This window comes from Streptomyces sp. CB01580 (assembly GCF_001905795.1).
GTDB lineage: Bacteria > Actinomycetota > Actinomycetes > Streptomycetales > Streptomycetaceae > Streptomyces.
Genome location: NZ_LIXJ01000025.1, coordinates 1 through 57,671, shown reverse-complemented (window position 1 = coordinate 57,671; position 57,671 = coordinate 1). Strand labels below are relative to the sequence as shown.

General features: G+C 71.4%; 46 protein-coding genes and 4 pseudogenes (1 of these 50 running past the window's edge). 28 read left to right on the top strand and 22 right to left on the bottom strand.

What is annotated here, in order from left to right; genetic code table 11:
- A protein-coding gene (gene recX / locus AMK22_RS28695) for a recombination regulator RecX (RefSeq protein WP_073789757.1) crosses the window boundary here: on the top strand, window positions 1-96 show its 3' portion. The gene continues 672 nt to the left of window position 1, outside the view; 96 of the gene's 768 nt are visible here — the last part of the coding sequence; its start codon lies beyond the left edge, outside the window; the stop codon is at window positions 94-96.
- 181 nt (window positions 97-277) lie between these two features.
- Here recX and AMK22_RS28690 read toward each other — a convergent pair whose 3' ends face one another.
- Window positions 278-1,777: an MFS transporter gene (locus AMK22_RS28690; RefSeq protein WP_079186446.1), complete on the bottom strand. Its 1,500-nt coding sequence runs from the start codon at window positions 1,775-1,777 to the stop codon at window positions 278-280.
- A 157-nt stretch (window positions 1,778-1,934) separates the two neighbouring features.
- Here AMK22_RS28690 and AMK22_RS28685 point away from each other — a divergent pair, with 157 nt between their 5' ends.
- Complete coding sequence (locus tag AMK22_RS28685) at window positions 1,935-2,666, top strand: TetR/AcrR family transcriptional regulator (RefSeq protein ID WP_199883339.1); 732 nt, start codon at window positions 1,935-1,937, stop codon at window positions 2,664-2,666.
- A gap of 60 nt (window positions 2,667-2,726) precedes the next feature.
- Here AMK22_RS28685 and AMK22_RS28680 read toward each other — a convergent pair whose 3' ends face one another.
- The 9 genes from AMK22_RS28680 to AMK22_RS28645 all read right to left on the bottom strand — a co-directional run bounded on the left by AMK22_RS28680 (window position 2,727) and on the right by AMK22_RS28645 (window position 10,193).
- Entirely contained in the window at window positions 2,727-3,386 is a 660-nt protein-coding gene (locus AMK22_RS28680; RefSeq protein ID WP_073789755.1) for a DUF6197 family protein, read from the bottom strand.
- 254 nt (window positions 3,387-3,640) lie between these two features.
- Window positions 3,641-4,069 (bottom strand): rhodanese-like domain-containing protein, encoded by a 429-nt coding sequence (locus tag AMK22_RS28675; RefSeq protein ID WP_073789804.1) that lies wholly within the window; start codon window positions 4,067-4,069, stop codon window positions 3,641-3,643.
- Window positions 4,070-4,125: 56 nt separating this feature from the next.
- Window positions 4,126-4,599: a cysteine dioxygenase gene (locus AMK22_RS28670; protein ID WP_073789802.1), complete on the bottom strand. Its 474-nt coding sequence runs from the start codon at window positions 4,597-4,599 to the stop codon at window positions 4,126-4,128.
- Between the two features lie 230 nt (window positions 4,600-4,829).
- Window positions 4,830-4,901 (bottom strand): putative leader peptide, encoded by a 72-nt coding sequence (locus AMK22_RS42120; protein WP_317852217.1) that lies wholly within the window; start codon window positions 4,899-4,901, stop codon window positions 4,830-4,832.
- A gap of 47 nt (window positions 4,902-4,948) precedes the next feature.
- Window positions 4,949-6,589 carry an FAD-dependent monooxygenase gene (locus tag AMK22_RS28665; protein WP_073789753.1) on the bottom strand — a complete coding sequence of 547 codons (1,641 nt, stop codon included), beginning with the start codon at window positions 6,587-6,589 and terminating at the stop codon, window positions 4,949-4,951.
- A 227-nt stretch (window positions 6,590-6,816) separates the two neighbouring features.
- The gene (locus AMK22_RS28660; RefSeq protein WP_073789751.1) at window positions 6,817-7,716 is read right to left on the bottom strand and encodes an amino acid ABC transporter permease; all 900 of its coding nucleotides are present in this window, start codon (window positions 7,714-7,716) and stop codon (window positions 6,817-6,819) included.
- Complete coding sequence (locus tag AMK22_RS28655) at window positions 7,713-8,378, bottom strand: amino acid ABC transporter permease (protein WP_073789750.1); 666 nt, start codon at window positions 8,376-8,378, stop codon at window positions 7,713-7,715. Before AMK22_RS28655 ends, AMK22_RS28660 begins: the two co-directional genes overlap by 4 nt.
- A 79-nt stretch (window positions 8,379-8,457) precedes the next feature.
- Window positions 8,458-9,300: a glutamate ABC transporter substrate-binding protein gene (locus AMK22_RS28650; RefSeq protein WP_073789748.1), complete on the bottom strand. Its 843-nt coding sequence runs from the start codon at window positions 9,298-9,300 to the stop codon at window positions 8,458-8,460.
- 107 nt (window positions 9,301-9,407) lie between these two features.
- The gene (locus tag AMK22_RS28645) at window positions 9,408-10,193 is read right to left on the bottom strand and encodes an amino acid ABC transporter ATP-binding protein (RefSeq protein WP_073789747.1); all 786 of its coding nucleotides are present in this window, start codon (window positions 10,191-10,193) and stop codon (window positions 9,408-9,410) included.
- Window positions 10,194-10,586: 393 nt separating this feature from the next.
- Here AMK22_RS28645 and AMK22_RS28640 point away from each other — a divergent pair, with 393 nt between their 5' ends.
- Window positions 10,587-11,279, top strand: a complete 693-nt coding sequence (locus tag AMK22_RS28640; protein ID WP_073789745.1) for a response regulator transcription factor — start codon at window positions 10,587-10,589, stop codon at window positions 11,277-11,279.
- Between the two features lie 34 nt (window positions 11,280-11,313).
- On the top strand, window positions 11,314-12,708 hold the full coding sequence (locus tag AMK22_RS28635) for a sensor histidine kinase (protein ID WP_073789744.1): 1,395 nt from the start codon (window positions 11,314-11,316) through the stop codon (window positions 12,706-12,708).
- A 127-nt stretch (window positions 12,709-12,835) separates the two neighbouring features.
- On the opposite strand, the gene AMK22_RS28630 is transcribed toward AMK22_RS28635, so the two are convergent.
- A complete protein-coding gene (locus tag AMK22_RS28630; RefSeq protein WP_073789742.1) occupies window positions 12,836-13,834 on the bottom strand; it encodes a TAXI family TRAP transporter solute-binding subunit in 999 nt (332 codons plus the stop codon).
- Between the two features lie 88 nt (window positions 13,835-13,922).
- On the opposite strand from AMK22_RS28630, the gene miaB reads away from it, so the two are divergent.
- Window positions 13,923-15,452, top strand: coding sequence for a tRNA (N6-isopentenyl adenosine(37)-C2)-methylthiotransferase MiaB (gene miaB / locus AMK22_RS28625; RefSeq protein WP_199883337.1), 1,530 nt, complete (start codon window positions 13,923-13,925; stop codon window positions 15,450-15,452).
- 119 nt (window positions 15,453-15,571) lie between these two features.
- Window positions 15,572-16,285, top strand: coding sequence for a class III extradiol dioxygenase subunit B-like domain-containing protein (locus AMK22_RS28620; RefSeq protein WP_073789738.1), 714 nt, complete (start codon window positions 15,572-15,574; stop codon window positions 16,283-16,285).
- Window positions 16,286-16,460: 175 nt separating this feature from the next.
- Here the strand turns inward: AMK22_RS28620 and AMK22_RS28615 are convergent, their stop codons facing one another.
- Entirely contained in the window at window positions 16,461-16,733 is a 273-nt protein-coding gene (locus tag AMK22_RS28615) for an antitoxin (protein ID WP_073789736.1), read from the bottom strand.
- Between the two features lie 237 nt (window positions 16,734-16,970).
- On the opposite strand from AMK22_RS28615, the gene miaA reads away from it, so the two are divergent.
- From miaA to hflX, 6 genes are all read left to right on the top strand, one after another.
- Window positions 16,971-17,909 carry a tRNA (adenosine(37)-N6)-dimethylallyltransferase MiaA gene (gene miaA, locus AMK22_RS28610; RefSeq protein ID WP_073789734.1) on the top strand — a complete coding sequence of 313 codons (939 nt, stop codon included), beginning with the start codon at window positions 16,971-16,973 and terminating at the stop codon, window positions 17,907-17,909.
- Window positions 17,910-18,016: 107 nt separating this feature from the next.
- On the top strand, window positions 18,017-18,502 hold the full coding sequence (locus AMK22_RS28605) for a hypothetical protein (protein ID WP_073789732.1): 486 nt from the start codon (window positions 18,017-18,019) through the stop codon (window positions 18,500-18,502).
- 121 nt (window positions 18,503-18,623) lie between these two features.
- Window positions 18,624-19,496, top strand: coding sequence for a diaminopimelate epimerase (gene dapF, locus AMK22_RS28600; protein WP_073789730.1), 873 nt, complete (start codon window positions 18,624-18,626; stop codon window positions 19,494-19,496).
- Between the two features lie 228 nt (window positions 19,497-19,724).
- The gene (locus AMK22_RS28595; protein ID WP_073789728.1) at window positions 19,725-21,821 is read left to right on the top strand and encodes a RelA/SpoT family protein; all 2,097 of its coding nucleotides are present in this window, start codon (window positions 19,725-19,727) and stop codon (window positions 21,819-21,821) included.
- Between the two features lie 87 nt (window positions 21,822-21,908).
- Entirely contained in the window at window positions 21,909-23,360 is a 1,452-nt protein-coding gene (locus AMK22_RS28590; RefSeq protein WP_073789726.1) for a M1 family metallopeptidase, read from the top strand.
- A 188-nt stretch (window positions 23,361-23,548) separates the two neighbouring features.
- A complete protein-coding gene (gene hflX / locus AMK22_RS28585; RefSeq protein ID WP_073789724.1) occupies window positions 23,549-25,069 on the top strand; it encodes a GTPase HflX in 1,521 nt (506 codons plus the stop codon).
- A 192-nt stretch (window positions 25,070-25,261) separates the two neighbouring features.
- On the opposite strand, the gene AMK22_RS28580 is transcribed toward hflX, so the two are convergent.
- Window positions 25,262-26,482 (bottom strand): trypsin-like serine peptidase, encoded by a 1,221-nt coding sequence (locus AMK22_RS28580; RefSeq protein WP_199883336.1) that lies wholly within the window; start codon window positions 26,480-26,482, stop codon window positions 25,262-25,264.
- Window positions 26,483-26,825: 343 nt separating this feature from the next.
- Here AMK22_RS28580 and AMK22_RS28575 point away from each other — a divergent pair, with 343 nt between their 5' ends.
- From AMK22_RS28575 to AMK22_RS28555, 5 genes are all read left to right on the top strand, one after another.
- Window positions 26,826-28,205 carry a diaminobutyrate--2-oxoglutarate transaminase family protein gene (locus tag AMK22_RS28575; protein WP_073789722.1) on the top strand — a complete coding sequence of 460 codons (1,380 nt, stop codon included), beginning with the start codon at window positions 26,826-26,828 and terminating at the stop codon, window positions 28,203-28,205.
- A 27-nt stretch (window positions 28,206-28,232) separates the two neighbouring features.
- Window positions 28,233-30,128, top strand: a complete 1,896-nt coding sequence (locus AMK22_RS28570) for an IucA/IucC family protein (RefSeq protein ID WP_073789720.1) — start codon at window positions 28,233-28,235, stop codon at window positions 30,126-30,128.
- A 130-nt stretch (window positions 30,129-30,258) separates the two neighbouring features.
- On the top strand, window positions 30,259-31,170 hold the full coding sequence (locus tag AMK22_RS28565; protein ID WP_242434168.1) for a GNAT family N-acetyltransferase: 912 nt from the start codon (window positions 30,259-30,261) through the stop codon (window positions 31,168-31,170).
- 219 nt (window positions 31,171-31,389) lie between these two features.
- Entirely contained in the window at window positions 31,390-33,393 is a 2,004-nt protein-coding gene (locus AMK22_RS28560) for an IucA/IucC family protein (RefSeq protein WP_443333322.1), read from the top strand.
- A gap of 38 nt (window positions 33,394-33,431) precedes the next feature.
- Window positions 33,432-35,402, top strand: a complete 1,971-nt coding sequence (locus AMK22_RS28555) for an ATP-dependent DNA helicase (RefSeq protein ID WP_073789718.1) — start codon at window positions 33,432-33,434, stop codon at window positions 35,400-35,402.
- A gap of 264 nt (window positions 35,403-35,666) precedes the next feature.
- On the opposite strand, the gene lexA is transcribed toward AMK22_RS28555, so the two are convergent.
- Window positions 35,667-36,461 (bottom strand): transcriptional repressor LexA, encoded by a 795-nt coding sequence (gene lexA / locus AMK22_RS28550; protein ID WP_073789716.1) that lies wholly within the window; start codon window positions 36,459-36,461, stop codon window positions 35,667-35,669.
- 714 nt (window positions 36,462-37,175) lie between these two features.
- On the opposite strand from lexA, the gene nrdR reads away from it, so the two are divergent.
- Together nrdR and AMK22_RS28540 are read left to right on the top strand one after the other, a co-directional pair.
- Complete coding sequence (gene nrdR / locus AMK22_RS28545) at window positions 37,176-37,688, top strand: transcriptional regulator NrdR (RefSeq protein ID WP_073789714.1); 513 nt, start codon at window positions 37,176-37,178, stop codon at window positions 37,686-37,688.
- A gap of 164 nt (window positions 37,689-37,852) precedes the next feature.
- Window positions 37,853-40,750 (top strand): vitamin B12-dependent ribonucleotide reductase, encoded by a 2,898-nt coding sequence (locus AMK22_RS28540; protein WP_073789712.1) that lies wholly within the window; start codon window positions 37,853-37,855, stop codon window positions 40,748-40,750.
- A gap of 883 nt (window positions 40,751-41,633) precedes the next feature.
- On the opposite strand, the gene AMK22_RS28535 is transcribed toward AMK22_RS28540, so the two are convergent.
- Window positions 41,634-42,170: a TerD family protein gene (locus AMK22_RS28535; protein ID WP_073789710.1), complete on the bottom strand. Its 537-nt coding sequence runs from the start codon at window positions 42,168-42,170 to the stop codon at window positions 41,634-41,636.
- Window positions 42,171-42,478: 308 nt separating this feature from the next.
- Here AMK22_RS28535 and AMK22_RS28530 point away from each other — a divergent pair, with 308 nt between their 5' ends.
- Window positions 42,479-43,084: a DUF4937 domain-containing protein gene (locus AMK22_RS28530; protein WP_073789707.1), complete on the top strand. Its 606-nt coding sequence runs from the start codon at window positions 42,479-42,481 to the stop codon at window positions 43,082-43,084.
- A gap of 23 nt (window positions 43,085-43,107) precedes the next feature.
- On the opposite strand, the gene AMK22_RS28525 is transcribed toward AMK22_RS28530, so the two are convergent.
- On the bottom strand, window positions 43,108-43,605 hold the full coding sequence (locus AMK22_RS28525; protein ID WP_073789705.1) for a GNAT family N-acetyltransferase: 498 nt from the start codon (window positions 43,603-43,605) through the stop codon (window positions 43,108-43,110).
- 205 nt (window positions 43,606-43,810) lie between these two features.
- Between AMK22_RS28525 and AMK22_RS28520 the strand changes: the two genes are divergently transcribed.
- From AMK22_RS28520 to AMK22_RS28500, 5 genes and pseudogenes are all read left to right on the top strand, one after another.
- Window positions 43,811-44,470, top strand: a complete 660-nt coding sequence (locus AMK22_RS28520; protein WP_073789703.1) for a histidine phosphatase family protein — start codon at window positions 43,811-43,813, stop codon at window positions 44,468-44,470.
- A gap of 11 nt (window positions 44,471-44,481) precedes the next feature.
- Complete coding sequence (locus AMK22_RS28515) at window positions 44,482-45,384, top strand: ADP-ribosylglycohydrolase family protein (RefSeq protein ID WP_073789701.1); 903 nt, start codon at window positions 44,482-44,484, stop codon at window positions 45,382-45,384.
- Window positions 45,385-45,970: 586 nt separating this feature from the next.
- Window positions 45,971-47,457: pseudogene (locus AMK22_RS28510) on the top strand (DUF4153 domain-containing protein); the annotation flags it as partial.
- Window positions 47,458-48,011: 554 nt separating this feature from the next.
- On the top strand, window positions 48,012-48,722 hold the full coding sequence (locus AMK22_RS28505; protein WP_073789700.1) for a ribonuclease HII: 711 nt from the start codon (window positions 48,012-48,014) through the stop codon (window positions 48,720-48,722).
- Between the two features lie 60 nt (window positions 48,723-48,782).
- The gene (locus tag AMK22_RS28500) at window positions 48,783-49,403 is read left to right on the top strand and encodes a hypothetical protein (RefSeq protein WP_073789698.1); all 621 of its coding nucleotides are present in this window, start codon (window positions 48,783-48,785) and stop codon (window positions 49,401-49,403) included.
- 156 nt (window positions 49,404-49,559) lie between these two features.
- On the opposite strand, the gene AMK22_RS28495 is transcribed toward AMK22_RS28500, so the two are convergent.
- Window positions 49,560-50,198 (bottom strand): hypothetical protein, encoded by a 639-nt coding sequence (locus AMK22_RS28495; RefSeq protein WP_073789696.1) that lies wholly within the window; start codon window positions 50,196-50,198, stop codon window positions 49,560-49,562.
- Between the two features lie 405 nt (window positions 50,199-50,603).
- Between AMK22_RS28495 and AMK22_RS28490 the strand changes: the two genes are divergently transcribed.
- Window positions 50,604-52,763 (top strand): RecQ family ATP-dependent DNA helicase, encoded by a 2,160-nt coding sequence (locus AMK22_RS28490; RefSeq protein ID WP_073789796.1) that lies wholly within the window; start codon window positions 50,604-50,606, stop codon window positions 52,761-52,763.
- Between the two features lie 225 nt (window positions 52,764-52,988).
- Here the strand turns inward: AMK22_RS28490 and AMK22_RS28485 are convergent, their stop codons facing one another.
- From AMK22_RS28485 to AMK22_RS41190, 5 genes and pseudogenes are all read right to left on the bottom strand, one after another.
- Window positions 52,989-53,354, bottom strand: a complete 366-nt coding sequence (locus tag AMK22_RS28485) for a hypothetical protein (RefSeq protein WP_199883335.1) — start codon at window positions 53,352-53,354, stop codon at window positions 52,989-52,991.
- 22 nt (window positions 53,355-53,376) lie between these two features.
- The gene (locus AMK22_RS38655; protein ID WP_073789694.1) at window positions 53,377-54,393 is read right to left on the bottom strand and encodes a hypothetical protein; all 1,017 of its coding nucleotides are present in this window, start codon (window positions 54,391-54,393) and stop codon (window positions 53,377-53,379) included.
- Window positions 54,394-55,516: 1,123 nt separating this feature from the next.
- Window positions 55,517-55,711, bottom strand: a pseudogene (locus AMK22_RS41195) (ATP-grasp domain-containing protein); the annotation flags it as partial.
- Between the two features lie 161 nt (window positions 55,712-55,872).
- Window positions 55,873-56,127, bottom strand: coding sequence for a 3-oxoacyl-[acyl-carrier-protein] synthase III C-terminal domain-containing protein (locus AMK22_RS28470; RefSeq protein WP_079186445.1), 255 nt, complete (start codon window positions 56,125-56,127; stop codon window positions 55,873-55,875).
- A gap of 142 nt (window positions 56,128-56,269) precedes the next feature.
- A complete protein-coding gene (locus tag AMK22_RS41190) occupies window positions 56,270-56,410 on the bottom strand; it encodes a hypothetical protein (RefSeq protein WP_242434166.1) in 141 nt (46 codons plus the stop codon).
- 109 nt (window positions 56,411-56,519) lie between these two features.
- Between AMK22_RS41190 and AMK22_RS28465 the strand changes: the two are divergent.
- Together AMK22_RS28465 and AMK22_RS39235 are read left to right on the top strand one after the other, a co-directional pair.
- Window positions 56,520-57,509, top strand: a pseudogene (locus AMK22_RS28465) (DUF4192 domain-containing protein); the annotation flags it as partial.
- Window positions 57,509-57,671: pseudogene (locus AMK22_RS39235) on the top strand (stage II sporulation protein M); the annotation flags it as partial. The pseudogenes AMK22_RS28465 and AMK22_RS39235, both read left to right, overlap by 1 nt.

Genomic DNA, 57,671 nt, shown 5'->3' with positions numbered 1-57,671 from the left:
CGCAAGGGGTACGGGGAAGGTATGGCGCTGCGCGTGGTGCGTCAGGCGCTGGAGGAGGAGGGGGAGGACACGGAGGGGCTGGACGAGCCGTTCTGATCGACGCCGGACGGTGGTGGGTGATGTGGCGGTTCCGAGAGGTTCGCATGTGACGGCGGCCGGCGGTTGAGGCGCGCAGGGTGCCGACAGCGGGGCACCGGAAGAGGCGTGTGGCCACTGCGGCGCTCCGGTGTGTCGGCACCACGGCGCGGCGGTTGCCGAACGGGCGGAGGTCGTCCCGTCAGACCTCGGCCCGCGTGACCTGGGCGCTCTGCGCGTCCTGGGGGAGCTGTGCGGTCCGTGTGGCTGTGGCGTGCCCGGGGGTGGCTTCGCCTCCGGTGCGGGGGACGGCACGGGCGGCCGGGATGACACCGGCGATGAGCGCGGCGACGAGCGCGATGCCGCAGCCGATGACCAGGCCGGAGCGGAAGCCGCTCTCGGAGGTGAAGGTGTGGCCGCCCATGGTGACGGTCATCTGCGAGAGGACCACGCCCATCACGGCGGCCCCGACCGAGGTGCCCAGTGAACGCATGAGGGCGTTGAAGCCGTTGGCGGCGGCGGTCTCGGCGAGCGGGACCGAGCTCATGATCAGCGCGGGCATCGAGCCGTACGCGAGCCCCACGCCGCTGTTGATGACCACGAGGGCGAGCATGAGGCCCCATGCGGAGCCCATGAGCACGAGCGACAGGCCATACCCGACGGCCAGTACCAGAACGCCGCAGATCAGGGTGAACTTCGGGCCACGGGCGTCGGTGAGCTTCCCGCCGAACGGCGAGACGATCATCATCATGATGCCTCCGGGTGCCATCCACAGGCCGGCGGCGAGCATCGACTGGCCCAGTCCGTAGCCGGTGGCCTCCGGGAACTGGAGCAACTGCGGCACGACCAGCATGCTCGCGTACATGCCGAAGCCGACGAAGACGGAGGCGACGTTGGTGAGCAGCACACGCGGGCGGGCCGTGGTGCGCAGGTCGACCAACGGATCCCTGGTGCGCAGCTCCCAGGCGCCCCAGGCGGGCAGGATCACGACCGCCGCGGCGAACAGTCCGAGGGTGGTCGCGGAGGTCCAGCCCCAGTCGGCGCCCTTCGACACGGCGAGCAGCAGGCAGACCAGTCCGGCGGCGAGCCCGACCGCCCCGGGGACGTCGAAGCGCTGACCCCTGGCCCCTGCGGGGACCTCGGGGATGAGGAACCAGATCGCCGCGCCGATCAGTACGGCCAGGAGGGTGGAGCCCCAGAACAGCACCCGCCAGTCGGCGTACTGGGCCACCGCCGCCGCGATCGGCAGACCGAGCCCGCCGCCGATCCCCATGGAGGCGCTCACCAGCGCGATGGAGGAGCTGAGCTTCTCCGCGGGGACCACGTCGCGCAGCAGGGCGATGCCGAGCGGCACCATGCCCATGCCCATCCCCTGCAGCCCGCGTCCGATGATCATCGGTACGACGGAGGTGGCGAGGGCGCACACCAGTGAGCCGGCCGCCAGCGGTACGGAGCACGCGAGGAGCATGCGGCGCTTGCCGATCAGATCGCCGAGCCGTCCGGAGATCGGTACGCAGATCGCTCCCGCCAGCAGGGTGACGGTGATCACCCATGCCGCGTTCGACGACGTGGTGTGCAGGATCTCGGGCAGCTCCGCGATGAGCGGTGTGACCAGGGTCTGCATGATCGCGGCGGTGATGCCGGCGAGGGCCAGCGTGGCGACCACACCACCGGTGCGGGCCGTGGGCTGGGGGGCGTCCATTCGGGACTCCAGGAAGTGAGGGGCCGCCGGGCTCGATCCGCTCGCCGGGGCCATAAGTAAACATCTGCTTACATAGACGCTAGAGCAGGCCCGGGCGTGTGGTCAACATTTGTTTACATGGCGGTGGACGTACCGTTCGGGTGGAGAGAGGACAGCAATGAGAGCCAGCAGTTCCCCGGACGACCCGTCGCCCGAGTCGTCGACGACCGGTCCCGCGCCGTCCGCGGCGACCACCGGTCCTGCGTCGTCCGCCGGCGCCACGCCCCCGGCTGCGACGGCCGGTACGCCGCAGACAGTCCGGCGGGGCACCGGCGCCAGGACCCGTGCGCTCCTGCTCGAATCGGCCCGTCGCCGCTTCGCGCACGACGGATACGCGGCCACCACCGTGCGCGACATCGCCGACGACGCCGGTGTCAACGTCGCGCTCATCAACCGCTACTTCCGGTCCAAGGAAGGTCTCTTCGAAGCCTGTCTGAAGGCGGTCATCGGCGAACTCTCCCGCGAGGCGGGCACGGTCGCCGACCTGGGACAGATCCCGGAGGTCATCAGCGGTCACACCGCGGGTGTGCTCGCCTCGGACGCTCCCAGGGACGCGCTCCTCCTGCTACTGCGTTCCTCCGGTGACGAGCGCACCGAGCGGATGCGCACCGGCCTGCTGCGAACGTTCAGCGAGCGGCTCGCCTCGGCGGCCGGATGGCGGCCCGACGCCCCCGGCGGCGACCAACTGCTCCTGCGCGCGCAACTGGTGCTGTCCGTGGCCTTCGGCATCACGGTGCTGCGTGCCTCCCGCGGCCTGGAGCCGCTCGCGTCGGCCACCGAGAAGGACCTCGGAGACCCGCTGCGCGATGTGGTCGACGCCCTGCTCGCCCCGGGCGGCACCGGGGCGTGACGCAGCGGCTGTGCCGGGACACGGCTCCGTTTCCCGGCCGTCGTCGTGGACCTGGCGCCTTCACTGACCGGCACGGGCGGCGCGGGCGATGGTGGCGTCGACCAGGGCGAGTGCCTCCTCGGCGGTACGGCCGGGGTGGCGGTTCCACGGACCGATCAGACCGGTCCAGCCCCGGGAGCGGAGCTCGGTGACGAGCCACGCGCCCGCCCGGTCCACGGTGTCCAGGGAGCCGTAGCCCAGACGGTGTGCGGTGAGGAGGGCGCCGCAGACGCACCGTGCCCCGCGGGCGTTGCGGAGTTTGTAGGGCGTGTTCTGCCAGCCCCACTCGGTCAGGATCCTTCGCGCGTGGGCGAGATGAGTGGAGGGCCGCACATCGGGCTGTCCGATGCGGCGCCAGGAGTGCAGCCGGTCGGGGAGGATCGCGCCCAGCCGCCCGGGAAGGGGCCGCTCGCGCGGTGCGGCGGCGGGCAGGGCCCGGACGGATTCGGCGATGAGCCGGTCGACGGGTACGGACAGCAGGGCGCGCCAGTCCGTCGGTCCAGGTCCCGGCGCCTGCTCCGCGGCCCCGGGGGAGGGCAGGGGCACCGGCTCGGAAGCCGTGAGGTCCCAGCCGGAGACGATCTGCCGCCATGCCTCGGTGTCGTACAGACGAACGACCTGGGCATCGAGCAGATCGGGGGTCGGGGCGGGAGCGGGGGCGGTGGGGAAGGGGGTCGGCATGGGCGCGGTGCCTCCGTCACGTCGTTCTCGGCGTTGAGCCGAATGTCCGCCGTGAGCGGAGATCGCTCCACCGGGGTGCGGCGTTCGGGTGTTTCGCGACGGATTCGAGGGACGGACGAGGGATACGGAGCTGCCGCCCGTGACGTGGGGGACCGGACGATTCGGACGGTTCCGGACCCACGCGGCGCACGTACACGGCGCCGGTGGTGATCGTGATTCCGCCCCCGTGTGCCAGTCCGCGTCGCCCGTGCCCGTCACACATCCACGGGAAGCCCCGCCGCGCGCCAGGCCTGGAAGCCGCCGATCAGGTCCGTCGCCCGGTGCAGCCCGAGCTGCCGCAGGGACGCGACGGCGAGACTCGACGCGTAGCCCTCGTCGCAGACCACCACGATCCGCAGGTCGTGGCCCACCGCCTCCGGCAGTCGGTGGCTTCCCCACGGGTCCAGCCGCCACTCCAGTTCATTGCGTTCGACGACCAGTGCTCCGGGGATCAACCCGTCCCGCTCCCGCAGTTGTGCGTAGCGGATGTCGACGAGCAGTGCCCCGTCCCCGGCCGCGGCGGCGGCCTCCCGCGGACCCACCCTGACGAACCCGGACCGGACACGTTCCAGCAGTTCATCGACGCCGACGGGTCCCGACCCGCTCGTGCGATCGACCGGTTCCGACCCGCTCGTGCGGCCAATCGGTTCCGACCCGCTCGTGCGGCCGACCGGTTCGGATCCGGCCGCGCGCCTGTGGCTCACTGCCAGTCCTCCGGCCGTTCCACCTGTTCGAGGCGGAGCACGGAACCGTTTCGGCTGTAGCGCCGGATCCGGGGCAGCGGTGGGAAGTACGCGTGGACGGAGACGGCATGCTCCGTGGCGGACTCGTTCAGCACCTCGTGGACGTGGTGACGGCCGAAGGTCCTGCCCCGACCGGCGGTCAGCACACGGGAACGGTCGATGCCGTCGGTGAGCTCCAGGGTCTTCCAGCCGTCGGTGGGCAGCCGGGCGGCGAGCGAGTACTCCTTGAGGGTGCCGGTCGCGGTGGTGAATGCGCCGATCGAGTCGGCGTGGTCGTGCCAGCCGGTGCCGCTGCCCGGTGGCCAGCCGATCAGCCACGCCTCACTGCCGCCGGGGCCGTCGAGCGGGAGCCAGGTGCGCCCTTCGGGGTCGAGGGGGAGCGAGGCGACGATGCGGGGGTCGGCGGCCGCCCGGCGGACGAAGTCGAGCAGTTCGGCGGACGACGGACCGGAACCGGTCGTCGGCCCGGAGACGGCACCCGGACCGGTGGCCGTCGTAACGGAACCCGTGCGGGCCGACGAGCCGGAAACGGACTCGGTACCGGTGGAGGCGGGCAGGGGTGCGGAGGGTGTGGAAGGAGCAGACAAGGAGAGCCGTCCTGAAGGTTCGCGCGGGCGCACGCCGTACGGAAGAGCGCACGGCGCGGCAGGAGAGGGGCGAGTCAGCAGGACGGGCGACACATGCAGCCCGCATAGCGGACGAGGTCCATATGGACCCTCCGCCACAGGCGCACATCGGTGTCGGTCACGTTCCGGAGTACACCACGCGGACCGGCAGCGGTCAATTGACGTCCACCGTCCGGTCGGAGCACTCGGTGGTGTGCACCGCCCCGCCGCGTACCGCGTCCGCCGCCGCGTGGAGCTCCCGGGGCCGCACTCCGCCGAACGATGCCACGAGATGACCGTCGGGCCTGATCAGCAGGACGGTGTGCGCCGATGCCCCCGGATAGCTCTCCGTCACCAGAAGTTCGCTCCGCACCGGCAGTGCGTCGACCGCCGTGGCGAGTCGGGGCATGACCCCCGCGGTCATCCAGTGCCGCCGTTCCCACACCCCGGTGCCGGGTGCCACCAGGAGCACCAGGAGGTTCCCCAGCCCCAGCCGCTCGCGCAGCCGTACGGTCGTTCCGTCGGGCGCCGTCACCCGCACATCGATGACCGGCGCACCGGGGGGCGTACCCACGGAGGTGTGCGCCTCGGCATGCGCGGGCGCAAGGGGCGAATGCGAGTACGAAGGGGGCGCGCCGAGGGGGCCCCGGCCCAGATGCCCGTCCATGAGCAAGGAGTCGTGCCCCCGTGCGCTCCCCGGGACCAGGGTCCGCAGTCCCCCGCCGCCGCGCAGGACCGGGAGTGACTGGTCGGCGGCCCGCAGCCGCGCGGCCACCGCGGCCCGCCGTTCCGCCTGATAGCTGTCGAGCAGCACGTCCGAGGCGCCCTGGTGCCAGGCGTGCGCCAGTTTCCAGGCGAGGTTCTCGGCGTCCCGCACCCCCTCGTCGAGCCCCTGGGTGCCCAGCGCGCCCAGCAGATGGGCGGCGTCCCCGGCCAGGAAGGCCCGGTCGGCCCGCCAGCGCAGGGCGAGCCGGTGGTGCAGCGTGTACACGCCGGTGTCCAGCAGTTCGTACGGCGGCGTCTCGCCGCACCAGCCGGCCAGGGTGTCCCGGATGCGGGTGATCAGGGCGTCCGGGGTGACCAGTTCGCCGCGCGGCGGCAGCAGCCAGTCCAGCCGCCAGACGCCGTCCGGGAGCGGACGCGCGGTCACCTCGGCGCCGCCGGTGCGCCACGGCGGCAGCCGGTGCAGCACGGCCTGCCCCGGCCAGGGGAGTTCGGTGCGCAGCGCGGCGACGGCATGGCGCTCCACCGCCGTGCGTCCCGGGAAGCGGATGTCGAGGAGCTTGCGCACGGTGGACCGGGCGCCGTCGCAGCCCACCACGTAACTCCCGCGCCACCACGTGGCGTTCGGCTCCCTGGTGTGCACCGTGACGCCGGTGGCGTCCTGTTCGAGCCGGTCGACCCGGCTGTACGGCACCACCCGTACGAGTTCCTGCGTGGCGACCGCGTCCCGCAGTCCGCGGGTCAGGGTGTGCTGCGGCAGGTGGACGGGGGAGGGGGGCGGCGGATCGTCGTCGGCGACGTCCTCGTCCCGGCCCCGGCCTTCGCCCGTGCCCAGGGGCAGTTCACGCACCAGTTGCCTGCGCCGCATGGACCGCCACCCGGACCACCGCGCGCCCTCGTGCCCAAGCGCCGTGCAGCCCAGCCGTTCGACCAGGTCAGCGGTGTCCTCGCGCAGGATCACGGTCCGAGCGGGGCGCGTCTCGTCCCGGCCCGGGTCCTCGTCGAGGAGAACGGAGGGCACACCCTGGGCGGCGAGGGCGAGCGACAGCGCCAGACCGACCGGTCCCGCGCCGACGACGATCACCGGGTCCACGGGGCAACTCCTCGGACCGGGGCGCTCGGTGCGGACACGGGCGGCAGAAAGGCACGGCCCGGCACCGTGACAGGGCATGGAGGAGGTGTGGCGGCGAAGGGTGCAGGGGGCGCGATCACAGAACGTATGCAACCTACTGCCGGTGCCCGCGTCAAGCGACGCCGGACGACGGCGAGGGGCGGTGGCTGATCAGCCACCGCCCCTCAGGCATACGATGCGACGAACCGTCAGACGGCGCGCCCGTCGTCGACGACGAGCGCCGGCTCACCGACGGTCTCCGGTGCGCCCCCCGGCGCGGTTCCCTTGCTCTTCTTGTTGCGCCGCAGCCACCGCTCCAGCCAGCTCGCGAACGAGGTGAGCGCGAAGTTCAGTGCCACGAAGATCACGGCAATGACGGTGAAGCACGCGATGGTGTTGGCGCCGTAGTTGGCGCTCATCGGACGGACCGACGCCAGCAGCTCGGGGAAGGTCATCATGGCGCCACCGAGCGCGGTGTCCTTCACGATGACGACGAGCTGGCTGACGATCGCCGGCAGCATGGCCGTCACCGCCTGTGGCAGCAGTACGAACACCATGACCTGGCCCTTGCGCATGCCGAGCGCCTTGGCCGCCTCCGCCTGACCCTTCGGCAGGGACTCGATGCCGGCCCGCACGATCTCGGCGAGCACGGAGAAGTTGTACAGCACCAGACCGGTCACCACGGCGTACAGCGGACGCACGTCGGTGTCGATGGTGGTGTACTCCGCGTACACCGCGTTCGCGACGATCATCAGGATCAGCACGGGCACGGCGCGGAAGAGCTCCACGACGAAGCCGGCCGGCATCCGCACCCAGCGGTGGTCCGACAGTCTGCCGATACCGAACAGGGCACCCAGCGGCAGCGCGATGATCAGGGCGAAGAACGCCGCTTTGAGCGTGTTCTGGAGACCGGGCCAGATGAACGTCTCCCACGGCTGGGAGCTGGTGAAGAAGGGCTCCCACTTGATCCAGTCGAGCTGGTGCTTCTCGGCCAGGCCGTCGTACACCCACCACGCCACGGCCGCGGCGCCCAGGACGAACAGCACCGTGTACAGGACGTTCCGCTGCTTGGCGCGCGGTCCCTGGGCGTCGTAGAGGACGGAACTCATCGCTTCACCGCCACCTTCTTGCTCACCCAGCCCAGGATCAGGCCGGTCGGGAGGGTCAGAACGACGAAGCCGAACGCGAAGACCAGCGAGATCAGGATCAGCTGGGCCTCGGCCTCGATCATGTCCTTCATCAGGTACGAGGCCTCGATGACACCGATCGCGGAGGCGACCGTGGTGTTCTTCGTCAGTGCGATCAGCACGTTGGACAGCGGGTTGACCACCGCACGGAACGCCTGGGGGAGGATGATCAGGCTCAGCACCTGCGTGAAGCTCAGTCCGAGCGCACGGGCCGCCTCCGCCTGGCCGACCGGCACCGTGTTGATGCCGGAGCGCAGCGCCTCGCACACGAAGGCCGCGGTGTAGGCGACCAGGGCGAGCACGGCCAGACGGAAGTTGACGTCTTCGGTGCCCACGGCACCGAGCTTGACGCCCAGCGTCGAGTACAGACCCAGGGACGAGAACAGAATGATCACGGTCAGCGGAATGTTCCGGACCACATTGACGTACGCGGTGGCGAAGCCGCGCATCAGGGGGACCGGGCTGACCCTCATGCCGGCCAGTAGCGTTCCCCATATGAGGGAGCCGAGGGCGGAGTAGACGGTGAGCTGCACCGTCACCCAGAAGGCCCCCAGCAGGTCGTAACCTTCAAGAAAGTCGAACACGATCTCCCGCGCTTCCGCGTGTCGGAGGGAGGGCTCGGCGCGCCGTCGTTCACGGACGGCGCGCCCGGTCAGCCCTGCTTCACTTGACGACGTTGCCGATCTTCGGGGCGGGCTCGTTCTTGTAGTTCGCCGGGCCGAAGTTGTCCTTCACGGCCTTGTCCCAGGAACCGTCCGAGACCATCTTGGTGAGCGCGTCGTCGATCTTCTTCTTGAGGTCGGCGTCGCCCTTCTTCAGGCCGATGCCGTAGTTCTCGTTGGTCATCTTGAAGCCGGCCAGCTTGAACTTGCCCTGGAACTCCTTCTGCGAGGCGTAGCCCGCCAGGATGGAGTCGTCGGTGGTCAGGGCGTCGATGACCTTGTTCTCCAGGCCGGTCAGGCACTCCGAGTAGCCGCCGTAGGTCTGGAGCTCCGCCTTCGGGGCCAGCTTGTCCTTGACGTTCTGTGCCGAGGTGGAACCGGCGACCGAGCACAGGTTCTTGCTGTTCAGGTCCTCCGGCGACTTGATCGAGTCGTCGTCGGCGCGGACCAGGATGTCCTGGTGCGCCAGCAGGTACGGGCCGGCGAAGTCGACCTTCTTCAGACGCTCGTCGTTGATCGAGTAGGTGGCGGCGATGAACTTCACATCACCGCGCTCGATCGCCGTCTCGCGGTCGGCGCTCTTGGTCTCCTTGAAGACGATGTCCTTGGCGTCGTAGCCGAGCTCCTTGGCGACGTACGTGGCGACGTCGACGTCGAAGCCGGTGTACTTGCCGTCCGGCGTCTTCAGCCCCAGACCGGGCTGGTCGATCTTGATGCCGATGGTGATCTTTCCGCTGCCCGAACCGGCCGAACCGCCGTCCTTCTTGTCGGAACCACAGGCGGTGGCGGTCAGGGCGAGAGCGAGCACGGCGGCCGAGGCGGCGGTGACCTTACGAAGCTGCATGATGACATTCCCTAAAGTTGACGCGATGCGGGTGACCGGCCGGTTCACGGACCGGCGGTGAGGAATCGATCGGCTCGGGCCGATCGATTCCGGTCGATCGGTTCCGATCAGTGGTGAAGGATCTTCGAGAGGAAGTCCTTGGCCCGGTCGCTGCGCGGGTTGCTGAAGAACTGGTCGGGCGTGGCCTCTTCGACGATCTTCCCGTCCGCCATGAAGACGACCCGGTTCGCGGCCGAACGCGCGAAGCCCATCTCGTGCGTGACCACGACCATCGTCATGCCCTCCCGGGCGAGCTGCTGCATGACGTCCAGCACCTCGTTGATCATCTCCGGGTCGAGCGCGGAGGTCGGCTCGTCGAAGAGGATCACCTTGGGATCCATCGCCAACGCCCGGGCGATGGCCACGCGTTGCTGCTGACCGCCGGAGAGCTGGGCCGGGTACTTGTCGGCCTGCGTCGCGACTCCCACCCGCTCCAGCAGCGAACGGGCCTTGTCCTCGGCGGCCTTCTTGTCGGTCTTGCGGACCTTTATCTGACCCAGCATCACGTTCTCGAGCACCGTCTTGTGCGCGAAGAGATTGAACGACTGGAAAACCATCCCGACATCGGCACGCAGCCGTGCCAGCTCCCGGCCCTCCTGCGGCAGCGGCTTGCCGTCGATCGAGATGTCGCCCGAGTCGATCGTCTCCAAGCGGTTGATCGTGCGGCACAGCGTGGACTTCCCGGACCCGGAGGGCCCGATGACGACCACGACCTCGCCGCGGGCGATGGTCAGGTCGATGTCCTGGAGCACATGCAGCGCGCCGAAGTGCTTGTTGACGTTGCTCAGTACGACAAGGTCGTTCGCCGCGGGTGCGGCGTCCTCGGCGCCCTTGGTCACTGAAACTCCGCTCATCGGCTTCTTGCTCCGTCCTCCTCGGTTGGGAAGGACCCTAGGGTTGCGGTGCGACCAGCGTCATCACATCTGAGCGAGAATTGAGGATAACGATCCGGTGGCGCCCGGACACGCCCTGTGACCAGGGATGCGGGCGGGACACCCCGGGCGTACCGGGTGGATAACAGATGGCCCGATGCGACGGGCGGGCTCTTGACTGGCGTACCGCTCATCGGAGTGGATGCCCTGGTACGCCATCACGTGAAACACCTCCGTACGGGGAAGTGACCAGAGGCGTACGAAACACGACACCGGGAGCGGCACGGGCTTCGCACGCGCGCCGCACGGACACCCGTGGCCGCGGGCATCCCGCGGCGACCGGCACCGCACCATCGCACCACGGAAGGAGGGCGCATGAGACTGCTGCTCGTCGAGGACGACAACCACGTCGCGGCCGCGCTCTCCGCGATACTCGCCCGGCACGGCTTCCAGGTCGTGCACGCACGCACCGGCGAGGACGCGCTCCAGGCGCTGCTGCCCGCGGACACGGAACCCTTCGGCGTGGTGCTCCTCGACCTCGGCCTGCCCGACCAGGACGGCTACGAGGTGTGCGGGAAGATCCGCAAGCGCACGTCCACACCGGTCATCATGGTGACCGCCCGCGCCGATGTCCGTTCGCGGATCCACGGCCTCAACCTCGGGGCCGACGACTACGTGGTCAAGCCGTACGACACCGGCGAACTCCTCGCCCGCATCCACGCCGTCAGCCGGCGCACGTCGGTCGGCGAGGACACCGTGTCCACACCGGTCGCCGCGCTGCGCCTGGGGAACGTCCGGATCGAGCTGCCGACCCGCCGGGTCAGTGTGGACGGTTCGGAGATCCAGCTCACCCGCAAGGAGTTCGATCTGCTCGCGCTGCTGGCCCAGCGGCCCGGTGTGGTCTTCCGCAGGGAGCAGATCATCAGCGAGGTGTGGCGCACGAGTTGGGAGGGCACGGGCCGCACGCTCGAAGTGCACGTCGCGTCCCTGCGTTCCAAGCTGCGGCTGCCCGCACTGATCGAGACGGTGCGCGGGGTGGGCTACCGCCTCGTCGACCCGGCCGCGTAGCGGCGGCGGAGACGAACAGAGGCCTACGTCCCAGGTGCGCACCCGGCTGCTTCCCCTTCTCATCGTGCTCATGGCGAGCGTGCTGCTCGCCCTCGGCTTCCCGCTGGCCGTGAGCGTGGCCAACGCCGAGCAGCAGCGCGTCGTCATCGACCGCATCGACGACGCCGCGCGGTTCGCCGCGCTCGCCCAGTTCGTCGCCGAACGCACTCCCGGCTACGAGGAGCGACGCGACACCCTGAGGGGCGAACTCGACACCTATGACTCGGTGTACGGCATCCACGCCGGCGTCCTCTACCGCGACGACAGCGCCATGGCCAAGGCCCCGGCGGACTGGCAGCTGCCCCTGGACGGGGAGGGGCGGGAGGCGTTCCAGGAGGCGCTCCTCGGGCGCCGCAGCCACGATCCGCAGCAGGTCTGGCCCTGGCAGCGGGGCAGGATCGTCATCGCCTCGCCCGTCGTACGGGACGGCGACGTCGTCGCCGTCGTGGTCATCGACTCGCCCACGTCCGAGATGCGCGCGCGCACGCTGCGCGGCTGGCTGCTGATCGCCGCGGGCGAGGCGATCGCCATGCTGGTGGCGGTCGGCGCCGCGATCAGACTCACCGGCTGGGTGCTGCTGCCGGTACGGACCCTGGACGCGGCCACCCACGACATCGCCAGCGGCCGGATGAGGTCGAGGGTCGCGGCCTCCGGCGGCCCGCCCGAACTCAGGCGTCTGGCCCGCTCGTTCAACGAGATGGCCGACAACGTCGAGAGCGTGCTGGAGCAGCAGCGCGCCTTCGTCGCCGACGCCTCGCACCAACTGCGCAACCCTCTCTCCGCGTTGTTGCTGCGGATCGAGCTCCTCGCGCTCGAACTCCCCGAGGGCAACGAGGAGATCGCCTCCGTGCGCACGGAGGGCAAGCGCCTCGCACAGGTCCTGGACGACCTGCTCGACCTGGCGCTCGCCGAGCACGCCGCGGCCGACCTGCGACTCACGGACATCGGCGCGCTCACGGAGGAACGTGTCGCCTCCTGGCGTCCGGTCGCCGACGACAAGGGGGTGCGGCTCCGGTCGGACGGACCGACCGCGGTGACGGCCTGGACGGACCCCATCGCGCTGTCGAGCGCCCTCGACGCCGTCATCGACAACGCGCTCAAGTTCACCCCCGCCGGGGAGGAGGTCCTGGTCACGGTCGGTTCCGGACGCGACGACGTCACGGTGGTCGTCGCCGACCACGGCCCCGGCCTCACCCCGCAGGAGCTGGAACGCGTCGGGGACCGGTTCTGGCGCAGCACGCAGCACCAGAACGTGAAGGGGTCGGGTCTCGGACTCTCCATCTCCAAGGCCCTCCTGGCCGCGGGCGGCGGCTCCCTCGACTACACGGCCAACGAACCGCACGGGCTGCGCGTGACGATGACGGTGCCGCGCAACGGCCCGCAGGGCTGAGCGGCCGTACCGTGTGCGCGGTCACGGCACGACCGGGTACGACCAGGTCGCCGCCGGGCGGGACCCGTGTACGAGCCGGCGCGCGTCACGGACCGAGGGGCACGGACCACGCACTACGCACCACCGGTCACGGCTTGACCGAGCGGTAGTACTGCTTGGCCCCTTCGTGCAACGGCAACGGATCGGTATAGATCGCCGTCCGCAGGTCCACCAGTTGGGCCGCGTGCACCTCGCGCCCGATCCGGTCCCGGCTGTCGATCACGGTCCGGGTGAACGCCGCGGTCATCGACGGATCCGTGCGGTCGGTGGTCACCAGGACATTGGCGATCGCCAGTGTCGGCACCGCCTGACCCTGCTGCGCGTTGCGGTAGGCGTCGGCGGGCATCATGGCCGACCGGTAGTGGCGGGCGGCCCCGCCCACCGCCTGGAGCTCCTTGACCAGCGACGCCTCCAGCGGCACCAGCCGGACCGCGAACCGGTCCGACAGCTCCTGCACGGCGGAGGTGGGCAGTCCGCCCGACCAGAAGAAGGCGTCGAGCCGGTCGGTCTCCAGCTGCCTCGGCATGGTGTCGATGCCGTCGGGCACCGGTGTCACATCGTCGTTCGGGTCCAGTCCGGCGGCCGCCAGCACGCGGTCGGCCACCAGCCGCACCCCCGATCCCGGCTGCCCCACCCCGATGCGCAGGCCGCGCAGGTCGGAGACCTGGCGCACCGGCGAGTCCCGGGGCACCACCAGCTGGATGTAGTCGTCGTACAGCCGCACGCAGCCCCGCAACCGGTCGGCGCCCGGACCGTGGTCGCGCAGATAGGTGGCGAGGGCGTCGGCGGTGGCGATGGTGAAGTCGGCCTTCCCGGTCGCCACCCGCGCGATGTTCTGCTGGGAACCCTCACTGGTCCGCAGCCGGATCGACACCTGCGGCAGATCCCTGGCGAGGTCGCCCATCAGCCGCTCGCCGTAGCGCTGGTAGACCCCGCTGCGCACCCCGGTGCTGAACGTCAGCGTCCCGCTCGGCACCGGCTTCCCGAGCGGCAGCAGCCACCACAGCAACAGCCCGAGCACGACGACGAGGACGGCACCCGCCCGGAAGGCGCGCCGGCGGCCGATACGGGAGAGTGCCTGGAGCATGGCGGCGATCCTGCCAGCCCGTCCCCGCGATGACCAGGGCCGGGGCTCCGGAGCGGGAAGCGCTCCCGGGACCGCCTACCCTTGAGGGATGACCAGCAGCAGCGACCGGAGCCTCGCAGTGGACGTCCAAGCACCCAAGAGCTACGAAATCCGCACCTACGGGTGCCAGATGAACGTCCACGACTCCGAGCGGTTGTCCGGTCTGCTGGAGGGCGCGGGTTACGTGCGGGCAGCCGAGGGCTCCGACGGGGACGCCGACGTCGTCGTCTTCAACACGTGCGCGGTGCGGGAGAACGCCGACAACAAGCTCTACGGCAACCTCGGCAGGCTCGCCCCGATGAAGGCCAGGCGCCCCGGCATGCAGATCGCCGTCGGCGGCTGTCTGGCGCAGAAGGACCGGGCCACCATCGTCGAGCGGGCCCCCTGGGTGGACGTCGTCTTCGGCACGCACAACATCGGCAAGCTGCCGGTGCTGCTGGAGCGCGCCCGCGTCCAGGAGGAGGCCCAGATCGAGATCGCCGAGTCCCTGGAGGCGTTCCCCTCCACCCTGCCCACGCGTCGCGAGTCCGCCTACGCGGCGTGGGTCTCCATCTCCGTCGGCTGCAACAACACCTGCACCTTCTGCATCGTTCCGGCGCTGCGCGGCAAGGAGAAGGACCGCCGCACCGGCGACATCCTCGCCGAGATCGAGGCACTGGTCGCCGAGGGCGTCTCGGAGATCACCCTGCTCGGCCAGAACGTGAACGCGTACGGCTCGGACATCGGCGACCGGGAGGCGTTCTCCAAGCTGCTGCGCGTCTGCGGGACGATCGAGGGCCTGGAACGGGTCCGCTTCACCTCCCCGCACCCGCGCGACTTCACGGACGACGTGATCGCGGCCATGGCCGAGACGCCCAACGTGATGCCCCAGCTGCACATGCCGCTGCAGTCCGGCTCGGACACCGTGCTCAGGGCGATGCGCCGCTCGTACCGCCAGGAGCGCTTCCTCGGCATCATCGAGAAGGTGCGCGCCGCGATGCCGGACGCCGCCATCTCCACCGACATCATCGTGGGCTTCCCCGGTGAGACCGAGGAGGACTTCGAGCAGACCCTGCACGTGGTCCGCGAGGCGCGCTTCGCCAACGCCTTCACCTTCCAGTACTCCAAGCGCCCCGGGACCCCGGCCGCCGAGATGGAGGGGCAGATCCCCAAGGAGGTCGTCCAGGAGCGCTACATGCGCCTGTCCGCCCTCCAGGAGGAGATCTCCTGGGAGGAGAACAAGAAGCAGGTCGGCCGGACGCTGGAGATCATGGTCGCGGAGGGCGAGGGCCGCAAGGACGGCGCCACGCACCGCCTCTCCGGCCGCGCCCCCGACAACCGCCTGGTCCACTTCACCAAGCCCGACGAGGAGGTGCGCCCGGGCGACGTGGTGACGGTGGAGGTCACGTACGCGGCCCCGCACCACCTGCTCGCCGAGGGACCCGCGGTGGGCGTGCGGCGGACCCGGGCCGGCGACGCCTGGGAGAAGCGCAACGCCGCCGAGGCGGCCAAGCCGGCCGGAGTGATGCTGGGGCTGCCCGGCATCGGCGCCCCGGCCCCGCTGCCGGCCGCGGCGGCCCCCGGCTGCGGCTGCGACTGAGAGCGTGTCGGGCGACCTCCCTGAGCCCGGCGCCCGCCCGCTCCGGCGATGACGGCGGACCGGCCGCGGGGCGGCGACGGCCGGCCGGAGTCGTGTGCTCACGCAGTACGCTGCCGACCATGCTTGTCGCCGCCGCAGTCTGCCCCTGTCCGCCCCTGCTGGTACCCGAGGTCGCCGCCGGTGCCGCGCCCGAGCTCGACGCGCTGCGGAAGGCGTGCGCCGATGCCGTGGACGTGCTCGCCACCGCCCGGCCCGACCTGTTGATCGTGGTCGGGCCCGCCGCCCACGCGGGCCGGGGACCGCACTCCGAGGGTGCCACCGCCACGTTCCGGGGCTTCGGCGTCGACCTCGGCGTACGGCTCGGGCGCGACCTGGGGCGGGTGGCGGACCGTCCGCTGCCGCCGTCCCTGGCCGTGGGCGCCTGGCTGCTCGCCGACGCACGCTGGTCGGACGCACCCGTCGAAGGTCTCGGCGTGGGGGAGCCCCTGGAGACCGAACGCTGCGTGAGCTCGGGGCGGGACCTGGCCGCCCGGGCGGACCGGGTGGCGCTGCTGGTGATGGGCGACGGCAGCGCCTGCCGCACGCTCAAGGCCCCCGGCTACCTGGACGAGCGCGCAGAGGCGTTCGACGCCGCCGCCGCGCGCGCCCTGGGCGCGGCCGATCCCGGTGCCCTGGTCGCATTGGACGCGTCGCTCGCATACGAACTGAAGGCGGCCGGCCGCGCGCCGTGGCAGGTCCTGGCGGGCGCGGCCGAAAGGGCCGACCTGAGCGGGCGGCTGCTCTACGACGACGCCCCGTACGGCGTCGGCTACATGGTCGCCGCCTGGTCCTGAGACCCCGACGGGAGCCGTCCGCCGGGCCCCGGGATCCGTACCGGGAGGGCACCGCACGGAGGCACGCGTGCGGCGGGCGGCCGTGCGGTCCTCGCACCGCGCGGCCGCCCGTCGGCGCGGTTCTCCCGTCCCGCCGGACGTCCCCGTCGGCGGGACGCCACGAAGCGGCCGAGTGTCACGAAGCGGGCGGTGGCGCGCTCGGCGGCGTGTCGTCCCCGCGCTCGGGCGCACCGTCCTCGTGCTTGTGGGACAGGCGGTCGACCGCTTCCTTGGCCTTTCTCGTGCCGGACTCGATCTTCTCGCTGTACTTGCCCTTGGTCTTTTCGTCGACCGTCCGTGCCGCCTTGTCGAGTCCGTGGTCGATCTTGTCCCCGTGCTGATGCGCGAGTTCGCCGACCTTTTCCCTGGCGGGGCTCAGCTTGGCCTTCAAAGTGTCCAGGAAGCCCATCGGGCACCTTCCCTGCTGGAAGAAACCATGGCCGGGCGTTCTGTCCGGTCCGGCCGCCGACCACTTCGCCCACCGGCTCCGCAGTCGAATTCCAAACCATGAAAAACGCCCGTATTCACGTACAAATTCTACTGGTGTGAGCGAGGATTCGCTCCGTTCGGCGCCGCAGGACCGGCGCCCGCCCCGGGCCGCCGCACTCGTTCGGGAACACGGCGGAAGGTTTGCGAGACTGGGGCGGTGACAAGCTCAGCTCCCGCACCGCGGGTCATCACCGTCGTCGGCCCCACCGCTGCCGGAAAGTCCGATCTGGGGGTGTTCCTCGCTCAGCGGCTCGACGGCGAAGTGGTCAATGCCGACTCCATGCAGCTCTACCGGGGCATGGACATCGGCACCGCGAAGCTGACGCTCCCCGAGCGCGGGGACGTCCCGCACCACCTGCTGGACATCTGGGACGTCACGGAGACCGCCAGCGTCGCCGAGTACCAGCGACTGGCCCGCGGGGAGATCGACCGACTGCTCGCGGCAGGGCGCACCCCCGTCCTGGTCGGCGGCTCCGGTCTCTACGTGAAGGGTGCCATCGACGCCCTGGAGTTCCCCGGCACGGATCCGGAGGTGCGGGCCAGGCTGGAGGAGGAGCTGACCGAGCGCGGTCCCGGGGCACTGCACGCCCGGCTCGCCGCCGCCGACCCCGAGGCGGGCCGGGCCATCCTGCCGGGCAACGGCCGGAGGATCGTCCGGGCCCTCGAAGTCATCGAGATCACCGGCAGGCCCTTCACCGCCAACCTTCCGGGTAACGATGCGGTGTACGACACCGTCCAGATCGGCGTCGACGTGGCCCGTCCCGAACTCGACGAACGCATCGCCCTGCGGGTGGACCGGATGTGGGAGGCCGGACTCGTCGACGAGGTGCGCGACCTGGAGGCGCGCGGTCTGCGCGACGGGCTGACCGCGTCCCGGGCGCTCGGCTACCAGCAGGTGCTGGCCGCGCTGGCCGGGGAATGCACGGAGGAGGAGGCGCGTGCCGAGACGATTCGCGCCACCAAACGATTCGCGCGCCGTCAGGACTCGTGGTTCCGCCGCGACGCGCGGGTCCATTGGCTGAGCGGTGCCGCCCAGGACCGCGGGGAACTCCCGCACCAGGCTCTGGCGTTGGTCGAACGAGCGGTCACAGCCTGATCACGTGATGGCATCGGGACGCCCCGCCCGTCATTCCGGTGCCTCGGGGCGTGCCATCATCGAGCATCGATCGATCAGTGGAGTCCGAGTTGGGAGGGCGCGTGGCGATGGAGGCCGGCCCTCGCGACACGGAAGACGACGCACCGGACACGCGACACGCGCCCGCGCACGACCAGGGGCACGCGACGGCGCATGGGACGGGCCACGAACCGGGGCGTCTGAGCCCCGACGGGCCCGACGAACTCGACGTGCCCGCCGAGGTCGAGGTCGAGCTGCGGCCCGCCCGGCGGATGCGCATCTGGCAGCTCGCGCCCATCGTCGTGCTCGCCGCGCTGGGCTCGCTGATGTTCGCCTTCCCGCTCGCCTTCGAGTTCGGCGACGGCGGCGCGGTCGTCGCCATGCTGGGCCTGCTGATCAGCGGTTGTGCCGCGGGCTGGGGCATGATGGCCGCCCGCCGTGTCGGCTACACCTGGCCCGGACTGCCGCAGCGGGGCACGGGCGAACGGCCCGACTGGCGTGTGGTCGCCCTGTACGTCGCCGTCTGCCTCGTCCTGGTCGCCCTGGCCGTCGGGCGCGTGGCCCGGCTCCGCTGACCTGCTCCGACGGCCCCTCCGGCGCTGCCCGGTGACCGGCCGCGTCCCGTGCCCGACCCGCCCCGGCGCTCCGCCCGGCCCGGTTCCGGCGGGCGTCGCCGCCGCCTCGTACAGTTGCCCTGTGACCACCTCGCAGATCACCTTCCTCAAGGGCCACGGCACCGAGAACGACTTCGTGATCGTTCCCGACCCGGACGACGCCGTGGACCTGCCTCCGGCGGTCGTCGCCCGGCTGTGCGACCGCCGGGCCGGTATCGGCGGGGACGGGCTGCTGCACGTCGTACGGTCCGCCGCGCATCCCGAGGCGCGTGCCATGGCGGACGAGGCCGAGTGGTTCATGGACTACCGCAACGCCGACGGCTCCGTCGCCGAGATGTGCGGCAACGGCGTACGCGTCTTCGCCCGTTATCTGCAGCGCGCCGGCCACGCCGAGGCGGGCGGCCTCGCCGTCGCCACCCGAGGTGGCGTCAAGAAGGTGCACATCGCCAAGGACGGCGACATCACCGTCTCCATGGGACGCGCGACCCTGCCCGAGGACGGGGTCACGGTCACCGTGGACGGCCGCGGCTGGGACGCCCGCAACGTGAACATGGGCAATCCGCACGCCGTCGCCTTCGTCGACGAACTGGAGCACGCCGGCGCCCTGCTGGCCCCCCCGTCCTACAGCCCCGCGGCCGTCTACCCCGACGACGTCAACATCGAGTTCGTCGTCGACCGGGGTCCCCGCCATGTGGCCATGCGGGTCCACGAGCGCGGCTCGGGGGAGACCCGCTCCTGCGGCACGGGCGCCTGCGCCGTCGCCGTCGCCGCGGCCCGCAGGGACGGCGTCGACCCCGCGCAGACCGGTACTCCGGTCACGTACACGGTCGACCTGCCCGGCGGCACGCTCGTCATCACCGAGCACCCGGACGGCGAGATCGAGATGACCGGTCCCGCCGTGATCGTCGCCGAGGGCGTCATCGATCCGGCCTGGCTCGCCGCCCGGCCCGCGTAGACGGCCCGAGCGGGCGCCACCGCCGCGCACCGGCCGGGCGGTGGCGTACGGGCGATGCCTGACATGACCGAAACGGCAAGGCCCAAGGCTTCGCTCGAATGGGTGATCCGTTTCACGCTGGGCAAGAGGCGGACTCCGCCACGTGGTGGGCTCGGTAGCATCAAGCACCGGCCCGGAGGTGCGACCGCGCCTTACCCCTGCCGGTCGACGTCGCCGGAGGTACCCCCCATGAGCGCAGAGGCCGCCAACCCTGGTACTCCCATCCGCAGGCGGGGCCGCCCCCGGATCGACCTCCGCAGGCTCGGCCGCGTCGCGCTCCTCGGCTCCGTACCCCGTGACCGACTGCCCGACGCGATCGGCCATGTCGCCGAGGCGCACCGCGCCCACCACCCCGATGCCGACCTCTCCATCCTGCACCGCGCCTATCTGCTCGCGGAGTCCTCGCACCGCGGGCAGATGCGCAAGAGCGGCGAGCCGTACATCACGCACCCCCTCGCCGTCACCCTGATCCTCGCCGAACTCGGCGCCGAGACCACGACACTGACCGCCTCGCTGCTCCACGACACCGTCGAGGACACCGAAGTGACGCTCGATCAGGTGCGGGAGCAGTTCGGCAAGGAGGTCTGCTACCTCGTCGACGGCGTCACCAAACTGGAGAAGGTCGACTACGGCGCGGCGGCCGAACCCGAGACCTTCCGCAAGATGCTGGTGGCCACCGGCGACGACGTCCGGGTGATGTCGATCAAGCTCGCCGACCGGCTCCACAACATGCGGACCCTCGGTGTGATGCGCCCGGAGAAGCAGGCCAGGATCGCCCGGGTCACCCGTGACGTGCTGATCCCGCTCGCCGAACGGCTCGGCGTGCAGGTGCTCAAGACCGAACTCGAAGACCTCGTGTTCGCGATCCTCCACCCGGAGGAGTACGAACGGACCCGGGCGTTGATCGCCGCCGCCGGACCCGACCCGCTCGCCCCCATCGCCGAGAACGTCGCGGCGGTGCTGCGGGAGGCGGGCATCCCCGCCGAGGTCCTCATCAGACCGCGCCACCACTTCTCCGTGCACCGGGTCAGGACCAAACGCGGCGAACTGCGCGGCACCGACTTCGGACGCCTGCTGGTCCTCGTCGGTGAGGACGCCGACTGCTACGCCGTGCTCGGCGAGCTGCACACCTGCTTCACCCCGGTGATCTCCGAGTTCAAGGACTTCGTCGCCGCGCCCAAGTTCAACCTCTACCAGTCGCTGCACACCGCCGTCGTCGGCCCCGAGGGCGCGGTCGCCGAAGTCCTCGTCCGCACGCACCGGATGCACAAGGTCGCCGAAGCCGGCGTCATCGCCCTCGGCAACCCGTACGCGGCGGACGGCGGCTTCGGACCCCAGGCCGCCGAACCCGCGGACGGGGAACGCGCCGACCCGACCCGGCCCGGCTGGCTGTCCAGGCTCCTGCAGTGGCAGCAGTCGGCACCGGACCCCGACACGTTCTGGACCACGCTCCGCGCCGACCTCGCCCAGGACGGAGAGATCACGGTCTTCCGCACCGACGGCGGCACGCTCGGACTGCCCGCCGGAGCCAGCTGCGTCGACGCCGCCTACGCGCAGTACGGGGACCGGGCGCACAACTGCGTCGGCGCCCGGGTCAACGGCCGGCTCGCCACCCTCGGCACCATGCTGAGCGACGGCGACACGGTGCAGCCGCTGCTCGCCGAGGACGCCGGTTCCGGCCCCTCGCGCGCCTGGCTCGACCACGCCCGGACCCCCGCGGCCCGGATCGCCATCGCCGGCTGGCTGGAAGCCCACCCCGAGCCGCCCCAGGGACCGCACGGCGGCCGGCCGTCCGGACCCAGGCCCGAACCGCAGCCCCAGGGGACCCCTGCGACCGCGGGCGCCGTGGTGGACCGGCCGGACGCCACCGTGCGCCTCGCGGGCTGCTGCACCCCCGTGCCCCCCGACGACGTCACCGGCTTCGTCGTCCGCGGCGGCACGGTCACCGTGCACCGGCGGGAGTGTCCCGGGGCGGCCCGGATGCGGTCCACCGGCCGGACGTCGGTCGGCGTCCGCTGGGGCGAGGCGGCCGCGTGCCGGGTCACGCTGGTCGCCGAGTCGTTCGGCCGCCCCCGGCTGCTCGCCGACCTCACCGAGGCGATCGCGACGGCGGGGGCGGCCGTCGTGTCCGCCACCGTCGAACCCCCCAGTGAGCAGCGCGTCCGGCACACCTACACGCTCGAACTCCCCGACGCCGCCGGACTTCCGGCGCTGATGCGCGCGATGCGCGACGTGGCGGGGGTGTACGACGTGAGCCGCGCCCGGCACCCCGCGGGCGCCGTCTGATCCTCGCGCCGCGCCGCGGGGACCTCGTTCGAGTGGTGCGGCGCGTGCCGCGCCTGCCCGCCCGGGCGTCGCTGATAGCGGTAGTCCATGCCGTTCATCTCCCGCCGTGCGCGGGCCGCTCTGCTGGCCGTCGCGTCGGCCGCCCTCGTCGCCGCCGCCCTCCCGTCGCCCGTGCCGCTCGGCATCGGCGACCGGCTCTTCCCTCATCTCGGCAACCCCGGATACGACGTCCTCTCGTACGACATCGGACTGGCCTACCACGGCAACAACAGCCGACCGATGGACGCCGTCACCACCATCGACGCCCGGACCACCGAACCGCTGGACCGGATCAACCTCGACTTCACCCACGGCACCGTCCGCGCGGTCACGGTCAACGGTCTGCGCAGCGAATTCGCCACCGTGGGCGAGGACCTGGTCGTCAGCCCGCCAGGTCACCTCCCGCCCGGAGCGCCGTTGCGCATCACCGTCCACCACACCAGCGACCCCGGGGGCGCCCAGGACCCCGGAGGGTGGGTACGCACCGCCGACGGCCTGGCCATGGCCAACCAGGCCGACGCCGCCCACCGCGTCTTCCCGGGCAACGACCACCCCGCCGACAAGGCGTACTTCACCTTCCGGGTCACCGCGCCCAAGGGCCTCACGGTGGTGGCCAACGGACTGCTCGTCGCCGCCGCCCGGCACGGCGACACGACCACCTGGACGTATCGCACCGAGCACCCCATGGCCACCGAACTGGCCCAGGTCGGCATCGGCCGGTCCACCGTGCTTCACCGCACCGGACCGCGCGGACTGCCGGTGCGCGACGTGGTCCCGACCGCCGACCGCGAGCGCCTGGAACACCGGCTCGGCAAGACCCCGGAACAGATCGCGTGGATGGAGCGGCAGGTCGGCCGCTACCCCTTCGAGACGTACGGACTGCTCGTCGCCGACACCCGGACCGGCTTCGAGCTGGAGACCCAGACGATCTCCCTCTTCGAACGGTCCCTGTTCGTGGGGGACGGCTACCCCGACTGGTACGTCGAATCGATCATGGTGCATGAGCTGGCCCACCAGTGGTTCGGCGACAGCGTCTCGCCCCGGACATGGTCCGACCTGTGGCTCAACGAGGGACACGCCACCTGGTACGAGGCACGCTACGCGGAGGAGCACGCCGGGAAGTCGCTGGAGAGCCGGATGCACGACGCCTACGTCCGGTCCGACGGCTGGCGTGCCGCGGGCGGACCGCCGGCCCGCCCCACGACGCCCGAGCCGGGCAAGAAGCTCAGCCTCTTCCGGCCGGTGGTGTACGACGGAAGCGCGCTGGTGCTGTACGCCCTGCGTCAGGAGATCGGCGCGAGCGCGTTCGACCGGCTGGAGCGGAGCTGGGTGAGGAAGCACCGGGACTCCACCGCGGACACCGCGGACTTCGTCCGGCTGGCGTCGCGGATCGCGGGCCGCGATCTGACCTCGTTCCTCGACGGCTGGCTGTACGGCGAGAGGACCCCGTCGATGCCAGGACACCCCGACTGGCGCAGTGCCGCCCCGGACGGCCGGTGACGCGGGGCGCACGGGCGGCCACGAGAGCGGCCCGGTCGGGGCAAACTCGGGTGACGAGCCCGGAGCGGCCGTGCCACTATCAACGGGTCGCCACGGCGGCCGGACCGATGATTCGCCGCACCGGGAATCATCGGCAGAGGTCACACGTTGTGACAGATGTAACGGACTTCCATCGACGTAAGGATCCAATGACCTCCTCTTCTTCCCTTCCCCAGGACGCGCGGTACGCGCGGAGTGCTACGGAAAACACCACCGAGAGCCTCACAGAGGGCCTTCGGGCCGACGCCCTGATGGAAGAGGACGTCGCCTGGAGCCACGAGATCGACGGAGAGAGGGACGGCGACCAGTTCGACCGCTCCGAGCGCGCCGCGCTGCGACGGGTGGTCGGTCTCTCCACCGAGCTGGAGGACGTCACCGAGGTCGAGTACCGCCAGCTGCGCCTGGAGCGCGTGGTGCTGGTGGGCGTGTGGACCTCGGGGACCGCCCGCGAGGCGGAGAACTCCCTGGCGGAGCTCGCCGCGCTGGCGGAGACGGCGGGCGCCCAGGTGCTCGACGCCGTCTACCAGCGCCGCGACAAGCCCGACCCGGCCACCTACATCGGGTCCGGCAAGGCGCTGGAGCTGCGTGACATCGTCCTCGAATCAGGGGCCGACACCGTCGTCTGCGACGGTGAGCTCAGCCCCGGCCAGCTGATCCATCTGGAGGATGTCGTCAAGGTCAAGGTGGTCGACCGGACCGCCCTGATCCTCGACATCTTCGCCCAGCACGCCAAGTCCCGAGAGGGCAAGGCACAGGTCTCCCTGGCACAGATGCAGTACATGCTGCCGCGCCTGCGCGGCTGGGGTCAGTCGCTGTCCCGACAGATGGGCGGCGGCGGTTCCAGCGGCGGCGGAGGCATGGCGACCCGTGGCCCCGGTGAGACCAAGATCGAGACCGACCGGCGCCGGATCCGCGAGAAGATGGCGAAGATGCGCCGGGAGATCGCGGAGATGAAGACCGGCCGCGAGATCAAGCGCCAGGAGCGCAAGCGCAACAAGGTGCCGTCGGTCGCCATCGCCGGCTACACCAACGCGGGCAAGTCCTCGCTGCTCAACCGGCTCACCGGGGCGGGCGTCCTGGTGGAGAACGCGCTGTTCGCCACCCTGGACCCGACCGTGCGCCGGGCCGAGACGCCGAGCGGCCGGATCTACACCCTGGCCGACACCGTCGGGTTCGTACGGCATCTGCCGCACCACCTCGTCGAGGCGTTCCGCTCCACCATGGAGGAGGTCGGCGAGTCCGACCTGATCCTGCACGTGGTGGACGGCTCCCACCCGGCCCCGGAGGAACAGCTCGCCGCGGTCCGCGAGGTGATCCGCGACGTCGGCGCGGTGGACGTGCCCGAGATCGTGGTGGTCAACAAGGCGGACGCCGCCGATCCGCTGGTGCTCCAGCGACTGCTGCGCATCGAGAAGCACGCGATCGCCGTCTCGGCACGCACGGGCGACGGCATGGACGAATTGCTCGCGCTCATCGACACCGAACTGCCCAGACCGTCGGTCGAGATCGAGGCACTCGTGCCGTACACCCGGGGCGGTCTCGTCTCGCGCGTGCACGCCGAGGGCGAGTTGATCTCCGAGGAGCACACGTCGGAGGGCACCCTCCTCAAGGCCCGGGTGCACGAGGAACTGGCCGCGGAGCTCTCCGCGTTCGTTCCCGTGGCGCACTGACGGCGCGGCGGAATCATCACCCGGTACGGACCGAAGGCCCGCTCCCCGAAAGGCACATGTGCCTCCAGGGGAGCGGGCCTTCGCCGCCGGGCCGCGCGTCACGCGCCCGGTCGCAACGCCGTCATCGTGAACGGGGCGTCGTCACCGTGAAGCGACGCCGTCACCGGACACCGGCCCGGTGACGGCTCGTCCTCACTGTCCCGCGTACTTCTTGCTGACCGCCTCGTAGACGCCCTCGGCCTCCTTGCCGAACCGCGGTCCGGCCAGCCAGCCGGCCGTCACCGGGCCGATGGAGGTGTTCGAGACCAGCGCGGGCTTGCCGTCCCGGCCGGTCGCGACCCAGCCACCGCCGGAGGCGCCGCCGGTCATTGTGCAGCCGATGCGGTACATCGTGGGGTCCTGTGCGGCCAACGACAGCCGGCCCGGCTCGTCCTCGCAACGGAACGCCTTCTGGCCGTCGTACGGAGGCGCCGCCGGGAAACCGGTGGCGGTCATGGTGCCGATCTTCGACACGGCCGGGGCGTCGAACTCGACGGGCAGCGCGGAACCGACCGTCTCCTCCAGGGACTTGCCCGTCGACCCCTTCTCCGGCGTGACGCGCAGCACCGCGAAGTCGTACGGCGCGCCCTGCCCACCGACCGAGGACCCCTGGGAGATCCACTGGTCGGACGTCTGCGCCCACTGCCCCCACCACACGCCGTAGGGGGCCATCTGCTCCCTGGTCGCCTTCTTCAGCGCGGCCGTGGGCAGACCCTCGTTGTTGTACGACGGCACGAAGGCGATGTTGCGGTACCAGCCGCCCTTCTTGCCCGCGTGCACACAGTGCCCCGCCGTCCACACCAGATTCGACTTACCGGGGTGCGCCGGGTCCTTCACCACGGTCGCGGAGCACACCATGGAGCCCTCGGGGCCGTCGAAGAAGAGCTTCCCGGACTCGGCGGCGCTGGAGTGGTACGGCGTTCCGACGGCGACGGCGCGCACCGGCGCGGGCGTCGGGTCCGTCACACCGACATCGCCCGAGATGTCGTTCTCGACCGGCCGCTCCGGCGCCTTGTCGGCGTCCCGCATCCGGTCGGGGTCCCAGAGGTCCTCGATGATCGGATTGACGAAGTCCCTGGCCTCGCGCAGCCACTTCTCCTTGTCCCAGTTCTTCCACTCGCCGTTCCGCCACCGGTCGAGGTCGATCCCGCGGTCCTTGAGCCGTTCCTTGAGATCGTCCGGGATGGTGATCTTGCCGTCGGACGCCTGGGTCGCCGCCGCGTTCGGCTTGTCGCCCCCGGTGTCCTCCTCCGGTCCGCAGGCGGTGGCGGTGAGCGCGAGGACCGCGGTGACCGCGGTCACGGCCGGCAGCGAGAAGCGTGTACGCCGCACACCCCTCCGGCGTGCGGCGAGAGCCGGTCGACTGAGTCGCATGTGGTGATCCCCCTGGGACTTCGTAACTCAACACTTCGGTACGGCACTTCGGCGCTGTTGCGGGCCAACGACCTCGAACGCCCTGTCGGCATGCGGAAGGTCGCCCGAGCACCTGGTGCGGCCCCCCACTATGCCGGTGCCGGTGGGGACGGCGTGAGGCAGGTCCGTGGTTCCACCCCCGCAAGGATCTTCGGATATACCCGTGATCCGCCGGGCCCGGCGTCGTTGGTACGTGCGAGGGATCCCGGGGAGGGCGTTCATCCCTGGAGTCCGTCCGTCCGCGCACCGACGTACCGACCCACCGACGTGCGACGCAACCGTTCCAGCGGGAGGACCGACAGCCGTGGCCGTGACCGAACCAGCTCCGGTGGCAGCACCGACGGCGTACGAGGGGATCCTGCGCCGTCAGTCGATGCGCGAGTCCGCCGCCCGTACCTACGCGCGCTCACTGCCCATCGTCCCGGTGCGCGCCAGGGGGATGACCATCGAGGGCGCGGACGGGCGGCGGTATCTCGACTGTCTCTCGGGAGCCGGCACGCTGGCGCTCGGCCACAACCATCCGGTGGTGCTGGAGGCCATCAGGAAGGTGCTCGACTCGGGCGCGCCCCTGCACGTCCTCGACCTCGCCACCCCGGTCAAGGACGCGTTCACCACCGAGCTGTTCGCCACCCTGCCGCGGAGGTTCGCCGACGACGCCCGGATCCTGTTCTGCGGACCCGCCGGGACGGACGCCGTCGAGGCGGCCCTCAAACTGGTCCGTGCCGCCACCGGCCGCGACGGACTCCTCGCCTTCACGGGCGCCTACCACGGCATGACCGAGGGCGCCCTGGCCGCCTCGGGCGGTGCCGAGGACGTACGGGTGACGCGCCTGCCGTTCCCCCGCGACTACCGTTGCCCCTTCGGGACCGGGGGAGAGCGCGGCGCGGAGATCGCCGCCCGGTGGACCGAGAACCTCCTGGACGATCCGAAGGGCGGCGTGCCGGCCCCGGCCGGAATGATCCTGGAACCGGTCCAGGGGGAGGGCGGGGTGATCCCGGCCCCCGACGACTGGATGCGCCGCATGCGCGAGATCACCCGCGCCCGGTCCGTGCCGCTGATCGCCGACGAGGTCCAGACCGGCGTCGGCCGCACCGGCGCCTTCTGGGCGGTCGAGCACAGCGGGATCACCCCCGACGTGATGGTGCTCTCCAAGGCCATCGGCGGTTCCCTCCCGCTCGCCGTCGTCGTCTACCGTTCCGCGCTCGACACCTGGCAGCCCGGAGCGCACGCCGGCACCTTCCGGGGCAACCAGCTCGCGATGGCCGCCGGAACCGCCACTCTCTCCTATGTACGGGAGAACCGCCTCGCCGAGCGCGCCGCGACGCTCGGGGCCCGGATGCTCGCCCGACTCCAGGGCCTGGCGGCGGACCATCCGTGCGTCGGGGACGTCCGGGGCCGGGGACTGATGATCGGGGTGGAGCTCGTCGACCCCGAGGCCGCCGCGCCCGACGGCGGCCCCGAGCCACCGCCCGCCCCCGCGCTCGCCGCCGCCGTCCAGCAGGAATGCCTGCGCCGCGGTCTCATCGTCGAACTCGGCGGACGCCACTCCACCGTCGTACGCCTCCTGCCGCCCCTCACCCTCACCGACGAACAGGCGACGGCGGTCGTGGACCGTCTCGCCGACGCCCTGGCAGCCGCCGAGCGACTGCCGCACCGCCGGATCGCGACCGGGCCGATCCACTGACCCGGCCACCTCACAAGGAAGACCGCAGTGAACCCCACCCCCCCGCCCCAGGCCGATGGCCCGCCCCCCATGCCGCAGCGAGCGGAGGCCGGACCCGCCGGAAGCCTCCTCGTCGAGCCCACCGTGCCGCGCCAGAAGGCCGCACCGGACGACGAGCGGTACGCCCCGCCGGCCCGGACCGCCGATGCGACGCCGGACGACCGCCTCGACCATCTCGACCACCCGGACCCGCTGCGCGCCGCCGACGCGGCGGGCGTCGAGAACCTCCTCCGCTGCTGGGTCCGTGAGAGCGGCCTGGCCCGCCCCGAGGCGGACGTGCTGCGCGTCCCCCTCCCCGCGAGCGGAACGGCGCTGCTCGTCCCCGTCGCGCACTGGTCCGTCATGGGCTGGCACCGGTTCGGACCGCCCGTCCTGGAAGGGACGCCCGACAGCGCGCCGTCCGTCGACGCCGTCACGGTCGCCGCCCTGCTGGGCCGCGAGGCCGACCGCGACGAGGGGGCCGACATGGTGGCGCGGGTCGCCGACTCGGTCCGCCGCACCGCGGCCTTCATCGCGGAGCGGCGGCGCGCCCCCGAGCCGCCGGCCGCGGCGGACCTCTTTCTCACGGCCGAGCAGTCGCTGCTCCTCGGCCACCCGCTCCACCCGACGCCCAAGAGCCGTGAGGGGCTCTCCGAATCAGAGGCCCGCCGCTACTCGCCCGAGTCGTACGGCTCCTTCCCACTGCACTGGATGGCCGTCGACCGGTCAGTCCTGGCCACCGACTCCGCCTGGACCGAACGCGGCCGTCCCGTGCCCGCCACGGAACTGCTCACCGCCCAGGCCGAAGGGCTGCGCCTCCCCGAGAACACCGCACCGATCCCGCTCCACCCCTGGCAGGCCCGCGACCTGCTGCACCGGCCCGAAGCGGCCGCCCTGCTCGACGCCGGGCTCCTCCGCGACCTCGGACCGTACGGCGGGCACTGGCACCCCACCTCCTCCGTCCGCACCGTGCACCGGCCCGGTGCCGAGCTGATGCTCAAACTCTCCCTGGGGCTGCGCATCACCAACTCCCGTCGTGAGAACCTCCGCAAGGAGCTCCACCGCGGGGTGGAGGTCCACCGCCTGCTGCGCAGCGGGCTCGCCGCACAGTGGCACGCCGCCCACCCCGGCTTCGACATCGTCCGCGACCCCGCCTGGCTCGCCGTCGACGGCCCGGACGGCGCGCCCGTCACCGGCCTCGACGTGGTGCTGCGGCACAACCCGTTCGGTCCGCACGACGACGCGGTCTGCATCGCCGGGCTCACCGCGCCGCGTCCGTGGCCGGGGCGCAAGGCCATGCACTCGCGCCTCGCCGAGGTCGTCCTCTCCCTCTCCGCCGCCACCGGCAGGGGCGTGGGCGCCGTGGCCACCGAGTGGTTCCTGCGCTACCTCGACCGGGTCGTATGCCCCGTGCTCTGGCTCGACGCCCACGCGGGCGTGGCCCTCGAAGCACACCAGCAGAACACCCTGGTGCTGCTCGACGGCCACGGCTGGCCCGTCGGCGGCCGGTACCGCGACAACCAGGGCTACTACTTCCGCGAGTCGCACCGCGCCGCCCTGGAGCGACGGCTCCCCGGCATCGGAACGGTCAGCGACACCTTCGTCTCCGACGAGGTCACCGACGAACGCTTCGCCTACTACCTCGGGATCAACAACGTGTTCGGGCTGATCGGGGCCTTCGGCTCCCAGCGGCTCGTCGACGAGCGGGTCCTCGTCGCCGCGTTCCGCCGGTTCCTCGGCTCGGCCGCCGCACTCGGCTCCCCGCTGCCCGCGCACCTCCTGGACAACACCCATCTGCGGTGCAAGGCCAACCTGCTGACCCGGCTGCACGGCCTCGACGAACTCGTCGGTCCCGTCGACACCCAGTCCGTGTACGTCACCATCGCCAACCCGCTGCACGCCTGAAGGGCCGCGACGACAGGAGACCGCATGACCGGCGAAAGAGCGGGACCGGCGAAGGCCCATGACCGACGCACGACCATGACCGACGCACGACCATGACCACCGCCTGAACCACCGGGAGGAGAGCGACACCATGGCTTCCGCCGACGCGCCCACAGGCGCCGGTACCGGCCGGGCCCCGCAGACCGACACGAGCGCCGAGGACACCCTGGACCTGCCGCTCTCCGAGGAACTCCTCGGCCTGCTCGGGGACGGCACGGGCGCCGCGGCCACCGCCGCGGCACCCCCCGCGACGCCGGACGCGCCCGGGCCGTCGGCCTCGTCGCCCGTGCCGTCCGCCTCGCCCGTGTCCTGTGCGTCGCCCGTGACATCCGTGACGGCGGCATCGGGCGGCGCGGACCCGACGTACGCCGCACGCATCAAGGCCACCGGCACGACCGTCCCACGTACGCCGGAGAGCAAAGGGGCGTACGCCGGCCTGCTCGACCGGCCGGCGGACTGGGGCCCCGCCGACACCCCGGCCGGAGTGTTCCAACTCGTCCCCGTGCGACTGGAACGCGATCTCGCCCTCATCAGCCGCTGGATGAACGACCCCGCGGTGGCGGCGTTCTGGGAACTCGCCGGAGCCGAAACGGTCACCGCGGACCATCTGCGCCCCCAGCTGGACGGCGACGGACGCAGCGTGCCGTGCCTCGGGGTGCTGGCGGGCATCCCCATGAGCTACTGGGAGATCTACCGCGCGGACCTCGACCCGCTGGCCCGCCACTACCCGGCACGCCCGCACGACACCGGGATCCACCTGCTCATCGGAGGAGTCGACGACCGCGGACGCGGTGTCGGCACCACCCTCCTCCGGGCCGTCGCCGACCTGATCCTCGACAACCGCCCCCTGTGCGGGCGCGTCGTCGCGGAACCCGACCTGCGCAACACCCCGTCCGTGTCCGCCTTCCTCAGCGCCGGCTTCCGTTTCTCCGCGGAGGTCGAGCTTCCCGACAAACGAGCCGCTCTGATGGTCCGCGACCGAACCCACCGGGCCCACCTGTGAACGAACGACTGCGATACGTACACCGCTCGAACCCCATCGGTTCCACCCCGAGGAGTCACCGTGCCGAAATATCCCGCGCGCATTGATTCAGCGACTGATTCCACGACTGGTTCAGCAACTGATCCAGTGAGTGATTCAGCGGAATCCATTGCGCCGCTCAGCACGCCCGAACTGAACCCGGCGGTCTGGGAGGGGGCCGCCGTCCGACTGCTCGCGAAAATGCTCGGCCAATTCGCCTACGAGGAGGTCGTCGAGCCGGTCGGCCCCGTCGACGGCGGCGATGCCTACACTCTCCGGCTCGACGACGGGGGCACCCTGATCTTCAGGGCCCGGCGCGGGGTGTACGGGAGCTGGCTCATCGCCCCCGAGTCGATCCAGGAACTGCGCGGCACCGCCGGGGAAGCACCGACGCGAGCCGCACACGACACCGTCGGGAGCGCGTCGCCGGAATCGACGCGCGCCAGGACGCGGGAGCTCGCGGAGCCGGCGGCCGGGGCGGAGTGCGACAGTCTCCCCTGGGCGCCCGGCAAGCCCCGGCCGGACCGGAGCGCCGACGCCGTCCCGACCCCGGGCCGTCGTACGGATCCCGCACCGGACAGCAGCGCCGAAGCCGTGTCGAGACCGCACCGCGGCGCCGACGACACCGCCCCGTCACGGCACCCAGGCTCCGACGCCGTGCCGTTCCGCGACCCCCTGGGCTTCCTCGCCCGCGCCCGCCGCCTCCTGGGGATCGACGGCGCCACGCTCGGCCACCTCATCCGCGAGATCACCATCACCCTCGCCGCCGACGCCCGACTCGCCCACACCGGGCTCACCACCGCCCGCCTGGCCGAACTCGACTACGCCGAGCTGGAAGGACACCAGACCGGCCACCCCTGGCTCGTCGCCAACAAGGGCCGCCTCGGCTTCTCCGCCACCGACGCCTCCCGCTACACCCCCGAGGCCCGCCGGCCCGTACGGCTGCCGTGGATCGCGGTGTCCACCCGGATCGGGTCCTACCGGGGCGTCACCGGCCTGGACACGCCCGGGCAGCTGTACGCGCGGGAACTCGATCCGGCCGACCGCGACTCCTTCGCCGCCGTGCTCCGCGCCCGCGACCTCGACCCGGACCGGTACCTCTTCCTGCCCGTGCACCCCTGGCAGTGGGACGAATGGATCGTTCCGCTCTTCGCCCCGGCCATCGCCTCGGGCGACATCGTGCCCCTCCACGCCGATCCCGACCTCAGGCTGCCGCAGCAGTCCATCCGTACCTTCACCAATGTGTCCCGCCTCGACCGGCACACCGTCAAGCTGCCGCTGTCGATCCTCAACACCCTGGTCTGGCGCGGGCTGCCGACCGAACGCACCCTCGCGGCCCCCGCCGTGACCGCCTGGGTACAGGGCCTGTGCGAGCGCGACGGCTTTCTGCGCGACACCTGCGGGGTCGTCCTGCTCGGCGAGGTGGCCTCCGTGACCGTCGAGCACCCGCTCTACGATCACCTGCCGGAGACGCCGTACCAGTTCAAGGAGATCCTCGGCGCGATCTGGCGCGAACCCCTCCAGCCCCGGCTCGCCCCCGGCGAGCGCGCCCGGACCCTCGCCTCGCTGCTCCACACCGATCCGCACGGACGCGCCTTCACGGCCGAACTCGTCGAACGCTCCGGACTCGCACCCACCACCTGGCTGACCCACCTCTTCGCCGCGCTGCTGCCCCCGCTGCTGCACTTCCTCTACCGCTACGGCACGGTGTTCTCGCCGCACGGCGAGAACGCGATCGTCGTCTTCGACGGACAGGACGTGCCGGCGCGCCTGGCGATCAAGGACTTCGTCGACGATGTGAACGTCAGCGCCCAGCCACTGCCGGAACACGCGTCCATGCCGCAGGACGTGCGCGACACCCTGCTCACCGAGGAGCCCTCCTTCCTCACCCAGTTCATCCATGCCGGACTGTTCATCGGTGTCTTCCGCTTCCTCTCCCCGCTGTGCGAGGAGCAACTGGGTGTTCCCGAGGCCGATTTCTGGTCACTCGTACGGGACGAGGTGCTGCGGTACCACGCCCGCTTTCCCGAGCTCAAGGACCGGTTCGAGATGTTCGACATGCTCACGCCGCGCATCGACCGTCTCTGTCTGAACCGCAACCGTCTGCATGTGGACGGCTACCGGGACCGCCCGGGACGCCCGCACGCGGCCATCCATGGGAGCGTGCCCAATCCGCTCCACCCCGCTGAATCCGACCGGGAGTGATCGCCGTTGTCAGTGGTGCCCCGTAGGGTGGTCGGGCTATGACGAAGCCATCCCTCCCCGAGCTCCTCCACGCCGCCGTGACCGCCGTCGGCGGTACGGAACGGCCCGGCCAGGCCGCCATGGCCGCAGCCGTCGCCGAGGCCGTCGACGACAACTCCCATCTGCTCGTACAGGCCGGAACCGGCACGGGCAAGTCCCTCGGCTACCTGGTGCCCGCGCTGGCCCACGGGGAGCGCGTCGTGGTGGCCACGGCGACCCTGGCGCTCCAGCGCCAGCTCGTGGAGCGCGACCTTCCGCGTACGGTCGACGCCCTGCATCCGCTGCTGCGCAGACGCCCCCAGTTCGCCATGCTCAAGGGGCGCTCGAACTACCTGTGCCTGCACCGCCTGCACGAGGGCGTGCCGCAGGACGAGGAGGAAGGGCTGTTCGACCAGTTCGAGGCGGCGGCCCCGTCGAGCAAGCTCGGCCAGGACCTGCTGCGGCTGCGCGACTGGTCGGACGAGACGGAGAGCGGTGATCGCGACGACCTCACCCCCGGTGTCTCCGACCGGGCCTGGGCGCAGGTCTCCGTCTCCTCCCGGGAGTGCCTGGGCGCCACCAAGTGCGCGTACGGGGCCGAGTGCTTCGCCGAGCAGGCCCGTGAGCGGGCCAAGCTCGCCGATGTCGTCGTCACCAATCACGCCCTGCTCGCCATCGACGCCATCGAGGGCGCCCCGGTGCTCCCGCAGCACGAGGTGCTGATCGTCGACGAGGCCCACGAACTGGTCTCCAGGGTCACCGGAGTGGCCACCGGCGAGCTCACCCCCGGCCAGGTCAACCGCGCGGTGCGCCGCGCTGCGAAGCTGGTGAACGAGAAGGCGGCCGACGCCCTCCAGACCGCCTCAGAGGGTTTCGAGCGGGTGATGGAGCTGGCGCTTCCCGGCCGTCTGGAGGAGATCCCCGAGGACCTGGGCTACGCGCTGATGTCCCTGCGTGACGCGGCGCGTACGGTGATCACGGCCCTGGGCACCACGCGCGACAAGTCCGTCCAGGACGAGGACGCGGTCCGCAAGCAGGCCCTCGCGTCCGTGGAGACGATCCACGGCGTCGCCGAACGGATCACCCAGGGCTCCGAGTACGACGTCGTCTGGTACGAGCGCCACGACCGCTTCGGCGCGTCGCTGAGGGTCGCTCCGCTCTCGGTCTCCGGGCTGCTGCGCGAGAAGCTCTTCGCCGACCGGTCCGTGGTCCTCACCTCGGCCACCCTCAAGCTCGGCGGCGACTTCAACGGGGTGGGGGCGTCGCTGGGACTCGCTCCCGAGGGCACCGAGGGCGACGACCTTCCGCAGTGGAAGGGACTCGACGTCGGGTCGCCGTTCGACTACCCGAAACAGGGGATCCTGTACGTCGCCCGGCATCTGGCCACGCCCGGCCGCGAGGCGTCCCGAACGGACATGCTGGACGAGCTCGCCGAGCTGGTGGAGGCGGCGGGCGGGCGCACGCTTGGGCTGTTCTCGTCCATGCGCGCGGCCCAGGCCGCGGCCGAGGAACTGCGGGGGCGGCTCGACAAGCCGATCCTGCTCCAGGGCGAGGAGACGCTCGGCGAACTGATCAAGAACTTCGCGGCCGATCCCGAGACCTGTCTCTTCGGCACGCTGTCGCTCTGGCAGGGCGTCGACGTGCCCGGATCCAGCTGCCAGCTCGTGGTCATGGACCGGATTCCCTTCCCGCGCCCCGACGACCCGTTGATGAGTGCGCGCCAGAAGGCGGTGGACGAGGCCGGAGGCAACGGCTTCATGGCCGTCGCTGCTACGCACGCGGCGCTGCTGATGGCGCAGGGCGCCGGTCGGCTGGTTCGGGCCACGGGGGACAGGGGGGTCGTCGCGGCTCTCGATCCGCGGTTGGCCAACGCCCGGTACGGCAGTTTTCTGCGCGCCTCGCTGCCCGACTTCTGGTACACGGTCGACCGCAATCAGGTGCGACGCTCACTCGCGGCGATCGACGCGGCGGCCAAGGCCGACGGCCGGTAGCCGGTCGGCCCGGGTCGTCTCCGGCAGGTCCCGCCCGCGCGTCGGCCGCCGGGGACGCGGGTGGGACCCCTCGGGACCGGGCTGCCCGGTTTCCAACGGCCCGCTCGCTCGTCGGGCCGTTCGGCCGGTTCCGTGCCCCGCACCTTCACGACCCTCGGCGGCTGCGAGGGTGCGGCCGTCATGCGCATGGCAGGGCTCGCATGGAAAAGGGGCCCCGGGATCGGCGCAGTGGATCCCGGGGCCCCGGTCGGGACCTGCGACGTGTCAGACCCGTCGCAGCACCGCCACCACCTTGCCGAGAATGGTCGCCTCGTCACCGGGGATCGGCTGGTACGCGGCATTGTGGGGGAGGAGCCAGACATGGCCGTCCTCGCGCTTGAAGCGCTTGACGGTGGCCTCGCCGTCGAGCATGGCGGCGACGATGTCGCCGTTCTCCGCGACGGGCTGACGACGCACGGTGACCCAGTCGCCGTCACAGATCGCCGCCTCCACCATCGAGTCACCGACGACCTTGAGGACGAAGAGCTCTCCGTCGCCGACCAGCTGGCGGGGGAGCGGGAAGACGTCCTCGACCGACTCCTCGGCGAGGATCGGACCACCGGCGGCGATCCGGCCGACGAGCGGCACATAGGACGCCGCGGGCTTGCCGGCCGTGTCGGCGGGCTGGGTGCTGGGCTGGTCCGAACCGCGGACCTCGTACGCCCGGGGACGGTGGGGGTCGCGGCGGAGGAACCCCTTGCGCTCCAGGGCCATCAGCTGATGGGCCACGGAGGACGTGCTGGACAGGCCCACCGCCTGACCGATCTCCCGCATGGAGGGCGGGTAACCGCGCCGCTGGACGGAATCCCGGATCACCTCGATCACGCGCCGTTGCCGGTCCGTGAGCCCCGAGCTGTCCGCCCGGATGCCTGGAGGTCGGCCGGGCAGTGAGCGCGCTGGGCGCATGGGCTCCGGCCCCTCCGTGCTCGTGAGGTGGTCATTCATGGCGTGTACCGGCTCAAGTCGGCCCTGGGAGCGGTCCTGGGCGGTGATGGTGGCACTGTCTGCGGTGGTGGTCACGTCGGCCCCTCTCGAATGGTCTCCCTGGCTGGACAACGGTAGTAGCTTTCGAAAGGTTGCGCCAAACACACGTTCGAGTGAAAAACGAATAAAAGGCTGTCGCCAGTTAACCGCCGGGTGTATGCGGATTCGCTGCCGGGTCTTTGTGCGAACGGGTGCCGGTGGCGTGCGGCCGTCGTGTGTCGGCCGCGTTGCGCGTCGGCGGTCGTGCGTGGCGGTGGCCCCGCGTGTCGGCGGCCGTGCCCGTGCGACCGTGGCCCCGCCTTCTCCTCCTCGTGCGGGCGAGGGCGGGCGCGTGCGTGGGGCGGATCGTGCGTGGGTGGGGCGGACGGGGCTGTGGAGGTGAATCCGGACCGCGCGCGACGCGGTTCATTACGGTAACGTCCGCGGGCGCGGAGTGGCTGTGCGGGGCTCCGGCCGTACGTCGCGCGGGCGTGGCGAAGGGCCCCGGGATTTCGGCGGCCGGGTGGTTCCCGTACCCTCGTCCACGGCCGCACGCCGCCTGCCGGCTGTCCGTGAACCGCGACACGCTCGCAGGGCCAAATGCGCGACGGAACCCAAGATCTAGTGGTTGGATTGTTCCGGCCGCCCAGAAGTTGTGGTCCCTGGTCCGTCAGGGGTGTGGCCATCGCCTATGCTTGTGACTGCTTCGAGGGGCCCCCGACGGGCCCTGCCGAGGCTGTTCAGTCGTGCTGTGAAGGAGGGTTGGGAGCCATGCACTGCCCCTTCTGCAGGCACCCCGACAGCCGGGTCGTCGACAGCCGCACCACCGACGACGGCACGTCGATCCGCCGCCGCCGCCAGTGCCCCGACTGCTCCCGCCGTTTCACGACGGTGGAGACCTGCTCGCTGATGGTGGTCAAGCGCAGCGGTGTGACCGAACCCTTCAGCCGGACCAAGGTCATCTCCGGCGTGCGCAAGGCATGCCAGGGGCGGCCGGTCACCGAGGACGCCCTCGCCAAGCTCGGCCAGCGGGTCGAGGAGGCGGTGCGCGCCACCGGCAGTGCCGAGCTGACCACCCATGACGTGGGCCTGGCGATCCTCGGCCCCCTGCAGGAACTCGACCTCGTCGCATACCTGCGTTTCGCGTCCGTGTACCGGGCGTTCGACACACTTGAAGACTTCGAGGCGGCCATCGCGGAGCTCCGCGAACGGCGGCCTCCCACGGAGGAGCGCGGGACCGGCGCGGCCCTTGAGGTCCCCGTTCCCGCCGTCGCCGCCGACTGAGCGGCACCGGCCGGTCCCGCGGCGTGTCCGCGGGCCGGCGCGGCCAAGCGGCTTTTTGAACCCGCTCAGAGCGTCCTTCGTGGCGCCCGGAGCAGCAGAGACAGACTGTGCCCTGGGAAGTTCTGGGCACTTCAGGGCGTTTTTGCCCACATATGGGAGGCGGCATGACAGAGACGGCGAGCGGCCCGGCACGAGGTTCCCGAGCCAAGGGTTCCAAGGCGAGCAAGGGGCTGCGCATCGAGCGCATCCACACCACCCCCGGCGTGCATCCGTACGACGAGGTGGTCTGGGAGCGCCGTGACGTCGTCATGACCAACTGGCGCGACGGCTCGATCAACTTCGAGCAGCGCGGCGTCGAGTTCCCCGACTTCTGGTCGGTGAACGCGGTCAACATCGTCACCAGCAAGTACTTCCGCGGGGCCGTCGGCACCCCGCAGCGCGAGACCGGTCTGCGGCAGCTCATCGACCGGATCGTGAAGACGTACCGCAAGGCCGGCGAGGACCACAGCTACTTCGCCTCGCCCGCGGACGCCGAGATCTTCGAGCACGAACTGGCGTACGCCCTCCTGCACCAGATCTTCAGCTTCAACTCCCCGGTGTGGTTCAACGTCGGAACGCCCCAGCCGCAGCAGGTCTCCGCCTGCTTCATCCTGTCCGTCGACGACTCCATGGAGTCGATCCTCGACTGGTACAAGGAAGAAGGCATGATCTTCAAGGGCGGTTCCGGGGCCGGTCTGAACCTCTCCCGTATCCGTTCCTCCAAGGAACTGCTGTCCTCCGGCGGCAATGCCTCCGGCCCGGTCTCCTTCATGCGTGGCGCCGACGCCTCCGCCGGAACGATCAAGTCCGGTGGCGCCACCCGGCGCGCGGCCAAGATGGTCATCCTCGACGTCGACCACCCCGACATCGAGGGCTTCATCGAGACCAAGGTGAAGGAGGAGGAGAAGATCCGCGCGCTGCGCGACGCGGGCTTCGACATGGACCTGGGCGGCGACGACATCACGTCCGTCCAGTACCAGAACGCCAACAACTCGGTCCGCGTGAACGACGAGTTCATGAAGGCCGTGGAGTCCGGCGGCAAGTTCGGGCTGCGCGCCCGCATGACCGGCGAGGTCATCGAAGAGGTCGAGGCCAAGGCCCTCTTCCGCAAGATGGCCGAGGCGGCCTGGGCCTGCGCCGACCCGGGCATCCAGTACGACGACACGATCAACCACTGGCACACCTGCCCCGAGTCCGGCCGGATCAACGGCTCGAACCCGTGCAGCGAGTACATGCACCTGGACAACACCTCGTGCAACCTCGCCTCGCTGAACCTGATGAAGTTCCTCAAGGACGACGGCAAGGGCAACCAGTCCTTCGACTCCGAGCGCTTCGCGAAGGTCGTCGAGCTGGTCATCACCGCGATGGACATCTCCATCTGCTTCGCCGACTTCCCCACCCAGAAGATCGGCGAGAACACCCGCGCCTTCCGTCAGCTGGGCATCGGCTACGCCAACCTCGGCGCCCTGCTGATGGCGACCGGCCACGCCTACGACAGCGACGGCGGCCGCGCCCTCGCCGGTGCCATCACCTCGCTGATGACCGGCACCTCCTACCGCCGCTCCGCCGAGCTCGCCGCGGTGGTCGGCCCGTACGACGGCTACGCCCGCAACGCCGAGCCGCACCAGCGCGTCATGAAGCAGCACGCGGACGCCAACGCCGCCGCCGTGCGCATGGACGACCTGGACAGCCCGATCTGGGCCGCCGCGACGGAGGCGTGGCAGGACGTGATCCGCCTGGGCGCGAAGAACGGTTTCCGCAACGCGCAGGCGTCGGTCATCGCCCCCACCGGCACCATCGGTCTCGCGATGTCCTGCGACACCACCGGCCTCGAACCGGACCTGGCCCTGGTCAAGTTCAAGAAGCTGGTCGGCGGCGGCTCGATGCAGATCGTCAACGGCACCGTGCCGCAGGCCCTGCGCCGCCTGGGCTACCAGGAGGAGCAGATCGAGGCGATCGTCGCCCACATCGCCGAGCACGGCAACGTGATCGACGCCCCCGGCCTGAAGACCGAGCACTACGAGGTCTTCGACTGCGCGATGGGCGAGCGCGCCATCTCCCCGATGGGCCACGTCCGCATGATGGCCGCGATCCAGCCGTGGATCTCCGGCGCCCTGTCCAAGACGGTCAACATGCCGGAGTCGGCGACCGTCGAGGAGGTCGAGGAGATCTACTTCGAGGCGTGGAAGATGGGCGTCAAGGCGCTCGCGATCTACCGCGACAACTGCAAGGTCGGCCAGCCCCTCTCCGCGAAGACCAAGGAGAAGAAGAAGTCCGCGACGGACGCGGTCGCGGCCAAGACCGAGGCGACCATCCGCGAAGCGGTCGAGAAGGTCGTCGAGTACCGCCCGGTCCGCAAGCGCCTCCCCAAGGGCCGTCCGGGCATCACCACCTCCTTCACGGTGGGCGGCGCCGAGGGCTACATGACCGCCAATTCCTACCCGGACGACGGTCTCGGCGAGGTCTTCCTGAAGATGTCGAAGCAGGGCTCCACGCTCGCGGGCATGATGGATGCCTTCTCCATCGCCGTCTCGGTCGGTCTGCAGTACGGCGTCCCGCTGGAGACGTACGTCTCGAAGTTCACCAACATGCGCTTCGAGCCGGCCGGCATGACGGACGATCCGGACGTACGGATGGCGCAGTCGATCGTCGACTACATCTTCCGCCGCCTCGCGCTGGACTTCCTGCCCTTCGAGACCCGCTCGGCGCTGGGCATCCACTCGGCCGAGGAGCGTCAGCGCCACCTCGACACCGGTTCGTACGAGCCCTCGGACGACGAGATCGACGTCGAGAGCCTGGCCCAGTCCGCCCCGGTGCGGACGGAGCCCCTGAAGGCCGTGGTCGCGGTGCAGGAGGCCGAGAAGCCGGCCCCGAAGACGGCGCACACCTCGGCGGAGCTCGTCGAGATGCAGCTCGGCATCAGCGCGGACGCCCCGCTCTGCTTCTCCTGCGGCACGAAGATGCAGCGCGCCGGGTCCTGCTACATCTGCGAGGGCTGCGGCTCGACCAGCGGCTGCAGCTGAGGCCGACGGGAATCGCGTCGGACGTGCCGTCCGACGTAGACCGCTCCTTTAGCTGACCGGCAGCACACGAAGGGGATCGACCGTCGTCGATCCCCTTCGTCGTGCCCGTGACCGGGGCGGCGATTCGACGATGCCGTGCCGCACGCACCGTGAGCGCAAGGAGTGGAGCTGCCGGCCACCCCGACGGCAGGAGCGCCGGCGCCTCCTTCAGGTTGTGCTCGACGTGGCTTCCGTCGAGGCGGACCCGGTGGACCCCTTTCCTGCTTCCCCCGCGCAACCGGTCCGCCGCGACGATGCGGCACTCCGTTCCCAGCGCGTCGCGCACGAGCCCCGACAGGTCTTGGATGTCCGCGAATGGCCGCATCCGCGGAACCTGCTGAAGACGTCTCCGCGCGTGCCACCGGACACCTCCTCCGCAGCCTCCGACCCGAGGCGGAGCCCGGACCGTCGGCGCCCCGCTCACCGCGTGGTGGGGACAACCCGCCCAGTCCGGCCGCGATCGTCCGACGTAGCGCCCCGATCACCGCGAACCGGCGCCCAGCCGTCGCGGAACGGCGGGGTTCCTGTTCCTCGGCGCACTCCCGATCCGGTCCTTGCGCCGGTCGTCCGTCATGACGGGAACGTCCACGGCAGGGATCACACGACAGGGATCGAAGGAACACGTACGTCCGCGTCGGGCCGCGATCCGGCCCGAACGTTTCGAAGTGCCTTCGCGTACCGCGGCCCGGCACCCTCTCGTCGCGTCCCCGATCGAACGGGGTTCCCGTCTCGCGTCGGCCACGTCTCCGGTGCCGGGTACCACCATTCGTTGGGTTCCGCGTGCGGTGCAGCGCAGTGCCATGCCGGTTCCGCGTTCCGCGGTGTGCCGGAGGCGGGCGGCGGGTCAGGACGCGGGCGGACGGCCTCCCATCGCCGTGGTGAACGACTCGGGGTCGCCGTCGAAGCCCCTGACCGTGTCGCGGAACTCCCATGCACCCGAGGCGCCGCGGGCGAACTCCGCGACGGTCGCGGCGGTGGCGTCGCCCACCGAGGAGAAGTCGTCCTCCGACAGGTTGGTGTAGCCCTCCCTGACCTGCACGACGGTGTTCTCGATGTCGCCGAACGTCTTGCGGCCGTCGCGCTGCTGAATGACGACCCCGACGACGACCCGCGCGTACGCGGACGACAGACGGTCCAGTTCCAGGGTCATCACTTCGTCGAAGCCGAAGCCCTGACCGGTCCTGCTGTCACGGTTGAGCGTGATGGTGCCGTCCGGCGAACGGCTGTCGAAGTGCACGAGATACGCGGGAGCGTCGTAGGGCGTGTCCGTACGGTAGGTGGCCGCGATGATGTCGAGGTCGTGGTCCGGGGCGCCATGAGGGCTGGGATCCCACTTGAGCCTGACCTCGACCTTCTCGATGTCCTTGTTGGGGGTGGTCATCGGACTTCCCTCCTTGGTGCGCCGCTGTGCTGTCGGGCCGTTCATACCACTCGATCATGTCCGTAACCGGCCGCGGAACCAATCGGGTTGGCCCACGGCGACGGAATCGGGCCATCTCGCCCGGTGCGAGTCCCGGGCGAGGTGAACGGCAGTCACCTCGCGCGCGTACCACGAATCAGGGCCGGGGAAACGGGGGTTGGTGCGACGACGGTGCGCATGACCCTGCAACTCCGTTTCGTGAAGGGCCGGTTCGAAATGAACGTGCGCGGAAGTGACTTCGGCCAGGTCCGGCACCGTACGATGGCGCGGTGCTGGTCAAGTGGATTCGTTGCACCGTGGTGGACCGTCGGGGTTTTGAACGGGAACAACGAAAGTGGGCGGAGCTGCTGGGAGAGCCGGGATTCGGCGGACAGGGCGGTGGGTGGAGCCGAGGACGTCCCGATGTGGCACATGTCCTCGCCTTCTGGGAGAACCGCGTCTTCTACGACTCGTTCATGGCGCGCAAGCACGACCGGTTGGCCGCGTCGCAGTCCGGTACGTGCAGTGGCGTCCAGGTCAAGCTGTTCGAGCACCGCTTCGACGTGAAGACCGGTTTCGAGCCGCGCTTCACCGACGTGGACGTCGTCAGGGTGGCCCACAGCACGGTGCACGAGGACCGGGCCGAGCACTTCGCGCTGATGCAGGAGCGGGTGTGGAACCCGGCGATGGCCGGTTCGCCCGGCATGGTGCGAGGGGTGTTCGCGGAAGCACCGGGGCACGAGTTCCTGGTGTTGTCGATGTGGCAGTCGAGTGCCGAGCGCGGCAAGTACCGGGCCGGCAGCATCGAGCGGCTGACGCAGCGGACACAGGTCGAGGAGGACGTGGCGGCGGTGACGGGCGACGTCGTGCGGCTCGAACCGTCCTGGACGGTGTGACGACGGGCGAACCCTCGCGGTCCTCAGCACGACCCTTCGTACTCGACCTGCTCCAGAGGGTTCCCGTCGCCGAAGTCGAACAGGCGCGTGGCCCCGCTCTCGGCGAAGCCGCACTTGGTGTAGAAGCGGCGGGAGCGCGGGGTGTCGCGCAGCGTCCACAGATGGACGCGACGAAAGCCGTCGTCGCGCAGCAGCTGTAGGGTCCCGGTCATCAGCGCCGTGGCGATGCCGCTGCCCCAGCTGTCGGGATGGCTGTAGAAGCTGTGGATCTCGGCCAGGCCCGGCCGGGTGCGGGACGGTGCGTGGACGGAGAGCGCCAGGGGGCGGCCGTCCTCCTCGGCGAGCAGGATCGTGCCCGCCCGCTGTTCGATCCGTGCGTGCCAGCGGGTCCGCCTGCTGCGGATGCCGCGCGCGGCGAACTCCGCGTCGAAGAAGGGCGCGTAAGCCATCTCCCAGGCCGTGGCGTGGATCTCGCCCAGGACGTCCCCGTCCCCCGGTCCGGCACGACGAACCTCGATCATCCGCTCACCCTAGTGCCTTCCCGGTAGCGATCCAGTGCTTCCACGGCAGCGTCCGCCCCCTCGTCGTGCCGCCGGGCAGGCGCGCTCGCCGCGTCGGCCACGAGCCCGCGCGGCGCCGCTTTTGGCCCTCCTCCCGCCTCAGCCCCCGGTACGACTGTCGCCCGGAGCCCGCCGGGGGCCGGGGCGCAGCGCTTAGGGTCGAACCATGGCACGACCGCAACGCATCGTCCTCGTCCGGCACGGGGAGTCCGAGGGCAACGCAGACGACTCGGTGTACGAGCGCGTGCCGGACCACGCGCTGAGGCTCACCTCCACGGGGCTCCGGCAGGCCAGGGAGACCGGCGCGCGGTTGCGCGAGCTGTTCGGCACCGAACGGGTCAGCGTGTACGTCTCGCCCTACCGTCGTACGCACGAGACCTTCAGGGCCCTGGACCTGGACCTGGCGCGGGTGAGGGTGAGGGAGGAGCCGAGGCTGAGGGAGCAGGACTGGGGGAACTGGCAGGACCGGGAGGACGTGCGGCTCCAGAAGGAGTACCGGGACGCCTACGGGCACTTCTTCTACCGCTTCGCGCAGGGCGAGTCCGGGGCCGATGTGTACGACCGGGTCGATGCCTTCCTGGAGAGTCTGCACCGGAGTTTCGACGCCCCCGACCACCCGCCGAACGTCCTGCTGGTCACGCACGGGCTGACCATGCGTCTGTTCTGCATGCGGTGGTTCCACTGGTCGGTGGCCGAGTTCGAGTCCCTGTCCAATCCCGGCAACGGGGAGACCAGGATGCTGATACTCGGCGAGGACGGGCGGTACACCCTGGACCGGCCGTTCGAGCGCTGGCGCACCCCTGAACCGTACGGAATCACCGGATAGAGTGGAAGGCGATGACGACCGCCTCCTCTTCCTCCGATCAACGATTCGAACGTGCCCTGGCCAGTCTCCGCGGACTGGCCGTGGGGGACGCGCTGGGGTCCCAGTTCTTCGTGCCGGTGAACTACCCGCTGCTGAAGCAGGGAGGGCTGCCTCCCGGCCCCTGGCAGTGGACGGACGACACCGAGATGGCCGCCTCGGTGGTGGCCGTGCTGGTGACACACGGGCGGATCGACCAGGACGCACTTGCCCGGTCCTTCGCCGAGCACCATGACTTCGACCGGGGATACGGCCCCGCCGTGAACCGGCTGCTCAGGCTGGTGCGGGAGGGCGGCGACTGGCGTGAGCTGGCGTCCGCGCTGTTCCAGGGGCAGGGTTCCTGGGGCAACGGCTCCTCGATGCGCATCGCCCCGCTCGGGGCCTGGTACGCCGACGACCCGGAGCAGGCCACGCACCAGGCCGAGATCTCCTCGTACATCACGCACCAGCACCGCGAGGCGGTCGCGGGCGCGATGGCCGTCGCGGCGGCCGCGGCGCTGGCCGCGGCGAGCGCGGGGCCGCCCACCCCGACGGAGTTCCTCGACGGTGTGATCGACCTCGTGCCGCGCAGCGCGGTCGGTGCCGGACTGCGCCGGGCGCGCGACATGCTCGACTACGACGACGCGGGCACGGTCGCCGCGGTGCTCGGCAACGGACGGCGCACCAGCGCCCACGACACCGTCCCGTTCGCCCTCTGGTCCGCGGCGCGGCACCTCGGCGACTTCGAGCAGGCCTTCTGGGGTACGGCCCGGGCCGGCGGAGACGTCGACACCACCTGCGCGATCGTCGGCGGCATCGTCGCGGCGAGCGGGGCAGGCGCACCGCCCGCCGACTGGGCGGCACGGACGGAGGAACTGCCGGGCTGGCTGCCGCGATAGCGCGACGCGGGCGAACGGCACGCCCCTGAACCGGACGGCGCCCGCCCCGAGCCGGAGCACGTCCCCCGTGAGCCGGACGGTGATCCCGACCGGACGGTGACGCGGGCGCACGGCGTCTCCCCGAGCGGCACGGCTCTCGCGCCGACGCGGCGGTTCCCCGGCCGTGGCGGGCGCCCGACCGGTACTGTCACGGTCCTGCCACAGCCTTCCCTCGAACGCGTGCCCGGGGGAAGGGGAAGTTACTCTTTCGGCCACGTCGCCCCCGGTGATCAACCGGACGGGCGTGCACCGAACGAGACGCCGGGTGTCCCCGTGCTGCCCGGCGGCGGTGCGCGCGGACCCCGGTGGGGGAGGGGTCCCATTGTCCGATCACGTACCAGACAACCCCCGGCCACAGGACGTGCCCGAGCGATCCGGGCCGTCGGAGCGTGGCGCGGAGTCGGGGACGAGCACACCACCGAAGTCGGCGCCGCAGCCGTCCCACGACATCACGCCCGGGCCGCCGCAGGCACGGGCCCACGCCGCGCGGGGCGGCGCACCACAGCCCCCGCCCGGTCCCGGGCGGCGCAGCAGCCCCCCGTCGTCGATCGCGCGACTGCGGGTCGCCGAGCCGGCCGCGGTCCGGGGCGCGACCCTCTGCTCCGTCCTCGCCACCGCGGTCCTGAGCGCGTCGCTGCTCGGCGACGGTCTCGGCGCGAACCTGCTGATCGTCGCGATTCCCGCGGCGCTCGCGGCCTTCTTCGCCGCGCGGGCGGCCGGGCGTCGCCTCCGCCCGTGGACGGCCGTCTGGGCGGTCGGCGGCCTGGCGCTGCTCGTCGTCCCGGCCCTCCGGGACGCAGGGTGGCCCAGCTTTCTCGCCGTCGTGTCGGCCGTGGCACTGGGCTCGCTCGCGCTGAACGGTGCCCGCAGCTGGGTCGGGGTGTTCCTCGGTTCGCTGGGCCTGTTCAGTTCGCTCGTCGAGGGGACGCTCTGGGGCTGCCGGGGTGTGCGCGAGCGCATGGCGGGGTCCCGGAAACGGTGGGGCGCCGCACTCCGCACCACCGCGGTGGCGGCCGTCCTGCTCGTCGTGTTCGGCACACTCTTCGCGAGCGCCGACGCCGCCTTCGCCGATGTGCTCGGCGGACTGGTTCCCGACGTGTCGCTGGGCGACGGTCCCTGGAGACTGCTCCTCTTCGCGCTCGGTCTGGTGGGATCCCTCGCCGCCGCGTACACCGCCGCCGCCCCGGTGCGCTGGGACGGCTTCGCCCTCCGGCCGGGAAAGGCGCGCGGGCGGCTGGAATGGGCGCTGCCGCTCGTCGTGCTGAACCTGCTGTTCGCCGTCTTCATCGCCGTCCAGCTGACCGTGCTGCTCGGCGGATACGACAAGGTGATGGCGCAGACCCACCTCAGCTATGCCCAGTACGCGCGTCAGGGCTTCTGGCAGCTTCTCTGGGCCACCTTTCTCACCCTGCTGGTCATCGCCGTCGCCCTTCGCCTGGCCCCGCGCGGACGGGACGGGGACCGCACTCTCGTACGGGGCGTGCTCGGCACGCTCTGTGTGCTCACCCTCGTCGTCGTGGCGTCCGCGCTCAGGCGCATGGACCTGTACGTCGACACCTACGGCCTGACCAGGCTCGCATCTCGGTGGCGGCGATGGAACTCTGGCTGGGTGTCGTCCTCGTCCTGATCGTGGTCTTCGGCGCGCTCCGGCCGCGCCTGCTCCCGCGCGCCGTCGCCACGAGCGCCGCCGCCGCCGTGCTCGCGTTCGGTCTGGTCTCGCCCGACGGCCTGATCGCGGAACAGAACGTCCAGCGGTACCGCGACGGCCGCTCGATCGACATCGCCTACCTCCGTGACCTCTCGGCCGACGCCGTTCCCGCTCTCGACACCCTGCCCGAGCCGCTGCGCTCCTGCGCCCTGCGGGACATCGAGGGTTCGCTGCGGTCCTCGGACACGCCCTGGTACGCCATGAGCCTGGGTGAGGCGCGAGCCCGGGAGATCCTGCGCGAGCGCGGTACGGACGAGTCGGAGGGCTCCTGTTCCCTCGCGCGCGGGGGCCTCGGAGGAGGAGAAGGAGGAGGAGCGAACGGCGACCGCGGTTACGAGGACGGCCGATACGTTCCGAGCGACACGAGCGACACGAGCGACACGAGCGACACGAGCGACACGAGCGACACGAGCGACACGAGCGACACGAGCGACACGAGCGACACGAGCGACACGAGCGACGTGGGCGACACGAGCGACGTGGGCGACGCGGGCGACCCGCGCTGACCCGAGCCGCCGCGAGTGCGGTCCGCACCCGCGGCGGTGTGTCGGCCTTCCCTGTTGCGCCGGTCACTGGCGCGCCGGGGCGCTGCCCGTCGCCGTACCGCCGCGTACCGTGTTACGGGCTTCACGAATGTGACGCGGGCCCCCACGAGCGCTTCGCGTGGTGATCCGTCGCGGGATTCTCCCGACGTCGCCGCGACCGCTCGCGGACCACACCGGCCGTGCCCGGCCCACTGATCCGTGTACCGCAGCAAACCGGCACGAGGATCCACGGCCGGGCGGCAGTCCGTCCCTCCGACGCGGCCCGCGTCCGGCGCGGTCGTCAGGCGCCCCCGGGGTGTTGCCCGCGTTCCCGTCGGCGTACGCTGACAGGCGCCATGCCGTACGAACCACCCACGCACACTGTCGAGCGCTCGTTGCGCGCCACCACCGGCGCCAGGATCGTCGCCGGTGTCGACGAGGTCGGACGCGGAGCGTGGGCGGGGCCGGTCACCGTGTGTGCGGCCGTCACCGGCCTTCGCAGACCTCCCGCCGGACTGACCGACTCCAAGCTGATCACCCCCAGACGCCGCGCGGAACTGGCCCCGCAGCTGGAACGGTGGGTCACCGCGTTCGCCGTGGGGGACGCCTCCCCGCAGGAGATCGACGACCTGGGGATGACGGCGGCACTGCGCCTCGCCGCCGTACGCGCTCTGGAGGGCCTGCCGGTGCGTCCCGACGCGGTGATACTCGACGGCAAGCACGACTACCTGGGACAGCCCTGGAAGGTCCGTACGGTGATCAAGGGCGACCAGTCCTGCGTCGCCGTCGCGGCGGCCTCGGTGATCGCGAAGGTCCGACGGGACGCGATGATGGCTGAACTGGGCGCGGATTCCGGCGAGTACGCCGCGTTCGACTTCGGTGCCAACGCCGGTTATCCGTCGCCCGTGCACAGGGCCGCTCTGGAGGAGTGGGGTCCCACGCCCCACCACCGCCTCTCGTGGTCCTACCTCGACGCGCTGCCCAGGTGGCAGCACCTCAAGAAGGTCCGTTTCTCCGCCGAGGCGGCCGCACTGGAAAGCGGGGGCCAGCTCGGCTTCGACTTCTGACCGCGCACGAACACCCACCCGCCGACGTCCCACATATCGGCGTTTGATAGACAACCACCCATGCCTCTCATCCCCGAGGAGCCTCAGATTCACGAGAGCGCCCAGGGTCCCCGCGCCACTCCGGCCTCAGGCCGCGCCGCGTCGACCCCCCGTCCCGTACCCGGTCCGCGTTCAGCGGCCACGCCGCGTCCCGGTCGCCCGGGCCCCGGCCCCGCGAGGCCCGCGCCGCCGGCGCCGCGCCCGCACCCCGCCTCCGGAGCGTCGCAGACGGCCCATCCGGAGAATCGTTCCGCACCGCAGATCCAGCTGATCCCCGCCGCGGCCGCCGCCGCGGTCGACGCCGCCGACGAGGCGGTGGACCTGCTGCTCGACTCCGGACGCGCACCGGGCGACATCCTGGTGGTCACCACGGGTGAGCAGCACCCGTGGGCCGCGCACGAACTCTCCTTCGGCGAGGCCGCCTACTGGGCCCAGCACGACACCGGCGAGGACGTCTTCTTCGCCCGTGCCGATGCCGCCGGGCGGCTGAAGCCCCGTCCCGTGGTGGTCGTCGCCGTCAACGACGCCGGTGGTGACGACATCGCCGACGTGCTGTCCGGTGCCCGCGCACGAGCGGGTGCCCTGCTGATCGTGTGCGGGGACCCGCGACGGGTCGACGCGGTGCTCGGCGCAGGGGTCTGAGCGACGGCGCGTACGCGGTCGTGACGCGACGGCGCGTACGCCGTCGTGGTGCGGATGTCGTGCACCCGGTCGTGGTGCGACGCCACTGGTGTCGTCCGTCGTCGTGAACGTGGTGGCCCGGTCGCCCGAGGGGGTGGCCGGGTCCGCGACCGCCGGTCAGCGCGCCGCGGTGTGACGCAGCGCCCGGGATGCCCCGCCTCCGGCACGCATCGGCTGAGGGGCGGCATCGAGCGTCGTTCCCGAGAGGGGCGACGGTCGCGACGTGGCGCTGGGCCGACGGCCGCCGCGCCCCTCGCCGAGCACCTGCCAGCCACCGCGGGTCAGGGTGATGTACGCGCCGCACCGCAGACCATGCAGGGTGCAGGCGTCCCGCAGCCCCCACATCCAGGCCCCGTCCTCCTCCGTCCAACGCTCGTCGCCCTCACGGCAGTAGAGCAGTACGGCCGTGCGGACGGGGGTGCGGCGGCGCAGATCGTGCGGAACGACCCGGCGCAGATGCGCCAGCAGCGCGTTGCGGAACTCCCAGCCGTCCGTGGCCGTGGCACGGCGGGCGAACGAGGCGCTGGCCACGAGGCGTTCCTCATGGTCCAGGACCGCGACGACAGCGGTTCCCGGAGCGGGCCGGTGCCGGGCGTGCAGACCGCCGACGACCTCGCGGGGGCTGCGCAGCAACGGGATGCCCGCCTCGGCCCACTCGGCCGGTTCGAGCATCCTGGCAAGGCGGTTGGTGGAATCGGCGGCCGCGGACGGCGCCGGTATCGAAGCGGCCTCGGACGGGGCGAATTCGAAGGTCACGATCCTCCCTTCGCATACGCGCCCACATGGCGGGCAGGGACGAGTGAGGGCGCACCGGGGCACAGCAGTTCCGGGATGGCGAACGCCCGTGCGGGGAGCGGGTTCAATTCTTCCTGGCCTTTCGACCGGCGGCAACGAGCAATCGGCGCGACCGACGGGAATGCGGGGATATGACCCTGATATCCCGCCCGTGCCGTACCCGGACGACGCCCCCGGTCGCGCTCGAACGGCGGGGACCAGCGGAAACGTTCCGATCGGGTCGGCGTCGGCGATTCGGGGCGGCTCCTCGCCGAGCACCCGGGTCCGGCCGTCCGAGAGCGGTACGCGACCCGCGGGCCGTGCATGAGTCGCTCGTCACGCCGCGTGAACTGGCTGTCCGTGCCCGCCATCGGGTTGCATGGGGGCATGAACGAACCGGAACTCCGTGCCGAAGCCGACGCCGTCCTCGCCGAACTCGTCGGTGCCCCCGCGGGCTCGGCACGGTTGCGGGAGGACCAGTGGCAGGCGGTGGCCGCTCTGGTGCGGGAGCGCCGACGCGCCCTGGTGGTGCAGCGCACGGGCTGGGGCAAGTCGGCGGTGTACTTCGTCGCCACTGCCCTGCTGCGTCGGCGCGGATCCGGCCCGACGGTGATCGTCTCGCCGCTGCTGGCGCTGATGCGGAACCAGGTCGAGGCGGCGGAACGGGCCGGCATCCGGGCGCGCACCATCAACTCGGCCAATCCGGAGGAGTGGGACACCATCTACGAGGAGGTCGAGCGCGGCGCGACCGATGTTCTCCTGGTGAGTCCGGAACGCCTCAACTCCGTGGATTTCAGGGAGCAGGTGCTGCCCGGGCTCGCGGCCACGACCGGTCTGCTGGTGGTCGACGAGGCGCACTGCATCTCCGACTGGGGCCACGACTTCCGCCCCGACTACCGCCGGTTGCGGGCGATGCTCGGGGACCTCGCGCCCGGCGTGCCGGTACTGGCGACCACCGCGACCGCCAACGCGCGGGTGACGGCCGACGTGGCCGAGCAACTGGGCACCGGCGCCGGTGAGGCCCTGGTGTTGCGCGGCTCGCTGGAACGGGAGAGCCTGCGGCTCGGCGTCGTCCGGCTGCCCGACGCGGCCCACCGCCTGGCCTGGCTCGCCGAGCACCTGGACGAGCTGCCGGGTTCCGGGATCGTCTACGCCCTCACCGTCGCCGCGGCCGAGGAGGCCACCGCCTACCTGCGGCAGCGCGGTTTCCAGGTGGCCTCCTACACGGGCCGCACCGAGAACGCCGACCGGCTGCAGGCCGAGGCCGACCTGCTGGACAACCGGGTCAAGGCACTGGTCGCGACTTCGGCGCTGGGCATGGGCTTCGACAAGCCGGACCTGGGATTCGTGGTTCATCTCGGCTCGCCGTCCTCGCCGATCGCCTACTACCAGCAGGTGGGGCGTGCGGGCCGCGGTGTGGCCCACGCCGACGTGCTGCTGCTGCCGGGCAAGGAGGACGAGGCCATCTGGCGCTACTTCGCCGACACCGCCTTCCCGCCCGAGGCACAGGTGCGTCAGACCCTCTCGGCCCTCGCCGGTGCGGAGCGGCCACTGTCCGTTCCGGCCCTGGAGGCGGCGGTGGAGCTCCGGCGCACCCGTCTGGAGACCATGCTCAAGGTGCTCGACGTGGACGGGGCGGTCAAGCGGGTGAAGGGCGGCTGGGTCTCCACCGGCGAGCAGTGGGTCTACGACTCCGAGCGCTACGCCTGGGTCGCCCGGCAGCGGGCGGCCGAGCAACAGGCCATGCGCGACTACGTGAGCACGACGCAGTGCCGGATGGAGTTCCTGCGCCGGCAGCTGGACGACGAGGGAGCGGTCCCGTGCGGCCGGTGCGACAACTGCGCCGGGGCCTGGGCCGACGCCTCCGTCTCCGCGGAGGCGCTGACGGGGGCCACGAAGGAACTGGACCGCCCGGGCGTGGAGATCGAGCCGCGTCGGATGTGGCCGACCGGCATGCCCGCCCTCGGCATCGACCTCAAGGGCCGCATCCCCGTCGGCGAGCAGTGCTCCACCGGGCGCGCCCTGGGCCGGCTCTCGGACATCGGCTGGGGCAATCGCCTGCGCCCGCTGCTCGCGGAGAACGCGCCCGACGGCCCGGTCCCCGACGACGTCCTGCGGGCCGCGGTGGCGGTCCTCGCCGACTGGGCGCGCTCTCCCGGCGGCTGGGCGTCGAACGCCCCGGACGCCTCCGCCCGCCCGGTCGGCGTCGTCGCCGTGCCGTCGCTGGCCCGTCCTCGGCTGGTAGGCTCCCTCGCCCGGGAAATCGCGGCCGTCGGACGCCTGCCCTTCCTGGGCACCCTGGCGTACACCGGACCGAACGGAACGCACGCGGTACGCCGCAGCAACTCCGCCCAACGCCTCCGGGCGCTGTCCGACGTCTTCTCCGTCCCCGAGGAGTTGGCGGGCGCGCTGGCCGATGCTCCCGGACCCGTCCTGCTCGTGGACGACTACACCGACTCCGGCTGGACCCTCGCGGTCGCCGCCCGCCTGCTGCGCCGGGCCGGCGGCGAACAGGTGCTTCCGCTGGTCCTCGCCGCGACGGGCTGAGCCTCCCCGGGAACGGCGGGGACGCGCGGCGGTCCCCGGCGTCCCGCGCGGGCGATGCCGCCCGGGACGTCGGGCCCCGGGACGCCCGGCCGACAGGCCCACTCACGTCGACGCGGTCGGGCCCGTGCGGCCCACATGTACGGCTGAGCCCCGGGCCGGCACCCGCCCGCGTTGATGTTGCCGCTCCGGCAGTCGGCCCGCGTGCCCGTCGGACCAGCAGGCTGCTCATGTCGGCCTGGTGGAGTTCCAGCCGGCGCGGTGAACGGCGCGGCCAGACCCTGCTGGTGTATCCCGAAGTCCAGGGACGGTTCCGCCCAGCCGCTTGTCCAGGTAGGGCGTGATCGCGGTGAACGGGGTGACGTCCGGCAGCGCCTGGGCCACGATCACCAGGTCGGGCTCACTGCCGCGGCCCCCGTCGGCCTCCACCAGCCGGTCGACGAGGTCGCAATGGCTGACATGGGGCTCGTCACGCAACAGTGCCTCGTCCACCTCCAGGCCGAACGGCTCGACCAGGTCCCGGTAGTTGGGAGAGTGCCGACGGATCCTCGTCGTAGGGCTTGCGGGGCGGCGCCACCAACCCGTGAACGGCACGGAGAGCAGGCATCGGTGCGCCTCACACTCCGCTGGTGGCCTGTTGCGACAGGACGTAGCCGGTGAGTGTGCCGACCGACTTGAAGTCGTCCACGTCCAGCTCCTCGGGATCGACGGCGTCCTCCAGCGTCATCAGGATCTCCAGGATCGAGGTGGAGTCGAGGTGCAGGTCCTCAAAGAGGTGTACGTCCTCGGTGAGACCGGTGACGGTGCGCTCCAGGACCTCGCTCAGCGCCGCCTCGTACGCGCCGGAGCGCTCGACACCGAGCAGGTCACCGGCCTCGACCCGCGGCAGCTGCACCTTCTTGCCGATGACGTCGTCGGGGGTGCACAGCGGCCCGGCGACGGTGCAGGGGTGCGCGCCCTCGTCGTCGTAGCGGGTCAGCGAGCGAATCGGGAAGTTCCGCTTGACGAAGCCGCCGATGCCGACCGCCGCGATGTGGTGGTCGGTGCCGCCGTCGGCGATGACGAACTGCTCGCCCATGGACTCCTCGACGTACAGCGCCCGCACGACATACGCACCGCACGTCGCCGCGAGACAGCGCCCGAGCTCGTTGATCAGCAAGCAGCCGGGGTGCGCCTTCGCGAAGGGCGCGACGACGTCGTTGATGCCCGCGACCGCCGCCTCCGGGTCGAGATCCTTCTCGTCCTCGCAGTAGGAGACGCCGAAGTCCACGGTCCGCAGCTCGATGCCGAGCCGCTCCGCCGACTCGTCGGCCGGCGCGAGGATCTCGCGGGTGTTGTGCACGAGGTCGTCGGCGTTCAGGAAGCGCGTTCCCATGTACACATGGAAGCCGTGCACCCGTACCCGTCGCAGGCCGATGACCAGCTCGCGGGATCGCCGCAGCACGTCCGCGTCGATGCCGAACCGGCGCGGCCCGCCGCCCACGGCCGGCGCGGATTCCTTGGTGTGGAAGTCGGGGTTGATACGCGGCAGCACCGGGACCTCCTCGCGCCCCGCGATCTCCTCCAGCCGCGCCACCTCGTCGGGGGACTCGCACACGACTGCGTGGATGCCGGAGGCGATGCATGACTCCAACTCGCCCTGGGTCTTGCCCGGTCCGAGGAAGATGATGTTCTCGGGCGGGATGCCCGTTCACTGCACCGTCATCAGCTCGACCAATGAGGAGATCTCGGCGCCCGAGCCGAGCGAGGCGAGATACACGCTGACGCTGATGTCGGGATTCGCCTCGCTCGTCCAACGCGCCCAGCCCCGCACGGTCGGCGGTGAAGAGCAGGGTGTAGAGCCGGCTTTCGAAGGGTTCGACGGGGCCGTCCGGTGCGCGCCCGGCCCGCGTGTTGACCGTTCCGAAGCAGGTGACGACGAGTCCGTCGCGGCCGAGGGGCGGCTCGGCCGGCGGGCCCAGCGCGTCCGTCACCTCGTCGAAGAACGTCGGCCGAGACAGCCGCAGCGGGTAGTGCTTGGCCAGCGCGGCGTCCTCCGGACGCCCGAAGCGTTCGGTGACCCGGCCCTGGTAACTCGACATGTTCAGACGGGCGTTGATCTCCAGTACCGGGTAGACCAGGTCGTCGCTCCCCAACAGGGCGTCCACGCCGACGGTGCCGAAGAACTCGTCCGTGTACAGGCGCGCACCCGGCTGCCGGGCGGCCTCGGCCGGCTCCTCCCGCTGGGCCGGGGTGAGATTCGCGGGCATGACGTGCCCGAGGTGCACTCCGCCGGAGGTCAGCGCCTTGATGAAGTCCAGCCGGACCCGCCCGTCGCGGCCGATGGTGAACTGGTCGTTGAGATCGAAGCGTTTGGGGAGAAAGGCCTCGACGACGGCGTGCAGTGCCTGTTCGCCGCTGGTCGCCGCCCTCCTGTCGATCACGAGCAGCAGGCGGTCGCCCTTCTTCCGGCTGTCGAGGACCACCAGACCTTTGCCGGAGACGCCATAGGCGTCCTCGACGATGACCGGACCGCCGTCGCGCAGTCCCGCGGCGAGCGCGTGAAGCAGCTGCCGTACGGTCTCGCACCAGTGGCCGGCCATCGTCCGCAGACCCAGTTCCTCGGCCACGCGCCGGTTGTAGAGCTTGCTGTTCACTCGTTCGTACGTGGTGGCGTCGGGCACCGCGGACCGCAGTCCGGTGAGCTTGCCGATCAGCTTCTCCTGGACGGAATTGCCCATCGGCATCAGGTACGCGTCGGCAGCGGCGAGCCTGCGCAGCCGCTCCAGAAGGGTGGGGGAGTCGAGCACCGCCCGGCTGGTACCGCCTCCGGCGGCCGGCACATCGGTGATCAGCTCGGCCGGAGCGTCCGGGCCGGTCCTTTCCGCGTAGCTCCGGTAGTCCCCGTCCAGCGGCCGGTCGAGCAGGAGGTGGTCGGTGGGCCCGGCCAGGAGGACGCCCAGTTTCTCCATGCGCCGCACGGTGGCCGAGTCCCGTACCGCCGGGATGCCGACGCAGGAGCGCGCCCACTTGCTTTCCACCTCGAAGTTGCACAGCCATACGAACCGGGCGCTCCGGTCGCCGGTGAGCGCCTCCTCGAGGTCCCCGGCGCAGGCTAGGTCGGGCATCGGGCTCACCGCTTCCTGTGGGAGATCACCATGGCGCCGAAGGTGGCGCCGAGACCTACGGAGACCAGGACGCAGTTCCGGCCGTCGACGAGGCGGTCCTCGTCGCGCAGCGTCATGTAGTTGACGAAGACGTCCGACGCGCAGGAGTGGCTGTAGCGCGGCACGTTGTCCAGGAAGAACTTCTCCGGATCGGCGCCCATGTCCTCCCGTAGTCGGCGGGGACCGGTCCGCCGACCGGCACGCGCGCTTCCACCGGGCATCCCGGTCGGCCGAGGTGTTGACCGTCGGCCCAATGCCGTGGTCGTCGGAGGGCTATGCCTTTTCGGCCGGGGCCCTTCATGTCCGTGCGACGAACTCCGCGCACGGACACAAGGCCGGACAGGGGCCGCGACTGGTCGCGCGTCAGTTCCGGCGGCGGCCGACCAGCACGGTCCGGCGCGCCGCTATGCCGCGTGCGGGGCCGGAGGTCTCCCCGAACGGACGGGCGTGCACGGGATCGGCCGAAGCCCCGGGCTCGCGGCTCCGCGTGGTCTGTGTGGTCATCCCCCCATGCAACCCGACGGCCCGACGAACGGCGAGTGGCCCCCGGCACCTGTGGATAACGTTATCCACAGGGGTCGCGGGAATCGGCCGTTCGCGGGACGGTCGAGCCATGAACCAGCACCACGAATCCACCGGCCCGGTCGACGAGCAGCAGATCACCCTGCGAGGCCCTGCCGAACTCGCCGACGCTCTCCCGTACCTGATGGGGTTCCACCCGAGCGACAGCGTGGTCATGGTCGCCCTGCACGGCGGCCGCGGCCGCTTCGGCGGGCGACTGCGGCTCGGCATTCCCCAGGCGTCCCGCGAATGGCCGTCCGTCGCCGAGCAACTCGCCGAATGCCTGATCAAGGGGAGTGAGCGACGCGGCGGACGGCCCGACGCGATCGTCGTCTTCCTCTGCCAGGACCCCGCTGAGGGCGAGAACGGCAACCAGGTCATGGAGCGGCTGCGCCCCCTCGCCCAGAACCTGCGCACGGCCTGCGGCGCGCTCGACGTGCCCGTGCTCGAAGCACTCTGCATTTCCGGCGGCCATTACTGGTCGTACTGCTGCCCCGACGAGCGCTGCTGCCCGGCCGAGGGAAGCCGGATGTCGATGCCCGGTACCTCGGTGATGGCGGCCGCCGCGGCGTACGCGGGCATTCAAGTGCGCGGCACGCTGCGGGAGATGGAGGCGCGGCTCGCACCGCTGGACGCCTCGGCGGTGGTCATGGAACAGCAGCGCGCGCTCGACGCGGCGGGTGCCGAGCTGATCCCGAAGATCCTCGACGAGGCGGGGCGCGGGGACGTGGCCCGGGGGACCCTCGATCTCGTCCGACGGCTCATGAAGCGCCTCAAGGAGGCACCGATGTCGACACCCTCGGCGTCGGACACCGACGACGACCGGCTGATCACGCACGACGAGGCTGCCGCGGTGATCCTCGGTCTGCAGGACCGGGAAACGCGCGACCGGGCCGCGGAATGGATGGAGGGACCCGAAGCCGGTTTTGCGCTGCGGCTCTGGCGCGCACTCGCACGGCGCTGCGTCACACCGTACGAGGAGCACGCGGCCGCCCCGCTGACGCTCGCCGGGTGGGTCTCCTGGTCAATTGACTGCACCCCCTGATCCTTTTCGTCTCGGGTGTCATCGAAGGCTTCGTCACCCCTTCCGGCCTGCCGACCTGGGCCCGTATCGCCATCGGCATCGCGGCCGAGGCGGCCTTCCTCGTGTACGTCTACGTCCTGGGCGGCCGAGCATCGCGAGCAGGGGAGCGATCAACCTCTC

Coding starts and splice junctions, on each gene's coding strand:
- AMK22_RS28690 (WP_079186446.1), bottom strand. CDS start 1,777: ATGGACGCCCCCCAGCCCACGGCCCGCACCGGTGGTGTGGTCGCCACG.
- AMK22_RS28685 (WP_199883339.1), top strand. CDS start 1,935: ATGAGAGCCAGCAGTTCCCCGGACGACCCGTCGCCCGAGTCGTCGACG.
- AMK22_RS28680 (WP_073789755.1), bottom strand. CDS start 3,386: ATGCCGACCCCCTTCCCCACCGCCCCCGCTCCCGCCCCGACCCCCGAT.
- AMK22_RS28660 (WP_073789751.1), bottom strand. CDS start 7,716: ATGAGTTCCGTCCTCTACGACGCCCAGGGACCGCGCGCCAAGCAGCGG.
- AMK22_RS28650 (WP_073789748.1), bottom strand. CDS start 9,300: ATGCAGCTTCGTAAGGTCACCGCCGCCTCGGCCGCCGTGCTCGCTCTC.
- AMK22_RS28645 (WP_073789747.1), bottom strand. CDS start 10,193: ATGAGCGGAGTTTCAGTGACCAAGGGCGCCGAGGACGCCGCACCCGCG.
- AMK22_RS28640 (WP_073789745.1), top strand. CDS start 10,587: ATGAGACTGCTGCTCGTCGAGGACGACAACCACGTCGCGGCCGCGCTC.
- AMK22_RS28630 (WP_073789742.1), bottom strand. CDS start 13,834: ATGCTCCAGGCACTCTCCCGTATCGGCCGCCGGCGCGCCTTCCGGGCG.
- miaB (WP_199883337.1), top strand. CDS start 13,923: ATGACCAGCAGCAGCGACCGGAGCCTCGCAGTGGACGTCCAAGCACCC.
- AMK22_RS28620 (WP_073789738.1), top strand. CDS start 15,572: ATGCTTGTCGCCGCCGCAGTCTGCCCCTGTCCGCCCCTGCTGGTACCC.
- AMK22_RS28615 (WP_073789736.1), bottom strand. CDS start 16,733: ATGGGCTTCCTGGACACTTTGAAGGCCAAGCTGAGCCCCGCCAGGGAA.
- AMK22_RS28605 (WP_073789732.1), top strand. CDS start 18,017: ATGGAGGCCGGCCCTCGCGACACGGAAGACGACGCACCGGACACGCGA.
- AMK22_RS28595 (WP_073789728.1), top strand. CDS start 19,725: ATGAGCGCAGAGGCCGCCAACCCTGGTACTCCCATCCGCAGGCGGGGC.
- AMK22_RS28590 (WP_073789726.1), top strand. CDS start 21,909: ATGCCGTTCATCTCCCGCCGTGCGCGGGCCGCTCTGCTGGCCGTCGCG.
- hflX (WP_073789724.1), top strand. CDS start 23,549: ATGACCTCCTCTTCTTCCCTTCCCCAGGACGCGCGGTACGCGCGGAGT.
- AMK22_RS28580 (WP_199883336.1), bottom strand. CDS start 26,482: ATGCGACTCAGTCGACCGGCTCTCGCCGCACGCCGGAGGGGTGTGCGG.
- AMK22_RS28565 (WP_242434168.1), top strand. CDS start 30,259: ATGGCTTCCGCCGACGCGCCCACAGGCGCCGGTACCGGCCGGGCCCCG.
- AMK22_RS28560 (WP_443333322.1), top strand. CDS start 31,390: ATGCTCGGCCAATTCGCCTACGAGGAGGTCGTCGAGCCGGTCGGCCCC.
- AMK22_RS28555 (WP_073789718.1), top strand. CDS start 33,432: ATGACGAAGCCATCCCTCCCCGAGCTCCTCCACGCCGCCGTGACCGCC.
- nrdR (WP_073789714.1), top strand. CDS start 37,176: ATGCACTGCCCCTTCTGCAGGCACCCCGACAGCCGGGTCGTCGACAGC.
- AMK22_RS28540 (WP_073789712.1), top strand. CDS start 37,853: ATGACAGAGACGGCGAGCGGCCCGGCACGAGGTTCCCGAGCCAAGGGT.
- AMK22_RS28535 (WP_073789710.1), bottom strand. CDS start 42,170: ATGACCACCCCCAACAAGGACATCGAGAAGGTCGAGGTCAGGCTCAAG.
- AMK22_RS28525 (WP_073789705.1), bottom strand. CDS start 43,605: ATGATCGAGGTTCGTCGTGCCGGACCGGGGGACGGGGACGTCCTGGGC.
- AMK22_RS28520 (WP_073789703.1), top strand. CDS start 43,811: ATGGCACGACCGCAACGCATCGTCCTCGTCCGGCACGGGGAGTCCGAG.
- AMK22_RS28515 (WP_073789701.1), top strand. CDS start 44,482: ATGACGACCGCCTCCTCTTCCTCCGATCAACGATTCGAACGTGCCCTG.
- AMK22_RS28505 (WP_073789700.1), top strand. CDS start 48,012: ATGCCGTACGAACCACCCACGCACACTGTCGAGCGCTCGTTGCGCGCC.
- AMK22_RS28500 (WP_073789698.1), top strand. CDS start 48,783: ATGCCTCTCATCCCCGAGGAGCCTCAGATTCACGAGAGCGCCCAGGGT.
- AMK22_RS28490 (WP_073789796.1), top strand. CDS start 50,604: ATGAACGAACCGGAACTCCGTGCCGAAGCCGACGCCGTCCTCGCCGAA.
- AMK22_RS28470 (WP_079186445.1), bottom strand. CDS start 56,127: ATGCCCGGTGGAAGCGCGCGTGCCGGTCGGCGGACCGGTCCCCGCCGA.
- AMK22_RS41190 (WP_242434166.1), bottom strand. CDS start 56,410: ATGACCACACAGACCACGCGGAGCCGCGAGCCCGGGGCTTCGGCCGAT.